Here is a 57671-nt window from a genome sequence, read left to right on the forward strand (position 1 = left end):
CCATGCTCCGTTTGCGGCATGAATACGGTTCCAAACACAGGAACGCCATTTTTATGTCCAGCATCGATAACGTCTGCGCTTGGCGGCACGATGATCCCCTCACCCGCAGAACCGCCCCACATAACCAACTTATCGATGTACTGCCAATAGCTAAATGCATACCCATGGAAGCTGTCATTGCCTTGCGAAGGAGCAGCGGACGTATTTTTGTACATCGCGGACAGCGCCATGACTTTTGGTTCTAGTTTAGCATTCGCATTTTCTTTTTGTCCCTGAACGCGATCTTTATTCAGTTTCACCGTGCTGCGGTTGAAGGCAGCATCCTTATCCGTTGAAGGCGACCAACTTAGTAATGTCTCCGGGTACCAGAAGGAAGACAGCGGCTGCGCGGCATGCGCCTGTCCTGCAAAGCCTGCCAAAGTTCCAGCGATTAATGCGGTGCCGAGAATCATTCCGATCTTCTTCTTTATGCTGCTGCGAGATAACACAGTAGGTTTCATTCTTTTCATGTCATTCTCCCCCTTAAGATGTCCAATATAGCAAGCACCTTCTTGGTAACGGTTACAATCCAATGTTAGCGCTTCCACATAATCTTCCTCCTATTATAGTTAAAATAGTCCATAAAAAAAGGGAGATTACTCCTGTTCGAGCAATCCCCTTAAATAAGTACACCTTTTCTTTAATTTATACTTGCTTATGTTTCTTCATATTCAAAATACTGGTTGATTAATCGCAAAAATAAGTTCGGAAACGCATATCCTTCCATTTGCTCTGGACGGATATAAGCATATCCTTCCGGCAATATAGAAGGTGTGTCGGTACCTTTACACCGGAATACACGCATCTGCCAATGAATATGGCTAAATGTGTGCTCCGCATCCACGTGCCGTTCCACAGGCTCAACCTCAATTCCATCCGCATGCAGCATACCACGGAGCATGTCCATCGCCTCGTCGTCCGGCAGCCCTGTGAGCTGAGCCGCTTTGGGTGCCAGCAGATGCGGCAGCTCCCACATGCGGGCAAGCAGTCCCGTATCAGGGCGTTTGCGGATCAGTACTTTGCCCTCATAGGGGCCCGTCCCTTCAATCAACGCTGCGTAGCGCAGCTCCGGCTTCGGCGGCTTAGCCTTGGTCTTGATCGGCAGGATCAGTTCCTCTCCCGCGATACGCCCTGCGCAATGCTCCATTACAGGACATGGCAGACATGCCGGCGATTTCGGAGTGCATACAAGCGCACCGAGCTCCATTAAAGCCTGATTGAAATGTGAGGCCTCACCTTCTGGAATAAGCTCCTGTGCGATGTGCTCGATATGGGGGCGCGTGCTCGGCTTGGCAATATCATCATGAAGACGGAAATAACGGGAAAGCACACGCATGACGTTGCCATCTACAGCTGGCTCTGAACGGTTAAATGCGATGCTCATAATCGCGCCGGTCGTATAAGGACCGACCCCCTTAAGCGAAGCTACGGCTGCTTTGTCATCCGGTACTTCACCGTTATAACGCTCTTTTACCTCACGTGCTGCGGCTTGTAAATTGCGTGCTCGCGAGTAGTAGCCCAGTCCTTCCCATGCTTTTAGCACCTCTTCTTCAGGCGCATCGGCAAGTGCAGTAGCTGTCGGAAATTTACCAATGAATCGGTTAAAATATGGAATGACAGTATCCACACGTGTCTGTTGAAGCATGATTTCGGATACCCATGTATAATAAGCGTTCTGCTGCCGTCTCCAAGGTAGATCCCGTCGATTATTCATATACCAGCGCAGTAGTTCCCGGCTAAAATGTCGTTTTTGTTCGTCCATGTCGGCTCCCTTCATTTATGTCATCGATATATCAATCCAGAAATGTTTTTCATCATACCTCATCCACATGATACAATCTGAGGCCCTGTACCTATCTCCATGAAAACAACTTCACTTCATAAATAATAGATCATCTAAAATTATAATGGGCTTAAATGGAAATACCATATATGATAGCTCTGTCCAGCAGACAGAAACCCTTCGCCCATTATACACGAATGGTACCAGTTGTGAACGTTTTGCCAACAATCGGCGGAACAGCTTGCCTTTAGTTCCTATCCTATCCATACTGTAATCAATATCATTGACGCTATCCAAAGGAGCGATATCGATGCTTCAATCATTGCCCAAGCTGCGACATAGAAAGTTACTCATGACATGTGCCATTGTACTTGTTTTTGCATTGACGGGATGCGGGGCGAGTTCGGGCGCCAACAACAGTACCCCCGCCGACTCAGCAGCACTCGAAGGTCCAGAGGATGTAGTTGCCATCTACAAGCAGCGCTGCATGCAGTGCCATGGCACAGATCTAAAGGGACGCATGGGTGCAGAGACCAACATCTCCAAGATCGGCTCTAAGCTTACAAAAGACGACATTGTACTTACAGTGAAAAATGGCGGCAAGCGCATGCCTGCACTTGGAGGCAGCATCGAAGATGCCGATATTGAAAAAATTGCAGTCTGGTTGTCGGACAAGAAATAATACCGACTCAGCTTGCAACAATGTAAGACACAGTCATGTTGATCCATCGCGCCCATTCCCCTTATTGCTGTACGCTGGAGACATAAATACAGCAAGAGGAGTGTTTTCGAATGAAAAGATGGGTATCTACAATTGTATTGGCAGGGCTTATCGCCATACTAGGAACAGGCTGCGTGTTTAATGATAAAGCGAACGGGATTGTACTGTATGGCTTGCAAGATGATGTAAAAAGCACAGTAGATAACTATGCTAAAGATATTAAATTCAGCGGAACGATTCCCTTCAAAGACCAGACGACCCCACAGGGACGTATGCTAATCCTGAATGAAAATAGCGCTAAGGCGTTGATCGAGGCTGGAATTATGAAGCAGGTTACGGAGAAGGATAAAGTATCTAAGCTGGATACCCTGCCGACAGTATCTGGGCAGCAAGGCGTAATATTCGCCAAGCAAGATATCAAGGCATTTACCCTTGATGGTGTATCCTTTGCGTACGGTGGTAATAACATCATCGGTGACGGCCGCAAGCTGGTCGATATGTTTGCTATCGTAAGCGAGGAAGCTTACAAGCAAATGAAGGGTGATGTGAAGTTGATCGGACTGCTGAACTTTGGCAAAGATATATCCTCCAAATTAGCTGAATTCACCAATCTGGTTGAAGCTGTTCAACTCGTACAATTCGAGGAATGATCTGACAACAAGCTTAATGATCGAAGACTACTGTCGCACATTCTATCGCTGCATCAACCTTTTCTTCTATAAGGAATCGAAGCTAAGGGCCTTCTCATGAGTCGAATGTGACTATTGGGAAAGCCCTTTTTTCTTTGGATATACGTCATATTGATGTTCATTGACGATCCCTATTTATCGGATAAAATGGATTCGTGCACGGTACGTAATTCCAATACCTTCTGATCACCTACAAGGTCACACTGTCTCAACCACGCAGAACGCTGAAGCCATGCCAGGCTGGTGAGAAATACTGACGTGAATGCGCATCGCACCTGATGCAAGGCCGAGCCGATCCCAAGCTGCTTCGCTTAATTTCGCATGCGGCTTGCCAAGTATATCCGGCAGCACCTCTACATCTTGAAAGCCAATCTGCTTACCGATGCCACAGCCGAATGCTTTGACCACGGCTTCCTTTACCGCAAACCTTCCTGCCACCCACTCCACCATACGAGCTTCGCGCCGTTCCAGCGCCTGAATTTCATTAGGTGTTAATATTCGATGCAGGAAACGTTTTTTGCTCCGCCCCTCTACAATTCGGCTGATCCTATCCATATTCAGCAGATCATGTCCAACTCCATATATCACGTGGCTCTTTCCTCTCTTTCTATAAGCACCTTCCATTAGATATCAACTGTTCAAAGCAGCTGATATTCATTAGATACAGCCCTTCAACCCATATCGTCAGTATGGGTATACCCATAATCAAAAAACAGTTACATCCATGTCTTACCGAATATCATCCAACTGATTACAGCAAATAAATCATAAAGCTTCTTTAATCGCACCTGTATATGATCGTTATTCGCCTGAAAACAGCATCATAAGTTTTATCATTATCTTATGTGCGAACCCGATTTGCAAATGAATTTCGCTTCATTAATCACGTAACGGCTTCACTAGACATAGCATTTGCCTATTTAGCTTGCCATAATCCCTAGCACTCTCTTAAAATCAACGTTTCCCCTGAGCCAACTATCTAGTCAAAACGAGTTTCATAGAATACATTATAGTATCTTCTTAAAGATGGAGGTATGAGAGATGTCAGGTTACAACTGCTACGGCAACAATGGTGGTCACAACGGGATTGCGGGCTTAATTCACCGAATTTCAATCGGTACTCGTATTCGGGTTCACTTTGACAGCACATCACACGAGGGTATATTCCTTGGTATTCAGAGTGGTTCCGTTCTGATTTCAAGAAACAACGGCAACGCGGTATTTATTCCACTCAACAAAGTTCTGGCTGTTGACTTAATCTGATGAACCCAAGCTTCTCAGCACGCAATACAATATCGAAGTCATAAGGCCAATACTATGCGTATCGTGCTTGGAAGCAAACTTCAATATTCCAAACGGATCTTTAAACAAGAGGGCTGCGGCCCTCTTGTTTTTATATCAAATTACTTCATATTGCGATCTGCCTTCTATAATGTTAACCTTTTTAATAAATAAAAAGTTAACAATAAGTGAGTTTAGAGGAGAAATGATGTTATGAATCAAGCTTACCATAATGAATTACTATTTAAAGATCGTACATACGTCTGGCATCCATTTACACAAATGAAAGAATATGAAGATAGAAACCACCTGCTGATCGAAAGAGCACAAGGTATGTATCTATACGACGCCGATGGCCGACGGTATTACGATACCGTCTCGTCCTGGTGGTGCAACCTGCATGGGCATGGCCATCCCCGCATCAAAGCTGCAATTGCCCGCCAATTGGATGCCTTTGATCATATTATGTTTAGCGGTCTGACTCATGCTCCAGGCATCGAGCTAGCCGAACGGCTTGTGAAGATTACACCATCTGGTTTAAACAAAGTATTCTACTCCGACAACGGCTCCACAGCTGTAGAAGTCGCACTCAAGATGTCTTTTCAATATTGGCAGCAGATCGGACAACCCGAAAAGACAAAATTTGTGTATTTAGAAGGCAGCTACCATGGCGATACGTTGGGTGCCGTCAGCGTTGGCGGCGTAGCGCTATACCATGAACTGTTTAAGCCGCTGCTCTTCCACGCACACCGCGTGCCTGCGCCGGATTTGCGGCAAGTATACCAAACAGCTTCAGGCAGCGAGTGTGAAGTCGCTGAAGTAGGACTTGTTCACTTACGCGAGCTGTTCGCTAGGGAAAGCGATACGATAGCTGCGATCATCGTGGAGCCGATGCTGATGGGCGCAGGCGGCATGATCATGACTCCCGCTGCATACCTGCAAGGGCTGCGGGAGTTATGCACGGCAAATAACGTGCATCTCATTGCCGACGAAGTCGCAACTGGCTTCGGGCGAACAGGCAAGATGTTTGCCTGTGAGCACGCCAGCGTAAGCCCTGACTTGATGTGCCTGAGCAAGGGGCTCACCGCTGGTGTGATGCCTCTTGCTGCAACGCTCAGCACCGACGAGATCTACGCTGCGTTCTATGACGATTACGCAGCACAGAAGACCTTTTTCCACGGCCACAGCTTCACGGGCAACCCTGTTGCCTGCGCCGTGGCCCTGGAAAGTCTGCGCTTGTTCGAGGAAGAACATGTCCTCGAACAAGCGCAGGACACCATCGCCGCACTCGCCGCTGCGCTGGGCGATTCCGGCTTGGCCAAGCTGCCGCACGTGGCAGATGTGCGCCAGCTTGGCCTGGTAGCGGCGTTCGACCTCTATGAGGATGCCGAACGCCGCCTGCCGTTCCGCCCCGAACAACGGGTCGGGGCGGCTGCGTATGCTGCGGGCTTCGAGGAGGGGCTAATCCTCCGCCCACTCGGCGATACGCTGTACTTTTGGCTGCCACTGTGCGCCACGCCAGAAGACGTACGTGATATCGTCATGCGTACGGTACGCGTGCTGCGCCGCGTATTGGGACAACTTGACTAGCAGTACAAATAGCTCCTTCAAGCCCTGCTATTGTGCTGACAACTAACCGTTTGCTTCGGAAACTATTATGGTAGCAAACTACCATTCTATGTGCCGCTGTGCGATTTTACATGATGCAGCTATAACTTTGTGCACCAACAGCCCTCCACAGAGACTGGAGGGCTTGAATATAAAAAATATAACGTGTGACTAAATACATCGTGTGACTTTATTTTCAAGATCCCATATAACTAGCAGTGCCACTGACCTATCTTCGCTGCAGCTCACGCCTTGAACTTCACTTAACAGGTGTATCATTATGACATCGAACCTTTGTCTGTATTAACAACGTTAAGCCTATAACTAAAGCTCACAGGAATGCCGTCTCTTTATGCCTACAACCAATTTCTAATTACAGAATCTGCTCCTGTATTCGCTACTGTCCCATTCCCGACTGCATACCTGTGTGAAATACAGTTCTCATCCAGCCTCTTCTCGATCCTGGCTCATGGTCAGCTCGTAATAGAACCCTCGCTTCTCAATCAGTTCGCCATGCGAACCACGCTCGATGACCTCACCATTGTTAATTACAAGAATCATGTCTGCGTTACGAATTGTGCTGAGACGATGCGCAATGACAAAGCTGGTTCGTCCTTTCATCAACGTATTCATTGCAGCTTGGATATGCAATTCTGTTCTTGTGTCCACGCTGCTGGTAGCCTCATCCAAGATTAGTATTGCAGGGTCAGCCAAAATAGCGCGCGCAATCGTCAGCAATTGCCGTTGTCCCTGACTCAGACTTCCGCCACTCCCACTAAGCACGGAGTCATATCCGTGCGGGAGTTTCTTAATAAATTCGTGTGCATTAGCAAGCTTGGCTGCAGCCTCCACTTCCGCATCTGTAGCATCTAGTTTGCCATAACGAATATTATTTCGGATCGAGTCGGTGAATACATGCGCATCCTGCAGTACAATCCCGAGCTGACGCCGCAAGCTATGTTTGTCAGCAAGACCTATGTTTTGACCATCAATCCGAATCGTTCCCTGATCAATATTATAAAACCGCGTCAGCAGGTTAATAATCGTTGTCTTCCCCGCACCAGTAGGGCCTACAAGCGCAATGACATCACCAGGCTTTGCCGAAAACGTTACCCGCTTCAGAATAGGCTGATCTGGATTATATCCAAAGCTTACCTCATTAAATTGTACATGACCGGCGACACGACCCATATATTCATTTTCCAACTCAGAATTAAATTCAGATTTTGTATCCATAATCTCAAAAACCCGTTCGGCACCTGCAATGCCGGATTGGATCATGTTGTACTGATTCGCCAGCTCATTTACCGGTCCGCTTAACTGCTTGGAATAGTTAAGGAAACTAACGATAACACCAACACGTGTCCATCCTGAAAAGGCCATCCAGCCTCCAACGACAGCAATCACGATGTACGTAAAGTGGCTCATCATATTCATAACTGGGCCCATCATGCCAGACAAGATCTGTGCCCTTGTGCCTGCCAGACGGAGCTGTTCATTCATGGCCTTAAATTCCTCGGCAGAGCGTGCTTCCCTGCGAAATAGTTTAACGACCTTCTGTCCGGATATCGTTTCCTCAATATATCCGTTTAATTGCCCCAGGCTCTCTTGCTGGCCTTTAAAATGTTTGCGAGTATGAACCGCAATCTTCTTGGTTGCAATCGTTACAAGCGGAATTGCGATCAGACTGACAACCGTCAGCCAGACGTTTAAGTACAGCATAAAGCCGATTGCCCCAATAATGGTCACCACGCTCGAGACAATCTGGATGAGACTCTGATTTAACGTATTGGACAGATTCTCAATGTCATTTGTGGTTCGACTCATTAATTCGCCATGCGGCGTGCGGTCAAAGTAACCTAACGGAAGCTGCTGCATATGATGAAACAAATCTCTACGCAGATCCAACACCGTATGTTGGGACAAACCCGCCATCATATACGTCTGGAGCCAAGACATCACGCTGCTGCAAGCATATATAAGAAGCAGAATAAGGCAAAGCTGAAACAAACCTTCCGAATCCTGTGGGATAATATGACGATCGACTGCTCTTCCCAACAAATAAGGGGCAATTAAAGCAAGACCTGAGCTTGCTATTGCCAAAATGATGACACATGTTAATCTAGACCGCTGTCTGCTTAAGTAACCCCATAACCGCTTTAATGTGGCGCTTGTATGTTTAGCACGTTCCTTAGGTACAGGCCCAGCAGGACGACGGCCGCCAAAGCCAGCCGCTGCAGGCAATTCCTTCGAATGATGGGCTTGAGAAGGAGATCCGTGACCTGATGTTGCTTTAGCCATGCAATACGTCCTCCTTTCGGAGCTGAGATTCGACGATATCTTGATATAACGAGCTACTTCGCAGCAGCTCATCGTGCGTCCCCTGTGCCGCAATTTGTCCATCTTCGAGCACGATAATACTGTCCGCTGCTACAATAGAAGAGATACGCTGCGCAATCACGATAGATGTACTATTTCGCATCCGTTCACGCAGCGACTGTTGAATGCGCGCCTCCGTCTTCAGATCGACAGCACTCATGCTGTCGTCCAGAATTAAAATATCGGGCTTGGCAAGCAGCGTTCGTGCGAGCGATATTCGCTGCTTCTGACCTCCTGATAAATTGACGCCTCGCTGACCGACAACCGTATCGTAACCTCCCGGCAGTCGTTCAATAAATTCATGCGCTTCGGCCGCACGTGCTGCATCCTCCACTTCCGCTTGGGAAGCTTCCGGCACGCCATACCGTATATTGTCCCTGATCGTGCCGCTGAACAGCAAGGCTTGCTGCAGTACCATTCCCACCCGGCGGCGCAGTTCATGCACATCCATCTCCTTAATATTGTGACCGTCGATAAGCACATTACCAGAAGTCGGCTCGTACAACCTCGGAATGAGGCTGACAAGAGAAGACTTCCCTGATCCGGTAGCCCCTATAATAGCTACAGTCTTACCTGCTTCCACCTGAAAATGGATGTCTTTTAACACCTGTTCTTGCATCCCCTCATCATAAGCAAAAGAGACGTGTTCAAATGAAATCCGGCCATTCTGTACAACTTCATGCCGTGGATTGGCTGCCTCTTCCATGTCAGGGACTGTGTTCAGCACCTCTTTAATCCGATCTGCAGAAGCTTTAGCACGCGAAATATTCATAATCATCGATCCAATCGACAGCAACGAAAACAAAATCTGAGTCATATAATTCAAATAAGCAATTAGTTGGCCTACATTAATAGTTCCATCCCAAGTTTGCGCGCCACCATACCATAGCACCGCTACAATACTCGTATTAAGCACCAGCATCATAAGCGGCATATTAATAGCAATCGTCCGAAACGCTTTTAAGGCATGTTCAAAATAATGTTGGTTCGCCGTCTCAAATCGCTTTTCTTCATATTCTGAACGGACAAAGGCCTTAACCACCCTAATCCCGGACAAATTCTCTTGCAGCACCGTATTTACACGATCCAATTTGTGCTGTACCTTAGCGAACATAGGGATGGACAGTCTCATTAATATCAGCAATACGGCTAACAGCAAAGGAATCGTAATTGCTAATACGAGAGACAATTGTGGGCTGATGATCACTGCCATAATGATGCTGCCAAGCAGCATAAACGGCGAGCGTACCATTATCCTTAACGCAATCTGCACCATATTCTGCACCTGTACAATATCGCTTGTCAGACGGGTAACCAAAGACCCGGTCGTCATGCGATCCAGATCGCGGAACGAGAACGTTTGTATATGGCGAAACAGATCATACCGCAAATCTGCGCCGAAGTTCTGTGCAGCTTTGCTTGAAAATACCGTGCAGCCAGCACCTCCGATCAATCCCACCATGGCAACGCCGATCATAACAGCCCCGACGTGCCAGATGTGATTCAAATCCCCCTTCAGCACACCATCATTAACGATTGATGCCATTAACTGCGGCTGCAGCAAATCCATACCTACTTCCAAAATCATAAATAAAGGAGCTAATAATGCCGCTGCCCAATAAGGTTTCAAATAACGAATTAAACTGTTCATCCTGACACTCCTCTAATCATAAAGCCGACTAACGATCTTCCTGCACGATTCGATTCAGATTTCCGTACATATGCAGCAGCATCCGGCGAAACAGAAGCTTCTCTTCCTGCAAAAAGCCTTCAAAACACTGCTGCTCCAACGTCTGCAGCGTTTCCTTCAGCACCTCAGCGGCGCAGCGTCCTTTGTCCGTCAGGAATACGCGCGACAAACGATGATCCTGCTCATCTTGTCTTCGTTCCACAAGACCCGTCTTCTCCATCCGCGTGATCATAACTGTTAAGGTTGCCGGCTGTACACGCAGCTTCTGTGCCAATTCGTTCTGGCTCTGCCCATCTTCATCTGCAAGACGGAACAACAACGGCGGCTGGCCTGGGTATACCTCGACATCCTGTGTCAAATCATGCAGCGTGCGGCGGTGAAGCTTCATAACATGCATCATGATATGCGTCAGCGATTCGGATTGATATATATCCATATACATAGCCCCTCATTTATTTAGTCGACTAATAAATAAGGTAGACCTCATTCTGTCGCGTGTCAATCCTCAATTCAAAACAGAAATGATATTGCATGCTTCAAATATGTAAAAAAGACGAGAGCCTGTTCGGGCCCTCGCCTGTCAATTAAATTACAACTTTATCTTCATACGTGATAACGTCTTAATGATAACATAGCCTATCAGCCCCGCCACCGCGAACCCGACCGTATACCCGATCCGTCCCCGGTAAATGCTCTCGTAGCAGAATGAGCCGCCGAGCAGTGCCACACATAGCGTAAAGCCGATCTTAAGCACGGTCTCCCACACTGGGAAAATAACGAGCTTGCCGTTATTTTCAGCACGATTCCTAGAGTAGGCGTATAAACCTCCCACAAGTGCTAGCAGGGTTAGCAGCAACAGGCTGAACCAACTATAATTTTCATAATAGTCGACTAACCACTTATTGATATCCGGCAAAAAATTTTCAATTTGATAATAGCTGTCATGAAGAATTCCAAATGCAGAGATCAGCTTTTGGAACTGCAGCACTAAAAAATACGGTACGAGCAGCATCACAAAGGAAAAAACAAGCTGAGACACCCAGCTCCCGCTAATGGTACCGATAAATAAGGATACTGCATATGCAGAGTACACCACAAGCAAACAGACTATAGCCTTGTTGATGTAACTGCCCCATTGTAAGTAAGGCTGGACAACTGAGGTACTAAGCACAACTACATCCATGATGACGTTAACGAGTACCGCAATCGTAATAAAACTCACTCCCACCAGAAACTTCGTCGTGAAAATTTGAATGCGGGAATAGGGAAGAGACAATGTAAACTCTTGAATACCAGAGCGTCGTTCAAACCCAAGCTGCCAAATAGCAAGTATAGCAGCTAACAGACATAATATTACTCGCAGACTAATGAAGCTGTATTCATCATAATCCATGCCATGAGCTTGTATAAATGTAAGTGCTGCCTCCACTTGATCAGAGGAGTCTAACAGCCATTTATTCATATGTGGAATCGGCAATACAAACAGCCCCATCACCAGCATCGCCCACATCATAAGCCTGACCTGTCGCAGCTCCTTTGCCCACAGCCCTGGGGGAAACCATTTACGCCACATCCCCGTCACCTCCCGACTTCCAACTGAACCAATCTTCTAATGTAAGCGGAAGCTCCTCGATTAACAGCGTATCTTGCTGCCGCAATGTGCCATACAGTTCTTCCGACTCGATGAGCACCGTAAAGACACGCCCTACCTGTTGAAGCACATATACTTGCTCTTGCTGAAGCCAAGCCGGAGGCTCATGCTCGGTGAACACAATCTGCAGTTTGCGTACTTGACTGCGCAAGTCCTCAAGCGCCCACTGCTCATCAGTCCGTCCATCGCGCAGCAGCACAACTGTATCTGCGATGCGATCCAACTCATGGAGCATATGAGACGAGATCAGAATGGCGCTGTCTGGTGTGACCGATTCCATGATCAGCGCAAGCAAATGCTTCTTGGCCACCGCATCTACTCCATTTGTCGGCTCATCAAGCATAATTACACGTGCTCGTGTCGCAAGACCCAATGCCGTGCTGAACAGCATCTTCATCCCTTTTGATAAGGACCGCACAGGCTTGTTGACTGGCAAATGAAACCGTTCCATAGCTTCATGAAAGAAAAAGCCGTCGAAGTTCGGATAAATGCTGCCGAACAGTTGAGCACACTGCTGGAGCGTGTACCCTTCTAGAGCTATTGGAGAATCCGGAATAAAAACAATATCTCTTTTCGATTGTGCAAGCTTATGTACGTTGATGTCATCGATCATGACTTGTCCTTGCTCTGGATCATAAATACCCACGATCGTACGCATCAAAGTGGTCTTACCAGTCCCGTTACGCCCAATCAAGCCGATAATCGTACCCGGTTGAATATGTAACGACACACCGGACAGCACCTGCTTGTCATCAATCTTCTTATGTACGGATTCAATCCGCAGCATGTCCATCCCCCCATAAAAAATTACATTCCCGTGTAATCATCTGTACAAATTCTTCTCTTTTTAAGCCGAGATGCTTGGCTTCCACCGTTATACGCCGCACCTCTTCATGTAACACCTCAATTCGCTCTGCCGCCATACGTGGAGCATCAGGCTCCGCTACAAAAGTACCTTTCCCTCGTACCGTCTGAATGACTCCCTGTCGTTCCAGCTCTTGATAAGCTTTGCTGACCGTATTCGGATTAATAAGCAGAATCGATGATAGTTCCCTTACGGACGGCACCTTCTCTCCTGTCTTCATCGCTCCTTTAGCAATCAATGCCTTAATCTGTTCCACAATCTGCTCATAGATAGGGGTTGTGCCACGCTCTTGAAGACGAATCATGCGCTGCCTCCTCTCTTGCACCATACTTGCTTTAACTACTTCTCACACACTATTTCTCTTCTACCTGCATGCTTGCTTTCTCTTACTCTACTTCTACCGCCATCTCACCATCTTGCTTGCGAGAGCTCATGCACTTTCGGTTGAATCCATTTGTACAGACGACTCGGGTCTATCTTTTGAATCTGTTTGTACAGATGGTCACCCTAGCCTACCTATTGAATCTATTCACAGCTTGATCCTGCCTACCCGACTAGAAGCAGCATATGTATATCTTTCTTAATACTGCTGAAACAAAGAAGAAATTGTTCACACCTTTGTGTATTATATATAATAGTACACTTAATACACATAATACATATACAACTTACTATTGTCAATTCCGTTTCTCCACCCAAAATGGGTCGCTTACCTACAACTGTGATACAATCTTCGTAATCATCACGTTTACGCTAGCAGCTGTCTACAAAACGCTCAAGGAGGAGTTTGTTATGCATTATTCTTTTCAGCTGGATATGAATCCCGAAGAGCCGCTCGTAAGAATAATTAGAGGAGACGTCTTTGTGCCCCACTTAAGTTTGGGGGACGCTCCGCAATCGGGCGTACTAATTATCTGTCATGGTTTCAAAGGTTTTAAAGACTGGGGCTTTTTTCCGCACACGGCCGCACAGCTCGCTGAGAAGACAGGTCTTATGACTGTATGCTTTAATTTCTCCCATAACGGTATTGGCAGCGATCTGCTGACCTTTAGCGAACCTGAGAAATTTGCCGTTAATACGTATACATATGAGCAAGAAGATCTAACAGCACTTTTAGCCCTCATTCGTTCTGACGAATTCAACAACTCACTTGAACATGCTAAGGCGAATTCGACTGCATCAGGGGTTAGGAGCACAAGTTCATTTACTGTTCACACAGCCCAAAGCTCAGCAAGATCCAACACTTCCAACTTACAGTCTGACCACATAAATATCGAACAGGAAGCTAATTTCTCGACCAATCAAAACAGTCAGGCCCTAAAAGTCCCTTCAGCAATTCGTACAGACAACTCGCTGAAAGACGCCCCTATATTCATCCTAGGCCACAGTCGCGGTGGTGCAACGGCTATCCTGTACGCTCTGGACCATCCAACCGAACTAACCGGTGTCATATCATGGAATGGGGTTACGAACATGGATCTCTATTCCGAAGCGCAAAAAGAAGAACTACGGCGTACTGGCCGCTCGCAAGTCATAAACGCGCGTACTGGCGAAGCACTTCCCCTGGATGCCGTCGTGCTGCACGATCTAGAGCTGAACCGGGCACGGTACGACTTGATCGGTCGTATATCCAGTGCCTCCTTCCCGCTGCTGCTCGTTCAAGGTTCTGATGACCTGCCAGGCTTCCGTGACGGCTCTGCTCAAATTGTAGAGCATTATGCCCAGACGAGTTGGCACACTGTACAGGACGCAGGACATACCTTTAATGCGGTTCATCCTTTTGCAGGTGCAACGGATGCGCTGGATGATGCTATACAGACCACAGCCACATGGATACGTGAGCAGTTGCAAGCGTAATGCTGATGTTTTTAGCTTATTGGAAGCTTTGACTTCGGGTGCTTGCCAAACCATCCTCGCCATACCAGCATCAATTGGCACCATCATATATACAGCTGGCCTTCTTTCGCACGACTGACAAACGATTGAAGATACGGCGCAAGGCGCTTCACTTATCAGAACCGCAGCCATGAGTTTCGTGAGAATAGCTCATCCCGTCACAAATCTGTCGCTTGCGGTTCTGATGTAATCTGTTAGAATACGGATAATCTTATGAATGTCTATCATGAGACAGCTAAGATGAAGATCTGCTCAATCGAGCAAGCAGAAAGCGAGGAGAAGTCACGATGGGCATGACGATAATCGCCGCGTCCCCATTAGCAGGACGCATTCCCACTACCATCCATCAATTGCAGCATATATTGACAACGCTTACATTAAAGCCTGTTCGAATTTCTCATACTCCATTTATCGAGATAGCACTCTCCCCTAAAGAGACGATTCAAATAAGCACGACTGCTCAATTGAAGCATCGAGATTCGCCATTTCGACTCAAGAGGGATCTTGCGGAAGACGAAATCTTGATCACCTTCTCACCGGAGAAAGGACTGCTCGTTATCGCCTCCACAGAAGCAGTGCTGGAACAAGCCTGCATGAAGTTAATGATGCTGCTTCGCCAACAGTGCGCAGTGATCCCAGGCCACAAGCCGCGTCTAGAGGAGTTATTCTGGAATGGCTCATCCGACGTCCCGCACGCGGCTGCTTTGTAACCTGTGAGAATCGGCTCTAATAATAGGCTCTCTGAATTTCCTTTACATAGAGCCTATTTGTTATGCTTTAGTCCCGAATCGCCAGTTGCCCCTGGTGATAAGTAATATAATGATGCATATATTGTTCAAAATTAAGTTGCGTGTAATTGAACGCATAGATTGGAGCATTACCTGAGGCAAATTGAAGCTTTAAATGTTTGACTACAGCTGGATAAATAGGAGAGATCAGGTCCGTAAAGTCCCCACCGTTGACGTAGGGCGAAATCTCATACTGCGAAATGCCGATACCTTGAAGTATGTTCTTGGCGATTGCCCTTAAAATATCACTTCGCGGATGACATATTGTACTAAATAGGTGGAACTGTTGGTAGTAGGTTTCTATAAATGGGGAAATCGGAATATCAAGACCTATCTCTCTTATTCTAAAGCTGTACATAAAATCGGCATACAGCCGCTCTAGCTCTGATTCCGTATAGAAATCCTCATCGGATACTAGATTGATAATCTCTTGCCTGCTCTTTCCCTCACACAGCATACGAATTATGTTTTGATCCCCATAGGCAAACTCCGGTTCCTTGTTATTAGCAGTAAATTGGGGATAGTAGGGGGTAAAAAAGCTGTTGCCTATACTAATAGACACGCAGTGTTCTGGCAATTGACTAAGCAAATAATCCGTTGACAAGTAAGGACCAAATGCGTCACTCGTACGCATATAAATAAACAAATCGCAGCTGTGTAGCAGCTCAGGCGCTAATCCTGTACGTGGACAGTCCTGAATAAAAGGAATATCCACCAGCTGATAGTTCCGATTAAAAGTGAGCGAGGTTTCTAAATACTGGCGTAATGGCTTGGCGTGGCAATTGCTGTAGATGATACACCGTTTCATCCTGCACCTCCTAATACAAGGCTGATCCAACTTGCACTCTTCATATTATATGAACAAGTCAATAGGAGGTACGAGATATAAGGCCTTATAACATAAATGGGGCGTCTGCTAGTCTCACATGAAGACTGGACGACCCCCATTTGCCATAACGATCTCAATACTATTAGATTCCTGGAATTGCAGAACGCTTATGCTCTGTCTTGCGATATTGACGCTCTATCTTCTCACGAGCTTCATCGCTGACCGGTTTGCCTTCCAGATAATCGCTATTTTCATCGTATGTAATGCCCAACTCTTTCTCATCTGTCTGGCCTTCCCACAATCCAGCAGTAGGTGCTTTGTCGATCACACTGCTTGGTACGCCGACATAACGAGCCAATTGACGAACTTGACGCTTATTAAGAGAAGATAATGGCGTAATATCTACAGCCCCGTCCCCCCACTTCGTATAGAAGCCCGTTAAAGCCTCAGAGGCATGATCAGTACCTACCACAAGCAGATTCAGGTCAAAAGCAAGCGCATATTGTGTCACCATACGAATCCGTGCTTTCACGTTGCCTTTGCCAGGAATGCTAATATGACGATAATTGCCTAGCTGCTTAAACGCCTGCTCTGTCTCCAGGGCAATTTCGTTTACGGCATCTTGTACGTTGGTCTCTACTGTATGCTGAAGCTTAAAGGCTTCCGCAACCGCATAACTGTCTGCAATATCAACCTGTTCACCGTAAGGCTGAAATACGCCGAGAGTCATGTAAGGCTGACCGCTCTCCGCAGCTAACTCATCTGTCGCCTGCTTGCAGAGCGCCGCAGCCACAGCACTATCAATTCCCCCGCTAATCGCGATTAACAGACCTGACGTTCCCGATTGCTTCACATACTGTTTCAGAAAATCAACACGTTTCCGTACTTCTGTCGCCTCATCGATCTGAGGCTGCACGCCAAAACGCTTTACAATCTCTTCTTGTAAGCTCATCTGTCATACTCCCTCCATGTGCATGGTGCAAAAATCCCCGCGCATGCAAACGATGCGCGGGGTATAAGCGCTGGGCTGCGCTTAGCGGCAATGACGATCAAATGCAGCTGACAATTCTGCAGCAATCTCTTCTGCTGAACGGTTCTCAATGCTAAGACGCTCGATAAAATGGACCAGTTCGCCATCCTTCATCAGTGCGATTGAAGGAGAAGACGGTGGATATGGCGCAAAATATTCACGCGCCTTAGCTGTTGCTTCTTTGTCTTGCCCAGCAAATACGGTAAACAAATGATCTGGTGTAACGTCATTCTCCAATGCCTTACGAACACCTGGGCGGCATTGACCAGCTGCGCAGCCGCATACCGAGTTCACAACTACCAACGAAGTGCCCTTTGCTGTTGGAAGCTTCTCTTCCACTTCTGCTGCTGTGCGAAGTTCGACAATACCCGCTCTTGTCAATTCCTCACGCATCGGTTGAACCATATCCTGCATATATTGCTCAAATGACATTGACATCCGCATTCACTCCTAAATGAAATATAATCCGATAGAACGCCCTCATCGTTACCTATCGGTAATATTGTAACCATGCTCAGGAGTGAAAAGCAAGAGAAGGAAGCCAACTACTAACACTTACGTTGATGGACGGTTAGGTCCATTCAGCTTCTTGTCGCCTGAGCCGCCATTTGCCTTCGTGCTGCGATTTGCTTGCTGCTGTTGTTCCTTGGAGTCTTGGGTCATATCGGATAGCCTCCTTTCCGTCATATAGTCTCAGCTATTATGTGCTCGCTATAGACGGATTATCCGATTTTTCCGCTATTCCCATCTGCTGCCTCTTGTTCCCCAAGAGGCCGTGGAAAATCTTCGATAGTGGTCTCAGATTGCACGCGAACAGCTTCTACTCGCTCGCACGCCCGTGTAATAAAGTAGGATGCAGCAAGTAATGCAACGGACACCCACTGCAGTATAGATAAGCCAAACATTCGCTCGTCATCTGGATACATATAGGACATAAGCATGCCAATGACACCGGCTGCAAGTGCGGATAACTGGGCATCTGCATAGCTGCCCATCTCCCGCTTGCGCAGCCATAGCCCCAGGAGCAGCAGCAAACTCATGATTGATTCAAACGGCGGCAGCGCAACAGCCATGACCGCAGGCAAAGGGAGCGGCGTCAAATAAGGAGCTGGCGTACCCGAATAGGCATACATAAAACCATATACGGCAAGTCCCATCAGCAAGCCATGTGCCGCTACATCCGACAGTAAGCCGTAACTTAACTGATGCTTGCGGATATAAGTAATGGTCCAAGCCACCAGACCGATACCTAACAGAACGTTGCCATTAACAGATGTGCCGCTTAAAAAAAGTAACGCTTTGGTCTGGTTCCATATAATGGACGGCGAGTCCCATAAGTAACCGAATTTTTCATTTAACAATATACATACGAGAATAGTTCCTGCCCACTCTGTCCAAGGCTTCACAGGGACATTCTCCATCTTTAGGCGCAACGCGATCGCTACTATCCCGAAGACAAAACTGACGAGCAGCACAAGCATACTCCATTGCAATGTGAACGAACCAAGCTGAATGACCTCCATTGATGACCTCCGCTAACGTATATATGCCTTTATACTACCATAATTAGGGCAATACATGCCTTGTTATACAGCAGCAGAAGTGATGATATCCTGTTCGTTGGCCTCGGCTTTAAAAGCTACAATAAAAGTCGTCCCTGCACCTTCCTTTGTTTCTACCCGAATCACACCCTCGTGTCGTTCTACAATGCTTAAGCACAATGGCAGGCCCAAGCCGGTGCCTTTTGCCTTGGTTGTATAAAAAGGTTCGAACAGCTTGTCCACAACTGCTTTAGGAATTCCCGTTCCGGTATCCTGAACCAGCAGTTCAATATGACCGTTGCAATATCTTGTTACTATCGTTAATATCCCTTTATCAGTCATCGCCTCCATGCCATTTCGTGCTAGGTTCAGCAGCAACTGCTTCATTTCCTTCGGATTTAATAAGAGTGGGGGCAGTTCCTCTGCGAGTTCCAACTGGATTTCTTGTCCGCGCAAGTTCGCGTCAGCCCACAAGAGAGGTGAAATATTCATAATCAATTCATGTAAATAGATACTTTCCTTCTCGACAATTCGATTCTGCGCAAGCGACAAAAAGTCATTAATAATACTGTTTGCACGATCCAGCTCCTCCATGACTATTGTGTAGTAGTCTTCAAGGTGCCCTGGACTTTTCTGTTTCATTAACTGAATAAACCCACGCACAACCGCCATCGGATTACGTATCTCATGTGTAATACTGGCAGCCATTTGTCCAACCAGGCTTAAGCGTTCCATATTGCCCATCTCAGCCCGCAGCTGCACGAGCTCCGTAATGTCGTGCATCATCCCAACGGCGCCTACTATTTCCCCGGTTTCTTGATTACGCATCGATGACGCACGAGTCAGATAAGTCCGTTCGCCTACTGTGAGCATTTCGCTTTGCATCGACTCACCACACAGTACTCGGTATACTAGCAGATTGTCCGTTTCCCAAAATTGATTATCGGCAAAATACTTCCCATACTCTTGCCCGATTATATTCGAGGCATCATAATGCGGATTAATTTGACGCAGTGTATGGAGCAGCGATTGATTAACCGCCGTAATACGAGCGTTAGCGTCAACCGCGATGACACCTAATGGCGTCGCATCAATTACCTGATGCAGCTTCTGCGCCTCCTGTCTATACTGCCGCCATATAGATAAGTAGCTCTGCTGTAAATAAGCCTTCTCTCGCGTACTCTCAATAAAATGCACAACGGTACACGCTGCCAACAAAAATACAGCACCGAACATCGCCATAAATAGGAACACGTCCATTTCTAGCTTAATTCGACTATCCCACAAGACATATACATAATGAATCAAATATAGAGCCATACCAAGCAATGCAAAATTCATTACGATCATCATCCGATGTCGGGCGCTTGAATGACGAAACTTATTCACATACATAAATAAAAATGGCGTTAAGTAAACAAGGGCATCGCTCCACAAAGCGTGTGAAAAGTAAGCTTCCGGAAAACCGAGCAGCATAAAGAAATAAAGCGCAGATACGAGGGCACCGATACGATACCCCCCATAAAGAATACCAAGCATGTAGGGTATTAACCTAAAATCAAAAGGCTGCGCTGTCTCTGAAAAATAATAAAACGACAACATCATACATAGCAGAACAGAAATGGACGAAAAAACTCCTATATTGATATGGGCCTTGGATATACGCTCTGGTTTCATCGTATAAAGTTGGCAGGAAAAAGCGGGTATGTAGGCGATAAAAACTTGCAATACGGTCTCCTTTAAAGCGACAAACATACACTACTCCTCCATATTAAATTGGTTATTTCTTCCTCTGTAGCTTAGATTAAAGCATACTACTGCCGGTTAAACAATTGTTATCGATTAACTTTTAGTGTTTTTTTATTAAACCGCGGTTGCATTCAATCTAGACAAGGATACAATAAGACAAGAACCGCTAATCATTGCGAACTACCGTAAAAGGAGATTACGATGCAACAAACTGAAGTTATAGTCATTGGAGGCGGTCCTTCTGGGCTGATGGCCGCGATCTCGGCTGCCGAGCACGGGGCTAAAGTACTGCTTATTGATAAAGGAGATAAATTAGGGCGCAAACTGGCAATCTCAGGCGGCGGTCGCTGTAACGTTACGAATAACAAACCGCTTGATGAGCTCATTCGTCATATGCCTGGCAACGGCCGATTTCTGCATAGTGCGTTCCAGCATTTTAACCCGGATCTCATCATTTCTTTCTTTGAGCGTTTGGGAATAGCTTTAAAAGAAGAGGACAACGGACGAATGTTTCCCGTGTCGGACAAAGCCAAAACTGTCGTGGATGCACTCATTGGCGAAGCAGTCAGACTTGGCGTGGTGCTGCGAGCAAACGAGCCTGTCGAAGAAGTCATATATGAGGACGGTGCTGTTCGCGGTGTCCGACTAAAGAGCGGTTCCTTTCTGCGGGCGGATTCCGTTGTAATTGCTACCGGCGGCAAGTCAGTTCCTCACACAGGCTCTACGGGTGACGGGTATCCGTGGGCAGAAGCTGCAGGTCATACCATAACGGAGCTATATCCAACAGAAGTTCCCTTAACGTCCAATACTTCCTTTATTCGTGACCGGGTACTGCAAGGGCTCTCGTTACGAGATATTCACATTGCTGTATGGAATGAGAAGGGCAAAAAAGTAGTAGAGCATGCAGGTGATTTGATCTTCACCCACTTCGGACTGTCTGGTCCAGCTGCTCTGCGCTGCAGTCAGTTCGTCGTTAAAGAACGAAAACGCACTGGCCGAGAAACGGTACAGCTAACGATTGACCTCAAGCCCGAGATTTCTGCCAATATGCTGAGCCAAGATGCACTTGCCTTATGGAAGCAAGAGCCCAAGAAGGCCGTCAAGAACATTCTAAAGCAGATCGTCCCTGAAAGAATGGTTGCGCTGCTGCTTAGTATGGCTGACATCGACGAATCCATAACATTTGACCACATCCCCAAACAAGAGTGGGCGCACCTGTGTCAGCTTATTAAAGCTTTTCCGCTAAAGGCTAGCGGAACACGCTCTCTAGAAGAAGCATTTGTAACGGGCGGGGGTATTCATCTTAAGGAACTTGATCCCAAAACGATGGGGTCACGCCTCACATCTGGCTTATTCTTCTGTGGTGAAATATTAGATATCCACGGCTACACAGGAGGATACAACATTACTGCCGCCTTTGTGACAGGGTATACAGCCGGAATGAGCGCAGCGAAATAAATATCTCTTTCTAACAGGCAGAGAGCCGGAAAATCTATATTTCTCCGGCTCTATTGGCTATCAAGAGTTACAGATGAATCCCACCCTAAAAGTGATTAGTCGATTCCTCATCCGACCAGCCCCGCGTCTCCTCATCACGATGGGACAAGTCATCCTCTCTTGGGTCAACCTGTACATAAGCATCATGATGTATCCAATCTTCATTCACCACATGGGCAGGTATCGGGATAATGTCCATTCCGTAGGCATCGTTTACAATACTCATTTCAGTCATCTCCGCTTGCTCGATCAGCTGACCGCCATATGCTTCGACGATCTCCAATGCAGAAGTGATATCCTGCCGCTCCACATGAATATGAAGCTGGTTGCCAGCTGTCTCCTTAACGGGATGATAACCCAGCTCATCCAATGTATCATACGCCAGTTCGGTGCTGTGAGCATCGCTAAATTCAAATCTGATTACGGCCTGCTCCATGAAAAACCCTCCTCCTACTTGATACTGTTTGCTGTTACTATACCCGTATCAGGAAAAGATCATGCTGCTGTACTCGGTCATCATCACGACTGCTCTGCTTCAACTTTGAAGTCTTCCTTTAACTTATATCCTCGCATCATCATAACCATATTGGATATAAAGGCAGATACCACAGCCCCTCCGGCCATATATAAGATTCCTGCCACTGGCGAGATCAGCCAGCCTGAAGCAGCTCCCCAGAGCATGCCAGGTAATATTCCATTTACTTTAACAAAATGTGAAGCCCCGATCTGAACTTGTTCCACATCAAAGGTATACATCTTCCACACTTCACTACCTACAAGCTCCCGCCAATAGGAATTCAGCCAGTATCCCAAAATAGCACACAACACCGGAAAGACCAGCATTAACAATGAGGCTGCCTTCAGCGTCACAATAAACAGAGCAATCATACCCACTCCAATGAGTTGGCAATAAAAAAGGACATGAACGCTGCTCCGCCACATCGTCTTAACAGCGATGGCTCCGATACGTTCACCCGCCGTATTGAGCTGCTTCCAGTACCCTGAATGAGGAAACAGCAGCGGCTTCTTGCCACGTTTACGCCTAGGTTGTTTGCCTAGCGCCTGCTTTAACAAGAGGCTTGTCAGCTTCATCTTGAAGCCTGTCTCTACATCCACATCTCTATCGAATGTATAACGGACATGGATACGCCATCTCGCCAGCATATAAATGCATATGATAAGCAGCCCTGCGAGCGCGGCCCCTGCGAACAAGTAGGACAGCATGGATATAATTATGTATCGAAAGGCAAGTAAAATAGCCACATTCCATATCCATCCCCATACAACCCTCTTCCAGCCATTCATGCGTACAGTTATCTGATTCCTTACAAGTGCGTGCAAACATCCAATCAACCCCGCCAGGAGCGACAACATAATTACACTCGCTGTATCAAAATGGTAGCCCCGAATAAGCCATGGTAATAAAAGAATGGTCAGAGCACCTGTCAACAGGGTCTGCCTAACCGCAAGTTCCAACAGGCCAAAGCGAACAAATGTCTCATACCAAACGGGGTGCTGACGAAGGAATAAAATGTCCCCGCCTTCCGACCACGTTCGCACACGAGACATCATAATAGTCACAAAGAACGGGTAAATCCATAATGTCTGAAATAATGATTGTTGAGGGATAACAACTGCATCTGTCCACCAGCTATAATAAAATTTTAATCCGAGCAGCAAGGCTGGTACGATAATATAAAGCATGACCGTCCAATCCATCACAATACGCAACGCGTTCCATTGATAGTTCAGATTCAAACGCCAACGTCGGTACGCCAGCGGCCATGGCCGCATCATGTCAGTACCTCGAAGCAGTCCATCAACGTACCTGCAGGCAGTCCGCTCTGTTCTCTTATTTCCTCAAAAGTCCCTTGGGCCACAATTCGCCCTTGATGGATCAGAATAAACCTGTCGCATATTCGTTCCGCGGTATCGAGCACGTGGGTACTCATCAGTACTCCCGCACCTCTTACCCGCTCTTCATGAAGCATGTCCAAAAAACGTTTAGTTGCCCGCGGGTCCAGGCCCACAAAGGGCTCGTCTATAATATAAAGTGAAGGCTGCAGCATGAAGGAAATAATTAACATCAACTTCTGCTGCATACCTTTTGAGAAACTTGTCGGATAATGATGAACGACATCGTTCAGTTGAAATCGGGCAAGCAGCTCGTCTGCTCGTAATTTAAATTGCTCCATGGACATATCGTAGGCGGCGGCTGCCAGTTCTAGATGTTCCCACAATGTCATCGTATCGTACAAGATCGGCTGCTCCGGCACATAAGCATATTTGCCTCGCCCGTCTTCTCCAAAGCTGACGCTGCCTTTAACATACCTCATAATGCCTAGTATCGACTTTATTGCCGTGCTCTTCCCGGCTCCATTCGGCCCGATGATGCCTACTAATTCACCAGGCTTCACGTCAAATGTAATCTGATGGATCTTCATTTCCTGAGCATCGTATCCCGCGTGCTCCATATTGACTTTAAGTATGCTCATACACGATCCTCCTCTATAACCATCCACTCATATCCCACACTATCGAGAGGGACGAGCCCCTGTTGAGCCTTGAACCAACATGCACAGTCAAGCCAACCTCATGATATGCTTATTATATAAGCAAACGTTAGTGATTAGCGCAAGTACTCGGGAACCGGATTAAGGGGAAAGCGATCAAACGCTAAGACATATGTCTCTTGCCCCATGCCGCCGCCCCACTTTCTTATATAATAATCCTGATATAGAGGAAATGTCACCTCGTGTAAATGCAGCAAGTACAAGTCTGATTTCACAGTAGAAGCTCCATCATTATGATGCTTAACCGGAAGCAATGTCTCTATCAGCTCATAGTGACTGAGACGCATTCTTCTGAACCAGTCAATATCCGAGTAATACATCGGCAAGTTCGGATCCCAAGGACCTACTGATTTAATGGCCTTCATAGAGAAAACTGCTAATGTGTCGAAATACGTATAGGCAGCCCCCCACTTCGTCCCATCCTCTACCAGACACTGGACACGTTTAAGGAGCAGCTCAGGTGTACCACTTTCAGCTTCGGCATCACTATGCATATACATAACAAAGTCGCAGTTCTTCTCAGCCCCCCAATAATGAAGCATATTTTGCGATTGACTGTGCGACAGCGGAACTGGAGGTTCGTATACACTAACTTCTTTCGGGATAGCTGCTGCGGATCGGAGCTCGTGGTTCCATGAATTATCGATTACGATAACATTAGGCCAATACGCCTGAATACTGTAGAGTGCCTTATATAACAAATCCAGACGATTTACATAAAATATACCCAAAACGTATTTCAATAGTACCAGCTCCCTGCCGCAGTCGCTCAATTGCGGTAATGATGTTCCTTATATAAGATTCATCAAGCACAAATAATGAGCAGACTATTGCCTAGTACACATGCAAATATCACAAATCAAACAAACCAGCCACCATTTTAACTTCACGGAGTTAAAATGATCAGCTTGCCAATGTTGGCGTTTCTCTCCATCTGAACATGAGCTTCATTAACTTCCTCTGCATCCCAAACAGAGTCAATAATCGGCTGTAATTGGCCAGACTTAAACATAGGCATTGCCCACTCGACAAAATCAGCTGTCAATGCTGCCTTGCGTGTTTGAGGCAGCCCTCTTAATGTGCTCCCCATGATATGAATTCGCTTCAGCATTGCTGCCATTAAATCAAATGATTCGATTTTGGAGCCGCCCAACGTTCCATACAGCACTAAGCGACCGTCAAACGCTAAACTGTCCAGATTATCTTTCCAGTAAGAGGCACCAACAGGATCTAGGATCAGCTGAACCCCCTGCTCGTTTGTCTCTTGTTGAATTCTGTCTTTAAAAGATTGATGATGATAGTTCATGACACAATCTGCGCCAAGCCTTCTCACTGCCTCTGCCTTCTCATCTGTACCTGCGGTAGCATAAACACGAGCACCTGCAGCTTTAGCCAGTTGAACAGCTGCTGTACCTACACCGCTTGCTGCCGCATGCACAAGTATACGTTCCCCCGCTTGTAAACCACCTAATTTAAAAGCGTTCAAATAAGCCGTCAGAAATACTTCAGGAATACCAGCAGCCTGCTCCAGCGATAATTGATCTGGTATCTGTATAGCCATAGCTTGTGGAATTACCACATATTGCGCGTATCCCCCACCTGAGAGAAGCGCTGCTACGCGCTCACCAACCTGCCAATTCACGACATTAGCTCCGACTTCCTCAACTGTGCCGGCCATTTCGAGGCCAAGAATGGGAGAAGCGCCTTGTGGCACTGGGTATTTACCGCGTTTCTGAAGCAGGTCTGCCCGGTTGACGGCAGTTGCATAGATCCGGACCAACAATTCATCGGGGCCGCATGTTGGCTTTTCCCAGTCGCCCCAGTATAAGGAATGATCACTTCCAATTAAACATGCTTGCATACTAGTTTGCATCCTCATTATCCTCCTCAAGGTGTGAGATTTTGCTTTCATAATCTGACCAAAAATCAAACAAATTAAAAAAGTTTAAATTTATTGTGTTCAATCTTTCACAAATGTGATTAATGTTACGTTACAAAATTTAATTTCGTACTATCATGAAATCGTAACCATTCGAGTAAGGTGGGATTACTATGCATGAACGTATTGACCGAGAAACAGAAGCATCGTTACATTTGTTCCGTGTATTTTCCAAAGCATTTAAAAGTGTGTCTGATCATTCCGCAGCCGGTTGCAAACATGAAGGTTTTAACCCAACTGATTTCGCCGTACTTGAAATGCTCTATCATAAAGGCCCGCAGCCCATTCAACAGATTGGCTCCAAGTTGTTGCTGCAAAGCGGCAATGTTACGTATGTCATCGATAAGCTTGAGCGGAATGGTTATCTGGAGCGTCATCCTAGCGCCAAAGATCGCCGTGTTATCTTCGCAGAATTAACAGCAGACGGTCGTGACATGATGGAGCGTATCTTTCCACGCCAAGCTGTCATGCTTCGTCGGGCACTGAGCGGCCTTACGCTGGATGAGAAGCAGCAGGCGATTTCCTTGCTAAAGAAACTTGGTCTGCAAGCTGAACGACTCGGATGCACCAACAACAAGCCTGGATCTTAACCTAAACAGCGAGAGCCGGTATAAACTACCGGCTCTTCAGGCTATATCGTCATTGTAGTCTAGTAAACAAAGCGCTTACCAAGCCGACGATTGTACAACTTTTCTTCGTTCACATTTGTGCTTATCGTCGTTTATTTAAACGTGCTAACAAGATACGTCGTGACTCCTCCAGCTTTACATTAATCTCGTCGTTTATCGTCTTTAAAGCTGTCGCCGGATACATATTAAATTCAATCGCTTTCAGCTTGGCTACACGAAACCACTCATTTGCCACCACATCAAGCGGTGTAGGCTTGTATTCCCTCATCTTGATAGCCAGATCCATGTACAGCTCGTTGGAATACTGTCCCCCTAAGAAATTGCTGCTGTACTTCCGGTCTAATACTGCCTTTCTTGAAGGTAAATGAGCGGCCACCGTAGCGTTACCATCCATCCCCATAAACATGGAGTACATAAATTTCCAAGCAAGCGGCTTATTCTTGGATTGCTCTGATAACATCAAGGAAGTAGAGCCTGAGTAACCATACAGATTAAAGGGCAAGCGTGTCACCCGCCATAAGCCAGTTGTCTTGGGAGCCCACTGCTCCAATTGCAGCTCTCCCCATGTGCCAAGGTATACCATCGCAAGCTTGCCTGATTGCAAAGCTTGCTCACCAAGCTCTGTCCATAATCCGATATTAGCATCAAGCCCTCTGCGATTAACCTCTTGGGACAACTCAAGCCCCTGTCGAATGACTTCATTATTGCGATTAAATTTCATGCTGCTATCGAATTGGGGTACTGTTGTCTCGTACAATTCCAAAGGATCGGCATCCCACTGTGTAATGAAGATCCCTTCCTTGCGCAGCTTAATGGCCATATTCAGCCATCGCTTGGGGTCTTCCATGTAGCGTCCTAATGCCTCAGGCTCTGATGGGAAGCCGTATTTCTCCATAATATCCTTTCGATAGAACGTAACTCTAGGAGAAGATGCGATGGGTAAGGCAATTAGTCTGGAGCCGTCGTAAGATAATGTCGCATCCCATAGTGCTGGAGCAATGCTAGCCTTTAGCAGATCCGCTCTGAACGGTTCCTCTAGCAGGTTAACGATGCCTTCAATAGCATTAAATTCACCGAGAAACGTATTCTCTACTTCCATAACATCAGGAGCTTTACCCTTAACCATTGCATCTAAATACGTCTGGGCATGATCGTTGTAGGTAAAGCGCTTGACGTTAATTTTGACACCCTTATTCTCCTGTTCAAACTTGCTTGCAAAATCGGCACAACTGTCACCATAACACCATACAGTCAGTTCTTGTGGCGGATGAACATCTGAAGCACTGACATTCTCTACAGGCATCGTCGAAATCTTCTCCGTTCTGCATCCTGTTAGGAGCAAGACCAGCATAAAGGCGACTATCCAACCATACCCTCGTAACAACCTAGCATGAGTCATACCGTTTCAACCCCCAAGTTGCGCCGCTCCGAGTATCCTTTCTACAACCGAAAACTCATGAAACCGAGCGGCAAATTCATCCGCTGCAAGCGGTGGACTGATGAGATATCCTTGATATTGCATACAATGAAGCGACTTCAAATGGATAAGCTCCTCAATTGTCTCTACACCCTCAGCCATTACTTTCAGATTCATGCTTTTCCCGATCTGAATAACGGCTTGTACAATCGAGGCATTCGCTTGATCATGCTGCAAGTGACGAACAAATGACCTGTCCATCTTTAGGACATGGATAGGCAGCGTTTTTAATCGGCTTAAAGAGGAGTAGCCTGTGCCAAAATCGTCTACCGCGATCCGGATTCCACGTTTCTTCAGTTGTCGGAGTACATAGTTAGCTTGTTCCACATGCTTGTGCACGTAACCTTCCGTTATCTCTAGGATCAAATGATGCGGATTAAAGCTTGTTTCTCTTAAAATTCGGTCCACCATTGCTACAAAGTCATGATTCAAAAACTGCCTCAGCGACACATTAACGGATAGTCCAAACAACGGCATATTCCCCGTCTCCATCCAGGCATTATGCTGAATGCAAGCTGTACGCAGCACCCATTCCCCTATAGGAATAATAATACCTGTCTCCTCCGCTAGCGGAATAAACTGAGCTGGTGAGATGTAGCCTCGATCCGGGTGATTCCACCGTATAAGCACTTCTACTGCCGTCACTTCTCCGTCAGCACTTACAATTGGCTGATAATGGAGCAGCAGCTCATCTCTCTCCATTGCTTTGCGCAGCTCGCTTTCCAGCATGGATCGCTCCGGAAGCTGTTCCGGATGGAGCTGATCATAGAACATGTAAGTCTGACCGCCTCGATCCTTAGCTGCGTACATCGCAGTATCCGCATGTTTCAACAATGTCGTGAACTCTTGTCCATCTTGAGGATAGACCGCTATTCCGATTGCTGGCGATACATACAGCTCATACTCCAACACAAAGAAACTGTCGCTAAAGTGCGACAAGATACGCTGTGCAACCGTCTTCGCATCTTGCCTTGTGCTGTCTTCAAGTACAATCACAAACTCATCGCCACCCAACCGAGCGCACATATGTGAGCCGCTTAGCTTCGACATGCAACCGCTTAGTCGTTGAGCGACCCTTACAAGAAGCGCATCCCCCACATTATGACCAAGCGAATCATTAATGTGCTTAAAGCGATCCAAATCGATAAACAACAGCACAATTTGCGAGGATTTAATCTCAGCTGCCTTGATCGCCTTCTCCAAATTAATAGAGAAGTAGTGGCGGTTCGGCAGTTGGGTGAGCGTATCGTAATAGGCAAGCTGCTGCAGTCGTTCTTCTGACTTTTCCAGCATATTGGTCTGATCAAGCAATTTCTCATTCATGCGGTGCATCTCACGAAACATCTCGATCAATCGCTCGGACATCATCTTGAAGTTGTGAACAAGTGACCTCACTTCTCCAATGTTGCTGTCAGGCCACGGGACCGATTGCTGTGTAAGCAGCTTCGTTGGCATGCCAGTCGTTATTTCTTTCAAATTGCCTAAAGAACGTGTGATATAACGGGTGACCATCAAGGCAATACCGCCTGCTAACGCACACAACAAGAACAAGGTCAAAAACTTCTTCAGATACATCTCAATTGTACCCTGTAAATAGTACGAGATCGGAATAAACGTCATTACACGATGGGCCGGATGATTGCTGATCGTCTTCTCCAGCACATAATAACCATCATTCCAGCGCCTAGTGTCATAATCATATTGGTGTTCTGGCGGCAACCATCGATAGAACATCTTATCTACGTTGGGATTGGCTGTACTGCGCGTTACTTTGTCACTTAAAAGGGCTAAAGCAACCTCATCAATTTCACCTTGTGGTCTATAAGTGTTCATAGAATCGAACCAGCGCGGATCGGTTGAACCGACAACATGGTCTTGTTCATCGTATACGGCCATCTTCAACAGGCTGTGAAGCGAGTAGCTATTCAGCTTCTCTTCTACTTTCCCAGTCTCGATAATGGAGCTCAGATACAGGCCTTGCTGTTCTTTTGGGCTCATATTTTGCAGCCAGTCCGTCATAAGGCGCGATTGCGTTTCTACCAGACTGAGCGAATCCGTCTCAATCTCTTTACGCATTTGTTGGCTATCCAACACCATATTGATCATAAACGGGATAAATACGGCTGCAACACAGAGGTGGGTAAGTAATTGACTTAAGGATACGGTCTTCTTCTCCGAGTCAGGAATAATCCTTGACCATGGAAAATACGTGATGATGATATCTGCAATAAAGGCATTAAGCAGGCCATTCATCGCAAACATAAAATATTGCAGCAGTGCTTCGGAGCTATAAATATCAGTCTGCAGGTAAAAAAATAATGTGGCGAACGGCGCGCCGATAACAAACCAAAACACCCCGTCCCAGAGAAGCAAGTGAGCTTTTCTTCGTTCGTACAAGTATCCGACCATAATCAACTCGAGGCCAATCAGCAGCAACGTAATTGAACCGTGTCCGAAGAAGTAAAGCCCTAAGCTGACTACAAGAGCCGAGCTCGCAGCCCAATAAGAGCCAAACAACACAAGAATAACGAGCAAAAAGGCACTGCAAATCATAAATTCCGCGCCATATGAATACTGTATGCCGTATTGCGTGGATATGGCCGCCAGAATGATGAGCAGCGCGCAGACGACACTCGCACGAAGCGAATGATAAGGCATGAGAGTACGCGGCATAGCGGTGATGCTCCTTTACATGTCAAACGCATTCCATCTATACTCCATCTGCGTATAGAAGTTCCCTGTACAATCATTTCGACACCAACCTTACTTTTTCCTACTCCACAATCAGAAAAAAACCGACAACAATTAGTTGTCGGTATCTGTCTCTAATTCGCTTGTTTACAATGCTCTTCCGATGGTTGCTTCTTGGCAGCTGACTGATGCGCTGGCATCAACCAGACGAACAACCAGCTTATCACAGCAAGTACCGCTAATAACATAAATACACTATTTAAGCCGTTCTCTAGAAATTGGCGTAGTTGGACAAGCAAATCCGGTGCCAGTTGACTCGCCTTTTCCGGTGTTAACAATTTATTCAGGTCCTCATTGGTCACTTTAGAAGCCACTTCAGGCCCCGCATCACGAACCGCCTGTGCAATGTGACTGTTCAAAAAGGTGCCGAATACCGCTATGCCCAAAGTTTGTCCTAGTGTACGAATAAACGTATTCAGCGCTGTTGACGCACCACGCAGATTCCAAGCTACGGTAGATTGTACAATGATCGTAAAACACGTAAAGGAAAATCCAAAACCAAGTCCTGAAATAAAGGTAAGCGCCATAATCATCCACATCGAGGTATGCCCGCTTATGCTGGCGAGCCATACCGAACCAACTACAACTGCTGTCGTTCCTATAGCTACCGCAAGTCTTGCGCCGCTCTTGATCAGCATACGCGCACCAACAACGGAGCCGATCAGCCAGCCAATGGACATCGGAGTTAAGGATAATCCCGAATGCTGCGCACTTTCTCCCAGCACCCCTTGTATCCAAAGCGGCATATAAGAATTAATACCGATAAGTACTCCGCTCAATAAAAAGCCTACCCCATTGGAGACGGCAATGTCTCGAACGCGGAACAGTTGGAGTGGAACCATCGGCTCCTCTGTTTTTAATTCAATTCGGAAGAACAACAATAAAAATACAACTGCAATTCCAATGAGCGTATACATAACAGGGGAATTCCAAGCAATATCCTGACCACCCGTTATAAGCACAAACAAGAATGCTGTCATCCCAATCGTAAACGTCACCGCACCTGCATAATCAATCGGCTTATTCTTACGCTCAACCTTCTCGTGGAACGTCACGATGATCATCCATACCGATATAATGCCAAAAGGTACATTAAAGAAAAAGATCCAATGCCACGATAAAGAGTCAACAAAAAAACCGCCAACTAGCGGCCCGACCAGCCCGGCAATTCCCCAGATCGAACTGAAAAGTCCTTGAATCTTGGCCCGTTCTTCAAAGTTGTAGATGTCGGCAACCATCGTAAATGTCACCGGCAGCACCGCGCCAGCTCCTATCCCTTGAATCGCTCGAAATATGATCATTTGGGTCATATTTTGAGACAAGCCGCACAACATCGATCCGACAACAAATAACACGGACCCAAAAATAAATACATTTTTGCGTCCAAATAAATCAGACAACTTGCCAAATAACGGCGTGGATACGGCCGTCGTTAATAAATATGCTGCATAGACCCAGCTAATAAGCTTAAGTCCCCCAAGATCGGCTACAATCTTGGGAATAGCCGTACTGACAACGGTAACTTCTATTGCAGCTAGAAAGGTAGACAATAGAAGTGCCAACGTAACCATTTGACGGCTGCGCCCAGGCTTCATTGTCGCTTCGTGGCCATTCTTATAGGCACTACCATTTAACGTCTCGCTAGACATATTGATCCTCCTAATGCTATCTGCTGAGAAAGGCCGAGAATCAAAATAATCTCGTCTTACATCCGCAGTATTCCTTCATGCATCTTCCAATTAAGCCAGTCTGAATATTCTTGAGCAGCTTCCGTCCATATTTTATCATGAGTGGCTACGACAACGGCAGCCCCGCGAGCTCTTGCCTGATCGCACCAGCTCATAACGTCGAGTGCTGCTTGCAAGTCCAAACCCGCTGTCGGCTCATCCAACAAAATGAATGCGGGGGCATGTGCAGTTGCAATAAACAAGCTAAGCTTGCGCTGTGCAGATAAAGAACAATCATGAGGATGACGAGCAGCATCGTGCAGCATATCAAGCTTCAACAGCTGGTTGCGGCACCACTCCTCGGCAGATAAAGTTTGATCAAGTATAATACCAGAATTGTACAAAGAATCCCGCACGACCATACATTCTTTCCAGACCTGATCGGTAATAAATGACGCATAAGCTTGTTGAGGCGCATATCCAACATAACGGGCTAGTTGTTCCGCCTTCATCATACGTAATTCACAGTTGTTAAACAAAACAGATCCGCGATAGCCGCGTAACGCGCCGGTCAATACACGGAATAAAGTTGATTTGCCCGCACCGTTTACGCCGTTCAGCAATATGCCCTGCCCTCCACGCACCTCAGCAGTTACACTGCGCAACGCTTCGGGTCCATGCGAGTAGCGGGCAGATACCGAGTCAAGTACAACGTGAACTGGCATAGTCTGTTCCTCTTTTGTCCGCGAACTTGCTGCCTCCTCTTCTGAAATGCTGACAGTAGCCATATGGGCACGGTTTACAGGGGCGACAGATTTATACGGTTGGAGCTTGCCGTCCTCCAGTTCCCAGCATGCCGCCTGCTGCCAAATTGGATACTGCAAATCCTCCGTATCGATTCGTGGAACCGTCATCCATAATGTACGAGTAGCTGAGCGTTCACCGTTCGGGTACATCCATTTATATAGCGATGCTGCAAACTGCCCGCGTCCCTCTGCGTCCAGATGGCTCCAGGCGTCATCAATAATAAGCACATCCGGCGCCATCGTCCACACCGATGCTGCTGCTATTCGCTGCTGTTGGCCTCCAGACAACCGTTCTACCTTTGCCTGCCGGTACAACTCCATACTCACTGCTGTCAATTGGACGTCAATTCTACGCTCGATCTCTTCGGCATCTACTCCCATATTTTCTGGACCAAATGCGAGCTCATCCTCAACTACACCAATTACAAACTGTTGAGCAGCGTCACCGCCAATATATCCAATTATAGGAGAAAGCTCTGGTGGGAGACATAAGGAACTTCTCTTAGACGCTTTCCATTCTTCGCCTTCGCCTGTTCCGTGAATTGAACTATCTGCTCCCTCCTCACACTCTAACCAGCCAACATGACCAGACAAACTGCCGTCATGCTCATGCATTAAACCTGCAAGCAGCTTGCACAACGTGGTTTTGCCACTCCCATTACGACCGACAACAAGATGAACAGAACCCGGCTTGATCGTTATACTGCACTCCTGTAGTACCGGCGTACGCTCCCCTACATAGGTAAAGGTCACGCGTTCTACACGCATGACCTTCTCCGCTCTGTGCAGGGGCTGCTGCAAACTGTACTCCATCTGTCGTCGTTCCACAGATAGCCCCTCCCTTGTGTATGCTCTTACATAATATTAATCGTAAAATCGATTGGACTCAAGCTTGTTTAGAGCGAGAATCTCGTCCAATTGCAAACGGACGAACATATCGTGTTCCTGCTAATTGATCACCCAGCCACTTGGTTAGAGCACCGCAAAGCAGCATTCCACTTAAACACCGCACAGCCAAAGTAATAAGCAAGATTACAGCTGCATACTTCGTATACCCAAACATAAATGCCGCAACTACAAACCATAACGGCACCATAATAGTTCCCACTAACAACATCGTAACCCACCCGAACCTTTTGTACCGATACAAATAGAAAATCGGCTCCACGATAACAGCGTAACATGCCGCTGCAGCTATTGCAGACCAAGCACCGTAGGCTACCCCGATCATAATCTGCAGCAATGCACCTATAGCATAGGTAAATAAGGCCGCGCCTGGCTTGCGAATAATATACATAGCAAGCAAACCGTAAACCATATACAACCCGGTCGTAGTTGATGTAAGTATAGGTCCTCCCCATGCAGTCAGCAGCTTGTTAAGCGGTGAGATCAAACTAGATAGCACGCTGTTGGATGCAGCTAAAAGTGCCATCAGTACCCACTCGGTAATCGTGATGGACTGTATAAATGATTTACCTACTTGTCTCATGTAAATGTTACCCCTCTTCAAATAAAAATGGTTTACCTTTATATAAGGTACAAGGGGACCTTGAGAAATGCAAGCGTAAATTATTTAACACGCGCCTACAAGGCTACAGCCAGTATAGGGAAGTGACTGCGGTACCTATAGAAACCGCAGCCAACCCTATCCCCTGAGGCCGAATTCGCAGCTTTCGCCGCAGGGTCCGCTGTCCGCCTTGACCAAAGCGCTTCGCCTCCATTGACGTCGAGACGATGTGAACATGGCGAAGCGCAGCCTGGGTCACGGCGAGCAGCAGTTGACGAGCGGAGCGCAGCCGCTCGCCAACCCCGCGTGCGGGCGCCATGCGCCGCAGGCGCTGCGCATGGCGCATCTGCTCCGCTTCGGCCAGCAGCAGCGGCACGAAGCGAAGCGCAATGGCAGCCGCGTACGCTATGCGATCCGGTACGCGCAGCTGGCCTACAAGCGCGACGACCACATCGCGCGGCTCCGTGGTCGTCGCATACACGATCGATGACGCCATTAACGTCATCGATCGCAGCGTTAAGCTGACCGAATCGCGCAGCGCCTCTTCGGTCAGCAGCTTCCCGGTTAGCGACGACAGAATCGGCGTCTCACCCGGGAGCACGAGCCATTGAAACACAATAAGCGGTATGCCAAAGCCCAGCAACCAAATGAAGAGCAGCCTCCATTGTCTGCCGCTCCAATCCCCCCCTGTCCATGCAAATAAGAGGACAGAAGCAAACCAGGCAGCTTGTCCCGCCAAAGACATTGTCATCATGACGGCTAGGCCTGTGCTGAGCAGCCATATTCCTTTTGTAATCGGGTCCAGTCTATGCAGCCATGCTCGGAGGCGGACTGTTCCGCTCTTGCCGATGTTAACCATACTACAACTTTAACCCCCTACCGCTCTCCACCGCTTCCGTCAGCAATACGATTCCCTTGAATACATCCGCGACAGCCTCGTGAATCAGTGAATTTGGCATCGACTGGAGGAACATCGCCATAGCCCGTGCTTTCACGCTATCTCCATTACCCTTTAATACTTCAGATTCCAGCACCGTATAAGCCTGCTCCGCTTCTTCTTTATGCTTCACATCACAATCCCAGGCTGCAATTGTATCTTTGAGCTTCCATACCGTATTTAGTAGTTCTTGCTGTTGCGGAGATATCCCAATCCGACCTGCACGAATGAAGTCATTCATCATATCATCGGTGAGCAGCGGTTCCGTCTTACGTTTCATAAAATGCTCAGCAGATGCATCCAAAACACTCATAATAAATCCACTTACTCTCTGATAATCGATATGTTTTTTATCAAAAGCTGTATAATTCATAAACTCAAAAGTCATCCCACTTAATACAGCTGCCAAGTCCAACCAGTAAGGTTCCGCTTGAGAGCCGTACACTTCACTAACAATATGCCGGTAAGTAAAGAAGCGCTTCGCTCGGAAATCAAATATCATCTCTTTAAGTTCGCGCTTCTGCTGTAAATGTGCTTCTTTTCTTTGCAAAAAAATAAACATTTTAAATCGAACAAACTGTTCCAATGATTGGGTAATTAATCGTTCCATCTTGTCTCGCGGGGGCACCTGTTCAGCTAAAGTGTCACGAAGTTTCTCGTACATATGCTGGTGATAATATTCAAATATTGTAGTCATCAGCTCTTCCTTTGAACGGAAAAACGTGTAAATAGACCCTTTCGCGATACCAATTCGATCCGCAATTTCTTGAATCGACGTATCATGGTATCCCTTTTCGGCAAATAACGCCAAGGCGGCTTCCATAATCTGACGCTTCTTCGGTTCCAATGTGACTCGGCCTCCTCACCGATGTCATTTGACCATAAAGTCATACATCGGTTATGTTCTACCCCTAATGGTAACACAAAGCTCTTTGTGAAAGAAATATTTTAGAACGAAAACATTTGACTTTTAGGTCATCACAGTATATATTACAAGTCATGATTATTTTTGACCACTTGGTCACGCCAGTGTCCAAAGCGTCAGTAATGTGCGGTCGCGTGAGAAAGAATACAGCACTAGGCACAGATTTAGAAAGGATTAAGGTGATATTCACATGAGTAATGACCACGTAAAGTCAAGGCGCAACATGGTGTTGGCCGGGCTGATCTTAGGGATGTTCTTTAGCGCCTTGGAACAGACAATCGTGGGTACGGCTATGCCAACGATTATTAAGGAGCTTAACGGATTCTCCTTCTTTGCTTGGGTAACCACGGCATACATGATCTGTTCCACGACCGTTATCCCAATTGCAGGAAAACTGGCCGATATGTTCGGCAGAAGATTTATTTATTTGATCGGCTGGCTCATCTTTGTTGTCGGCTCCGCTCTTTGTGCGACTGCGACCAATATGGAGCAGCTTGTCATCTATCGAGCCATTCAAGGCTTGGGCGGCGGTATGCTGATGCCCATGTCGCAGACGATTATCGGTGATATATTTGACGCTGAACAGCGGGCCAAGTGGCAGGGCGTATTTGGAGCCATATTCGGCTTAAGCTCTGTTATTGGGCCGTTCATCGGCGGGTTTATTGTAGACCATATTAGCTGGCATTGGATCTTCCTGATTAATGTACCTTTTGGTTTGTTGTCTACAGCGCTTATTTTTATTGGCATGAAGGCGATTGAACAGCCTAAAATTTCAGTGTCGGGCAAGCGACCACCAATTGACTGGTCCGGCATTATGACACTAATCCCGTGCTTGGTGCTTATGCTGCTGGCCTTGTCCATTGATCATGAGACCTACCCTTGGGATTCCTTCACGACTTTATCATTGTTCGCAGCATCATTTGTATTTCTAGTCTTGTTTATCTTTGTAGAGAGACGCGCAGAGGAACCGATTATCGACATGAGTTTGTTTAAGAGCCGTGTATTTAATGTATCTTCTGCACTTGGTTTCCTTGTAGGCTTGGGTATGTTCGGAGCAATTATGTTTGTGCCTATGTTTATGCAAGGTATCCTGGGTGTCTCCTCCACTCAAGCAGGTTCGACGATGACACCTATGATGATTTCCCTTATTGCAGCTAGTATACTTGGGGGAAGAATGCTCTTAAAAGTACCTTACCGCAGTGTACTGGCTGCAGGTATGGCTATTGCCGGTATTGGTTTTTATTTGATGAGCACAATGGGGGTTGGCACTTCACAGTTCACCGCTTATATGTTTATGATTGTGCTCGGATTCGGAATCGGTCTGGTGATGCCTACGATTACCATTGTCGTCCAAAATGAGTTTCCGCGCGAGCAGCTTGGTACGGTTACTTCGTCGACTACATTTTTCCGCTCTATCGGGGGAACAATTGGTGCCACTGTATTTAACGTCATAATGAACGAAGTGGTCAAATCCAATATGGCCTCTGCCACAGCACAAGCAGACCCTATGGTCAAAGGGATGTTTGAACAGATTGGAACGGATTCCAACAAGCTGTATCAGATTTTGGTTAATCCTGAGGTGCAGCAGAAAATTCCAGCAGAAGCGAAAGACACAATTATTAATCTCGTTAAAGACAATTGGTCAGCTTCTTTCTCTACCGTATTTTTGAGCGGCCTGATTTTTATTGTGCTGGGTATACTCGTATCGCTGTTTATTGGTAAGGGAAGACTACAGCCAGGCAGCAAAGAGAAACAAGGCGTAGCTTAATTAAGTTAATTATTAATTAATAATTGGAGTCTGTAACTATACTGAATGCAAAACTTCCATGTCACTTTCCAGTGATGTGGAAGTTTTTTTATCCTTTTTTATTATAAAATATTACAATTTTTGTCTTTGTTAATCGAACTAAAAATATTATTATAGGAACATAAGTTCTTATTTTGGTTGTTAAATACTATTTCTGCTCTCCATAATTTATGAAGTCATTAATTATATAAGGGGCGTATCATAATGAACCAAAGCTTAAGTGTTATTGATTCTTATAAAGAGGAACTTCATAGAATCGCATGGCGTTTGCAATATCGAGCGAGAAGAAATTGTAATCGCGAGCTTCCACTAACTCATAATAGTCCACAGCCTGAGAACTCGACTGAGTGGGTCGAAACAATCTTATTGCATCAATTGATTTCCTCTATACCTTCAGCTACTGGGAAAAAAATTATAAATGAAATATACCTACAAGATAAGACTGAGGGACAAGTTGCTCAAAATTTAAATATAAGTCAACAGGCGGTGAATAAATGGAAGAAAAAAAGTCTCCTTTTTCTATATCAGAAGATGAGTTCTCAAGACTGATTCATTTAGCCCAACAGAACAACAATGACGCCATCGTAAAGCTAATAAATTTCTTTAAAGAAGACATCATTCATTTGAGCAGGTTTATTAAAATGCCACAAGAAGATGCCGTTCAAAGTATGATTGTGGAATTAATTGAACTGTTTAAAAAAAGAAAAGCTCGTTAACACGTATGCTATTCGAACCGAGTCTTCACCAGAAATTACCCTCAACAATGTACTTGCATACTATGATGCGGATCCCCTGTCATTACTAGTAGTTCTAATATTATCACTATAAATACCTATAATATTTTGTTCCCTTTTTTAAATCAAGGTTGTTAATTGACCCTCTGAAACACCTTATACATGAGAGCATAAAAAAGAATTAATACAGGGGGATTGTATTAATTCCGAAATTCCCTATGCTGCATCAAATAAAAAGGAGTGGTTTAGATGGCTAATATTGTAGTATTGAGGGTAGCTGCTTTTATTCCTCAAGATTGGATTCTTTTTTGGTCAACCTCTGCTGTTGATGTGTACTATAATGGAAATAACAGGGAATTTACTTACTATACTGAGAATCAGCCAAGTCTTTCAAAAATGGTCCAGCATATTGTGGTTGATTTTAAAAACAAAGTGATTACACCCTATAAGAGTGTAGGGCCTACAACGGAGAAGACAGTTAGCAAGAAAGGTGAGGCAACTCGTTATGCACATAAACAAGCAGGAGATGAAGGACTAACTTTTTCACAGAAAAGTATAAGCAGCAGCTCTGCATCTTTTTCCATTCGTGCTTCGACTGGGAATCCATTGTTTACGGATGCTCCAAATATTGATTGGAAATACGACGTTACTGTAAAAAGCGACGGTACTGTCACTGTAGTTGGTGAGCATGATGGCTATCCTGCACATGAAATTTACAAACGTGTTGATAACGGTACCCCTGTTAAGATTTATACACACGACCCTAGAAAAACGGGCGATACTCCACTTTCTTTAGGCGGAGATATGGAGTACAAGGTAGATAAAACGGTATAATCAGAATACAGGTCAAGCCTCTCCACAAGCTTGACCTGTATTAAATTACATTTTGATTAAGTACACCTAGCGTTACCACGATAACAAGTATAGAAATAGCCGTATAAATCTTTACACCCTGTTTTTTCTGTGCAACATGGCAGCCATAAGAGAACACTAAAGCTGTCCCAGTGAAAAATACATAAAAAGGAAGTGCTTCAGAAGATACAAAGTAGCTAATATCTACAAAAAAACGAAATCCCATCATTACGGCAGCTATATAAGTTGGGATAATTCCCACTAGTATAAATATAACGGTGCGTATAAAAAATGATGACACGCTTTTTATCTTAAGAACCAGATCGATACCTAAATAACAAGCTATTACGATAAAAATGTAAGATGGGGCCGTCCAAGTTATGAGTTTCCCTATTTCGTGAACAATATTTTGTTGGTATATAAATAAAAAAAGGCAAACATAAAATAGAATCCCTGTAAAATAGCTCGATACAGCAACAAATCCAAAAAATAAAGTCCTTCGCATGCTACATTCACACCTTTCTGTTCTAGTTTTTTCCACCACAATATTAATATACCATTTGATTCCAAATATCAAAAGGATTTAAATAAGCAAATTGCATATAATGGTTTGAATGTTACTATACCTCCTTTATTTCCCATTCAGTAGGAATCAAAAAACCGCTTGTGGTCTCACCCTACCTGAATGAGTGTCCATAAGCGGTCTTGTTGTGTTTATTCAGTATTTAAACATTACACGTGTTTAATAAATGTCGCATGCCAAAGTGCAAACACATACAACACCCATAGCTTACGTGAGTAATCACCTTGTCCGGCTTTATGGCGGCGGAACATATCTTCAACCGCGCTTAAGTTAATGATTGGATCGATCCCGCTCGCAGAGATATGCTCCCACATCGTATCGGCCCGCTGTGTACGCATCCAGTCACGCATCGGTACCGGGAACCCAAGCTTCGGTCTATTTAGCACCGAATCCGGAATAACCCCCTGCATCGCCTTGCGCAGTGCATATTTGGTCGTCCCTTCCGCAATGCGGTATTTCATCGGGATACGACGTGCGACATCAAATACTTTGCGGTCTAGGAACGGTACTCGCAGTTCCATCGAATGCGCCATCGTCAACTTGTCCGCTTTCATCAAGATGTCACCAGGCATCCACAGATTCATATCGATATACTGCATGCGGGATACTGGGTCCAGATGCTTAGTCCGGTCATAATATAATTTTGCCTTGTCAAACGGCTTAGAGAACGTCTCAATCTGCTCTTCTGTTGCACGCAGCAGACCTAGCTTCGTATCATCTGAGAAAATATTAGCGTTGCCTAAGAAACGCTCTTCAAGCGGCGTGGTGCCACGCATCAAGTAGTTCTTGCCGTAGAAATTCGGCATCTTCTTCAACATCTGATTCACTGAGCGCTGCATTCCCTCCGGCATCCAGGAAAGATAGCGCAAAGAGTGGGGTTCCCGGTAAATCCGATACCCGCCAAACAATTCATCCGCCCCTTCGCCAGACAATACTACCGTGACGTGCTCGCGAGCCAGTCTTGCTACTTCATAAAGCGCAATGGCGGATGGGTCTGCAATCGGCTCATCCAAATGCCAGATAGCACGTGGAACGGCGTCAAAGTACATTTCTTCCGTTATCATCCGATCATAATGCTCCGTATCGATTTGACGCGCTGTATCACGGGCAATAATGGTCTCGTTATTCGCGCCTTCAAAGCCAACACTAAACGTCTTGATGGGCTCCATTGAACGCATCAGTGTAGACGTGATCGTTGAGTCGATACCACTCGACAAGAAACATCCCCGCTGTACTTCACTATGCAAGTGATGCTTCACGGAATCCGTCATGACATCCCGAATCTCTTCGAGCACTTGTGACAATGGACGATCCATCGGGTCAAACATCGGGTCCCAATACTTACGAATCTGTGGAGCACCTTCGAATGGTATCGTAATGGTATGGGCCGGCGGCAGCTTATGTATGCCGTCATACATCGTATCCGGGTCCGGGACATATTGGAACGTCAAATAATTGTAGAAGCTGTTCATGTTTAATTGGCGCGGCATTCCGGGAACGGTGAGCAAGCTCTTGATCTCCGAACCAAACGCAAACATATCATGGTTATAGAAGTAATACACCGGCTTAATTCCAAAATGGTCTCGTGCCAGGAACAGTTGCTGCTTGTTGCGATCCCAGATGGCAAAACCGAACATGCCCCTCAAATGATGGACGCAATCCTCGCCATGCTCTTCATACAAATGCACAATAACTTCTGTATCTGTATGGGTCTTGAACTGATGACCACGATGGATCAGATCGTTGCGCAGCTCCATATAATTGTAAATTTCCCCGTTAAACACGATCCAGACCGAATCGTCCTCATTACTCAATGGCTGAGCGCCTTCCGCCACATCAATGATAGACAGACGACGGAATCCAAGTCCCACGCGATCGCCGATCCACAACTTGCCATCATTCGGTCCACGATGATGAATGACCGACATCATGCTGCTAATAATATGTTCAGACGGCTGTTGACCGTCAAAATTCAATAGGCCCGCTATTCCACACATTGTTCTCCCTAACCCCTTCGCTAACACGTATAACAGTGTCGAATTAATTCGTATTATGAAATCCCTGCGACTAACGCGGAGGGCATTGCTGATACATTATACAGCCTTCGCTACATTATAAACCTTTTTGACGGAAAACGACACCGCCGACAACAATCGATTCTCAAAAATCATACTCTCCATCATAGTACAAGATACCGCCCTATGCCAATATTACTTTTACAGTAAATATTTATAACATATGTATAATTTAAGATATAGCAGTTGACATTCTTTCCGAATAAAGTGGCCTGTATTATCTTATATTCCTACTTCGTTAAGCGAATACCATGTGACTTATCTGAACAAATTAAGAAATACCGATCCCAACGATACAATACAGACCAAAAGGAGCGATCAGTATGTTGGCGTGGATAGCAGCAGGAATTTTCATTTTTATGCTTTTATCGATCTGGCTGCTCCCGCATTACGCTGTCAATCGGATGACGCAAATGAAATGTTCTACATATGAAGGCTGTTTCGATATGCTGGAGGAATACAAAGTCTACAGTCGTAAACAGTATGAGGCGCTTTATAAAGAAGATATCACCATCATGAGCCATGACGGGTTGAAATTGTGCGGAGTGTATATTGAACAGCATCCTCAATCTAAACGTATAGTCATCCTCATCCATGGCTACACTGCCGCACTGCCTTGGTCTGCGCAATTTTTGCCTTTATTTTCTAGACTAGGATTTAACGCATTGTTGATTGACCAGCGCAGGCATGGAAATAGCGAAGGTAAATATACAACATTTGGATATAAAGAAAAATACGATGTTCAAGCGTGGGTAGACTGGGTCGTCAACCGTAAAGGTGATGATTGTATCATTGGCCTTCACGGTCAATCTCTAGGTGGAGGAACTGTACTTGAGTATATCGCGATCCATCGCCCTCAGGTGCGTTTTGTTGTAGCAGACTGTCCATACTCCGATCTGACAAAGCTCATTCGACATCAGGTTACAAAGCTCAATCACATGCCTGCTTGGCCCACCATGACTTTAGTAAATCGCTTGTTAAAGCGCAAGGCAGGATTCAAGATGGAGGATGTAAGTCCTATTCACATTATTGCACACAGCAAGCTGCCGATTATGTTTATACATGGAAAGTCTGATATCTTTGTCCCTACTTATATGAGCGAGGAAATGTTTAACATTAAACCCGGGCCTAAGCAGCTGCTGCTCATTGATAAAGCGACCCACGGCGTAGCTTACTGCTACGATCAGGAACTATACGAAGCAGAAGTAACCCGATTTGTGCAGCAGCATGTCGGAACATATGCTGTGCTATCGGAAAGCTTAGCCAACAGGGGCGAATATGGAGAGTTGGACTCCTATTCAGCTGATAACTGTCACACTCCTACCCCAGTACGCCACGCTGCCTGTTCCGAAATGGCCGCACAAGCCGCAACAGTGTCTCATGAAGACTCTGACAATGACTATGACAACGCTCCACAACAGTAACAAACAGACAGGCTGACTGTAACAAACATACAAGTCACCTGTCTGCTCTCATGTTCATACAGAGCTGCCGAATAAGCCGACAAGCAGCATACCACACGTAATAACAAGCGACATTACAATGCGTGACATTCCCTGTTTTTCTTTGAGCACCCACATGCCGAGTATGGTGCCGAATACGATGCTGAATTCCCGAAGTGGAGCTAGCTGCGCCAGTGGGGCTAGATTCATCGCAAACAAGAAGATCAAATACGAACCTGGAGTTAAGAAGGCTCCCAATATAATTGTCTTCCAATTATGTCTCCATTCTTCCTTCAACCGTTTGGCTCTGCGCATATCAGGGAACAACATGACAAGCGCCGCCAGATTGGAAAGCTGTAATAATCCTAGCGGTGACATAAACGTCACCACACTTTTGTCGATTAGCGTGTAGCCCGTGATGCATAGTCCGATAGCAAATGTGAGCTTCATTACACCTAACTGCTCTCTCCAACTAGAGCTCAGTAATCCGCCAATAGCAAATAAACCGCCAACAATACAGATTAAGCCAAGCCAGCCCAGGGCTGTTAAGCTCTCTCCGTACAGCAGCATGCTCATCACCGGAACGAGCAGCGCCCCTGTCCCCCGCATCATGGGATACATACGGGACAACTCACCATATTGATATGCTTTGCTAAGGAGCAAGAAGTAAAGCCCTTGGCATAAAAATGTACAGACAAGCAGCCCAATCTCAGCCCAGCTAGCGTCCATAACCATCATATCTTGAACAAAGAACGGCATAAATATAATACTCGCCAATACATGCAGAGACCATAAAAAGGTAGACTTGTGCAAGCTCCTTTTAGCAAACAAATTCCATATAGAATGTGTAAGAGCCGAGCATAGTACAAGTGCTACGCCTAAATATACGTCCATTATCGCCAAACCCTTCTTTCTTCTGCAAAGTCCATGTTGTAACCTTCTAAATCACAGGCTTATCGTAAGCGGTCACCTGCTCTGCGTCAATGAGGCAAAATTAGCGATAACCTGGCATTGAGAGCTTGTGACCAGCCCATAAATACCTTTCCTTAACAACACTTACAATTGCGGCTCTTTTCTAAATTGAAGCGGTTTGCCTGGAGCATGAAGCTCAAATACAACGATTTGATTAGTTCCTTGTTTTAAAATAGGTGCTGGCACATATAGGGATTGCTGAGGTCCTACTTCCCAATAACGGCCCAGATTAAAACCATTAATGAAGACAACACCTTTTCTCCAATTGTTCAAATATAAGAACGTATCCGCTGGCTCGCCTTCAATAACAAGCTCTGCCTCGTAGAACGCAGGCTGCTCACCGTCAAGTGTTGATGCAGACACATCAAATTGGACCTGGGCTATGGATTCAAGAGGAATCGTCCGCACCTCCCAATGAAACTGAAACTGATTGTTTAGACGTACGCCATGCGATATGCCTTTGTGATCAATCAGCTCAGGGCCATAATTAACCCGCCCCATATTTTCCACGAGAATATCAAGTCTTGCTCCTCCCTCGGGTATTACCACTGGAATAGACGTGGGATTCCATCTCTCCACGACACCAATCAGCTTTTGATCTATAAATACAAGCGCTCGATCACGCACGTCTTGGATCGTTAATTGGCTCTCCGGTCTTGGACCCGTAATCGTAGTGGAATACATAATAAAACCCAGTCCTTGCCCATAATGCTCCATCGGCTCAGGACATATGCTGTGATGAAGATCCGAGATCGTGTCCAGCGTGTCCCATAGCCTCACGCCTCTGAAAGGTGTCACCTCGCCATATGCAGCCTTCGGCAAATTCGAAGGCAAAGGCTCTTTCGGCAGCTCCACATATTTGCCTATGACACGACGAAAGGCCTCGAACTTCGGTGTTAAATCACCCGCTTCATTAATTGCAGCATCATAATCATAACTCGTCACCGTAGGTTCATACTTACCGCCATGGTTAGCACCATTCATAAACCCAAAGTTAGTACCACCATGCAGCATGTAAAAATTAACGGAGGCGCCGCGCGCCAATATTTCATCAAGCGATTGAACTGCGTCCTCCGCGCTGTGTGTATGATGCTCCTCAAACCAATGGTCAAACCAGCCGTTCCAATATTCCATGCACATTAGCGGCGCATCTGGCTGGTACTCCAGCAGCTTGTCGAATGCTTCGTCCGAGCGAGAGCCAAAGTTCACAGTCGCCCAAACTCCCTCTGCCATACCTCCCTGGAGCAAATCGTCATGTGGTCCGTCAGAGGTAAACAGCAGGACATCCACACCCCGTTCAATTAACATATCCCGCAGTGTATGCAAGTAGGCTTTATCATTGCCGTAGCTGCCATACTCATTCTCAACCTGCATAGCAATAATAGGACCGCCATTAGTAGACAAAAGTGGAGTCAACAATGGGATCAACTTGTCATAATAGGCTGCGACTTTCGCTAAATAACGAGGATCACTACAGCGAAGGCGCATCGGCGTATTTAAGAGCCACGCAGGCAAACCGCCAAACTCCCACTCCCCGCACACATATGGTGTTGGCCGCACAATCACATATAACCCCATTTCACCCGCCAAACGAACAAAACCAGCAACATCATTTATGCCGTTAAAGTTAAAATGGCCTTCCCGTGGCTCGTGCAAATTCCATGCCACATATGTCTCTACCGTATTGCAGCCCATTGCCTTCAGCTTGCAAAGACGATCTGCCCAATATTCAGGTACAATGCGACAGTAATGCATCGCCCCAGAGATGATGCGAAACGGTCTATCGTGCAAGAGCATTTGTTGGCCTTCCCACGTAAGCTGCGTCATATGTTCTCCTCCTAAAACATCAAATAGGTTAGGTATAACGTTCATGATAGCGCTTTTTTAGGGATTGACCATGTAATATCTTTACCTGTACATGTACAAATGTGTGAAAAAGAAGCTGCTCTCCCCAGCCTTCATACCATATGCTGGGCTTACCCCAGTCCGAGAAGAATGTAAATCTAAAACATCGACGACTAACGCAGGCTATTTTTCTCCTTGAAGTCCATCAAAAATCCATCAAGAATGATAAAGATGCCGGAATAATCCCTTTACACAGCAAAAAGCACCGTACAAACGGTGCTTCTTAAACTGATTACGATGTAACGATTGGTTCTAGCCAGACTTACACATTTACTACGAATACTAGTATAGGGCTCCGGACTGTAAATGATTAGTGTTCTACCGAAGTCAATTATAACGCTATAAGAATAGTTTCATGCCTTAAAAATCGCAATCTGTGCACGCAAATGATCCGCTTGTCCACGCAGCACATCAGATGAAGCCGCCATCTCTTCCATGACTGCGGTATGCTCCTGCGTAGCACTGGCAACCTGACGGGTACCTGCCGCTATTTCTTCCGCAATTGCTACCATCTGACGAGTCTGCTCCAAAGTAGTTGCAAATCGTTCAGTCTGTTCATTCACCGATTCGACAATCTCATGAACGGCAGAAGAAGCTTGACGTGTCACCAGTGCGATATTTTGCAAGGCTTGCTCAGCATCTTCCTTTTTGTCCGCCTCGGTGTTGACCGTCTTCACCTGCTGTGTGATCAATCGCACCGCTTCTACGACTTCTGCCTGCATTTGCACGATTCGATCATTAATATCGTCGACTGCGGTTGCGGATTGCTCTGCCAGTTTGCGTACCTGTGAGGCAATAACTGCGAAGCCAGCTCCTTGTTCACCCGCTCGCGCCGCCTCAATAGAAGCATTTAGTGCCAATAGATGGGTCTGATCTGCTATCTCTCGTACGGTGGTGGAAATACTGCCTATCTGCTCGGCTTGTCCGTTGAGGCGTTGAACCGTTGCAATCGAGGCTTGTCCAGAGGAAGCGGCATTCAACATGCCGTCAATAATGGAGGCTAGCAATCGTTCGCTCTCTGACAATGTTTCAAGCATATGTGCGGTCATACGTTCCGTTTCATCTGCTCGCTTGCGAACTGCGGCAGCTGACGTATGTATATGCTCTACAGTAGAGGTCGTCTGTGCTGTCCATGACACTTGGCGTTCGGCTCCGTGACTCATGCCATCAGCGGTTTCCGAGATCTGCTCAATCTGATGCGCTGCGTGTGTCATCGCATCGCTTAGTGTAACCGTGTTCCGGGTAGTGACTTCAACACTGGACTTGATCTCTTGAATCATGCGCTGAAGATTGCAAATCATCTTGCCAAATGCACCGTTAAGTACTTGGACTTCATCGTGGAATGGGTAATCTGGCAGCGTGACGTTCAGATTACCCTCCGCTGCTTCTTCTGCTGCCTTGGTCAAGCGGACGAGCGGCTTTACAATAAAACGGGCTGCAAGCCACCCCAACAAACATGTCCAAAATATGCCTAGCGAAAATATGATCGCGTCAAATGCCAATTCGCTCATACTTGGCGCAATGTAAGGCTTCAGTACAAAAATAAAAAAACCGCTAGTCGTATACGTCACCGTTGATACAGCTAGAATACCGAGTACCATTTTCTTCTGCAGACCAAATTTCATCATTGATCATCCCCCATGTCTGGTAACCTTTCTATATCTAGCGTTATGCTTCGACATCGGATTGCGATTCGTGCTTGCGCGCTGCAAACAACAATATCGTAATAAGCAGGAAAGCAGTAAAGGCTAGGAGCGGAATCGTAATCCAACCGTACATATCCAAATAATCATAGTTACATGGAATACCTACACGGCAAGGAGTGATTGCAGCCAAGCCTGGCACTTTCTGTTCTAAATAATGATACGTGGAGATAGATCCTCCTATAATAGCAAGAGGAATCGTGTATTTTATAATGCCGTAGTCTTCGCGGTATGCCCCGATTCCAAGCAAAAGGACGAGCGGATACATAAAGATCCGCTGCAGCCAGCACAGCTTGCACGGCTCCCACAATAGAATCTCGCTCATGTAAAGGCTTCCACTTGTTGCCAGGAGCGCAATGAGAAAAGCAAAATAAAGTGCATATTTACGAATAAATGTCATACTCGGACGACCTCCTTTATTACTTCACGGCCGCTAAGGCATCTTCGATCGCTTGCTTTAACGCAGGATAGCTGTCCCACTGCCCTGTATACTCTTTGCCGTTAATGTAAAAGGCGGGTGTTCCCTGAGGCTTAGCCTGTTGTACAAAAGCCAAATCTTGATCTACTTCCTTCTTGTACGATTCATCCTGTATCTGCTTTAGCAACTGCGCGGAGTCCATGCTAGGTACCGCTTTCTTGGCGATCTCAACTAGATATTCAGGTGTCGCCCATTGTTCACGCTCATCCTTCTGTCCCGCATAAATCGCTTCATGATAAGCCCAGAATGCTTCCGGATTATGTGCATAGACAGCTTCGCCAGCCAATGCCGCTGTACGTGAATCAGGTGCTAGGAACGGATAGTTCATAAACGAGAACTGAATCTTGCCTGTATCAATAAAGTCTGCCTTCAATTGCTTGTAATTTGTATCTTCCCAGAACTTGCAGGCAGGGCACTTGTAATCTCCAAATTCTACGACTGTGACTTTAGCCTCAGGAGAACCTAGAATCGGCTGCCCCTCCAATTTAAAATCAACAACACGTTCATCACGCTGCTGCTTGCCAATCTCTGTGCTTTGTTGATTTAGCACAAATATGAGCCCCAGCAGTACAACTAACACGACCGGAAACAAGATAAGCATCAGTTTGTTATTGCTCTTCTTGCTGGAATATGACGACTTTGATTTCGACGTACTTTTACCCAACAGATTCACCTCTTCATTGCTTTTTTAGTATGTATGTCATGATGTCTATATTCGCTGACATAGGTATCTACTCCTTTCTAATGTAAACGAAAACCGACAATTTTTCTATTTCTTTTACTAGAATCGTCATTTCAATGTGATCTATGTCATCGAATGGTAACATTTTAGGTTCATTTGGTACCTAATGATAATGCGGCAGATTCCTTGATCTAAGCAGAAGATGTGTGTGCAACCTAACTTGTCTAATCAGAAGCAAGAACTGAGGGGTACAAGAATAACATCTTCAAAGACACTTCTCCATCAAACATACAAACAGCAAAAGATGCACGGCAAACACCCGAAACTAACACTCCGGGTGACTGTCGGTCATCAGTTGCATTGGAGCAGCCTGCTCCAACCCTATTGTTTAATGCACAGCTTCACAGGATGCTCCAGCTGTGGCCGTGTGTGGCCCGGATTCGGAGTGGAACCACTTTTGCGAGCGAGTGTGTTCTGTATGTAAGAGGGAAACCCTGTCAAGGTTGATACGCTCATACGAGCAAGTTCAACGGCAGTCACCGAGGATGAGGTGCCACCTCGAGAAGAAGTTACGCTCCATGCCCGCCGTGATGCGCTGCATGCCCTCCAGAACTGCTGCTAATTTCGAGCAAATCATCAATGGCCCCCTGCAGCGCAGGTGTCAGGCTGGATGCAGTCCCAAGCAGCCATGCAGCATTATAGGGCCCTTCGGCAGGCGTGCGATCATACGTCGGTCGAACTCCTTCGAGGTATTGACGCAGTACAGGCGGGATCTGACCGCCATCTGTCAGTAGTAAGGGCGCATGCTTACCTTTGTGAGCAAATGGCGCAGCAGCCGCAATTAGCAGCGGATCATTCCCCAGAGCAAGTGAAAAGTTATGCCCAGGTGTCATAATCCCCCACCCGAAGCCTGTGTTCGGGTCCTTGTATCGGGCAAAAGCCACCGCATTGGCGGTAGGGTTGGCTCCCTCAATCCGCTCCACTCTTCCGAAAGCAGATAACTGCGCTGCTGTTTCCGCTGATACTGCGGTGCGCGGGCCAATTATGTAAATAACTGCTGTCTTGCGCCGCTTTGCAAGCGCATCAGCAGTAGCTTGTGGAATGCCGTCTTTTGTTACAAACAACAACGGCTCGGGCATATGTGCTGTCCAATTTACAGCAGGCAGCGTGAAGGCAGGTGCATCTAGTGAACCTACGACGACGGTTGGAGACAGCTGTCCACTTGTTCGCGACATGTATAGATCGACATCTGCGGCTGCCTGCGCGGGCTCGCTACTGGCAATCCGCCGCACATCGAAGCCCATTGCTTTCAATTGATCCCACACAGACTGGTGAACATTGCCGACTACAATTACTCGCGGATAGGCTCCTTTTTCGATTCCTTTAGGTCGCAGCCTTGCAATCTCTTGCCGCGTAGCCTCAGGAATACGATCTTGATCTGTATAAAGAAGCGGTGCGTTCAGCGGATGGTGAATCAGATGTGCTGCCGCGGCAGCTATCCCCCAATGCTCTTTGGTCACCAGCACGATGCCGTTAGGCCTTCCTTCCTCCGTCAGAGCAGGCCAAGCTATTCTGGAGACAGCGATTGCCGCCAAAACAGGGTCATCTTGATTGATACGCACCGTATTGTTGGTTACCACCCACGGTTCATTTGTTTTATTCAGCGTCGGCATCGTAGTGTATTTTCGGGAATCAGCCGTGTACTTGCTGCCGTGATCTGTAGGATATCGTTGAGTCGCAAGAGCAAGACCTTCTCCCCTAGCTGCTATGTGTTCACCTTCAGAAGCTGTCATAAGATTTCTTACGTATGCAGCATTACGTTCTTTTGTAACAGCCGTTGTACATGCTTGCGCATGAGCCGTTGAGATGTTCAGGATAATACCCAAGCATGCATATACAAGTAGTGATACCGTAATCCTTCTTCGTTGTCTTCTGTTGCTGGCTGTGACAAATGGTAATCCAAGGTGATTAAATTTCAAGTGAGGCTCCACCTTTCTCATCTCAATATGCAAGTTTACGCAAGCAAATGATTTCCTTATCACAGCGTCCCCGATTTTTCAAAATATATGTATCACTTATTTAATAAACTGCTCTCATACTTCCTCTTACTCTAAAGGAACAAAAGTCCTTCCTTGCACGAACACGCTTAACCTCTATAATCCAAATGAATATCCAAATCAATTAAAAAACGGTACCCGAGCATGACGCTCAAGTACCGTTTTATATTTAAATAACTCTCTATTCAATTACCAATCATTCTGGATCTTTGCCGAGCAGGATTGTGAGCCCCAGCAATGTCACAACTATGGTAGCCCCCATGTCAGACAGGATCGCAATCCAAAGCGTAAGCCAACCAGGTATGGTGAGCAGCAAAGCGATTATCTTCAGCCCCAGCGATAAACCAATGTTAAGTCGAATGACCCGATTGACGAGACGGGATACCCGAATAGCTGCTGGCAGCTTGCCGAGATGATCCTGCATTAATACGATATCGGCCGTCTCAACGGCGCTGTCCGTTCCTTTGCCCATCGCAATACCTAATTGTGCGGAAGCTAGGGCCGGTGCATCATTAATGCCATCCCCAACCATCGCTACACGGTACTTCTTGGCCAGTTCCTTTACTTGCTCGACCTTTTGCTCTGGCAGCAGTCCCGCATGCCATTCCGACACACCAACCGCTTCTGCCACTCGAGCAGCAGATTGCTTGTGGTCGCCTGTCAGCATGATGGTATGTGTGATATGCGCATCATGAAGTGCCTGTATCGTAGCCCGACTCTCTTCCCGAATCTCATCAGCAAGGCCAAATACACCAAGGGGACGACCATGCTCCACGACTGCAACGATGGTATAACCCTGAGCCTTCATGCGCTCGGCATCTGCTTGTGCCTGCTCGAATGCGGCCCCGTCCCGATTTAATATGCGCTCACTGCCTACTAGATAAGTCGTACCCTCAATAATAGCTTCAATTCCTTCACCCGCAACAGTCTCTGCATGTGAAGGCTCTACAAATTGCGTCAAGCCCTTTCCATTTACATACCGAATCATGGCCTTCGCAAGCGGGTGAAGCGAGCCCTGCTCAACAGCGCCGATAACATCGTAACAGCGTCCCTGATCATACACGACCTCTGCCATTACAGCAGGCTCGCCTTTGGTTAAGGTTCCTGTCTTATCAAAAGCAAGGGCGTTAATTTTGCCAAGCTGCTCCAGATGGACGCTGCCTTTGACCAGAATTCCCATACGTGCCGTGCGTGTTATGCCGCTTACGATCGCAATTGGAGAGGACAGAATTAAGGCACATGGGCAGCCAACAATTAAGACAGCAAAGCCTTGATAGACCCATTTGAACCAATCCCCATCCAGCAGGAGCGGCGGTACAACCATTACTAGCGCTGCAATGATCATAATGACAGGAGTATAATATTGCGCAAACTTATCAATAAACAACTCCGTTGGTGTCTTAGTGTCTTGCGCTTCTCGAACCAAATGTAATATTTTAGCTAAGGATGAGTCCTCATACGCTTTGTCTACCCGAACTTTTAACAGACCAGATGTGTTAATGCTGCCTCCATAAACGCTGCTTCCGACCTCTTTGGCTACCGGCAATGATTCACCTGTAATAGCAGCTTCGTCGACCCCGCTGATTCCCTCCAACACGGTGCCGTCAGACGGAATCTTCTCGCCTGGTCGCACAACGACCGTATCGTTGACTTTGAGCTGCTCGATTGGAATCGTAACCGTCTCACCGTGTCGCAGTACATTGGCTTGCTTAGGCGCCACTGCTAACAGCGAAGCAACAGATTGTCTTGCCCGTTCCATACCGTAACCTTCAAGAATCTCATTAAGTCCAAACAAGATAGCAACTAGAGTTGCTTCTTTCCATTCGCCCATTACTACTGCGCCTGTAAGTGCTACTGTCATCAGAGTATCCATATTAAAACGTAAACGGAACAGGTTACGCAGCCCTTGCATAAATGTGGTGTGACCACTCAACAGCACGGCAATTAAGTAAAGAGCGATTAAGGACCACTGTGGTATACGACCATCCAACATGAAAGTAGAGACGTAAAGCACAGACGATATGCCGAGAAACCACTTCATTCGTTTCATTGAGCCGTGCTCATGGCTATGTCCATGGCTGTGATCGTGTCCATGCGCTTCCCCATGATCGTGGTTAGCATCAGAATGATCATGTTTATCGCCATTCGCGTGATTATGCAAATGCGAACCATGTGAATGCCCCTCACAATTGTGATGGTCATGCCCATGTTCATGACTGTGCTCATGTCCCGCTGCATGAAGCTGCTCACTCTGTTGAGATCCCTTGCCCTTGCTGCCCGCGGCTCTCGTAAAGCCTTCCCCAGTTAAAGCACCTGCCTCGACGAGATATGCACCATCCCGACGCAAAATACGCTCCACTTGCTTGCGATTGACTGATGGATGAATCTTTAGAGTTCCGCTGTTGTAATGTAATTCCGCGTCTTTGCCATTCTCCAAACGTCGAATATCGATCTCACACTCACGAGCGCAATTGGCGCAAGATAAGCCTTTTACCTGAAACGACTGCCGCTCGTCACCTTGTGCTAGTTGATTAGGGAGTGTTCTAGTCATGACAATGCTCCTCTCTCATATGCTCTTGAGTCATCCGAATCAGCATACGAATATGATGGTCAGTCAGTGAATAAAATACATTTTTCCCTTCTTTACGCGACTTCGCGATACCAAGCGATTTCATCAACCGCAGATGATGCGAAGTTGTTGCGATCGAATGACCCGTTAAAACAGCCATATCACACACACACAACTCTTCGCCCTCATCCAGATACACCGCCATTTTCATCCTTGTCGGGTCAGACAACGCCTTAAACATTTGGGCCATATTGCTCACTTCATGCTCAACGACACGTCCTTTGAGCTTGTTAATCTTAGCTAGGTCGTAGCACACAAGCTCACACACATCTTGTTGTATATCCTCTTTAATTGGTTTAGGCACCATTCTTTGCACCTCCATATTCTGAAGATTAGTAGTTGTATAACAAAACGAAATATTTGTTAATCAAGTATTCGTTTGAATGTTTAATTGAATTATATCACCACATATTCGTATATTCAAATGATTTTTTAAATGTTATTCAAAATTCCTTATTTGCCTACCCAATATGTAAAAAGCGATGGGCCGTGCTTCGCGCACATTCCATCGCTTGTCATACATTTGCTCCTGCGTTCATTGTCTACCATTAGATTCGAAACTATTCACCAGATTCAGCTTGAAACGTCTCCATCATGCGGGCGGTGCTGGACAATGGCACAGCCTGCTTGTCTACAACAGATATATATGGATTCCCCGCAATGTAGAAACGCCATAGTTTATCCGCATACTCTTCTGCGTAAGGAATGTTAATACGAGCAGCACATGCAATGTGCGCATAGGGAATTTGGATTCCTTGATCGATCCAGAGTTCTTCTCCCATCACCAGATCAGCACCATCAAAACGCTTGTTGATATCAAGCGCAGCGCACAGCTTCCCAGGCCCGTTACTAATATCCGCCGCTTTACGTGAGCGGATTGGCCTACGTGCACGCATCAAATCCGCGTCCAGTTGTGATAACGGCTCAACTGCGCGAATCAGCACAGCCTCAGCCTGCTCCTGCTCCGCTGCAACTACATTTAAGCAGTAATGCATGCCATATATTAAGTAAACGTAAGCCTTGCCGCCATCTTGGAACATCGTCTCGGTTCGTTTCGTACGAAGATTGCCATAGGCATGGCTACCCTTATCAAGCGGTGCAACATAACTTTCCGTCTCCACAATTCGGCATCGAATCAACCCTTCGGACGTTCGTCTCACCAATGTCTGTCCGAGCAGATGTGGTGCCAGAGGCAACGCTCCCTGCCGAAACCACGACCGAGACAACCTGCCGTCTATCCCCTGATTACATCCGTTGGCATCACCTGCAAGTGAATCATGCTCCATTTGTGTCATCTGCTGCTTCCTTTCCCGCTTATTTACGACGTCAGCTCTAGTCTATTTCCGATCCCCACTTAAGCATCACCCTTGCTGTCACATTCTCTGTAAGTTTCTCTATAAGTTCATGAATTATAAGTACCTGCTGCCTGCACTGGCCTACATGTTTAATAGCTCTTTTGTCACACAAACTCCTATTTAAAACAACCAACAACAACTACTCTTCATCTGTTCGCGGCCTAGCCCCTTCGCACATTTCACGATAAGAGCAGCGGCGGCATTTTCGCTCGTCATCCGTAACCTCAAAATCCATTTTAGACTTGGGGGCATTAGCAGCAGTATCCGACAAATAATGACGCATCTTGGCAATGCTAGTCTCCACATAAGCTGCAAGCTCATTCATCTCATACTCTTCCACTTGGTCCAGCTTACACTGCCCACTCAACAAATATTCCGTACGAATATCGATCTGCTCATACGGAATGCCATAATTCTCATGAACATACCAGCTATATAGACGAAGCTGTGTGACATTTCGTTCGTCCTCCTGCCCCGTTTTCCAGTCCACAATGATATAACGGCCCGCCTGGCGGTACATAAAGTCAAGCTTAACGTAGATCATCGTATCGCCCAGATCAAGCGTATTCAGCTTCTCCAGCTCCACCAAATGACAGCTATCCGCATGCATAAAATGCTGCAAGCTTTCACTGCCAAGCAGCCGATCAACTAAAATCGGCAAGCGTGTCTTGATAGTCTCCGTTAACTGCGGCGGCAATCCGCCTCTATAATACATCTCGTGCAGCATCCGCCGCTGCTTGGGCTGTGCTGTCCAAGCCTCTATGTCCTTGGAATCCTTATAAGCTTGGTTTAACAGAAAGCGGACTTGTTTTATGATCTCCTCTGGCTCCTGCATTTTTCCATAGTGATGATAAGACTTCACCGCTTCCTCAGCCATCTTGTGCACAGCATCTCCGAATACAAGGTATAGATTCGTCATCTGCTTCAATCGATACGCCTGCCTCGCCATAGGCGGAGCGTCCAAATACCAACCATTATGCGCAGCGTAGTAATGGAAGTAGTATTTGCGGCGGCATTCTTCAAACAGGTTATGGCGCGAAGGCGACCACGACCAATCCGGATAAGGTCTTGGCGGCATGAAGGTTCGACTCCTTTATATGAATAACTTCCTAAATATACAGAACAGGCTCCCTGCAGGAACCTGCTCCAA

The 57671-nt window shown here is 46.3% G+C and carries 50 protein-coding genes (1 of these 50 cut by a window edge); 12 read left to right on the forward strand and 38 right to left on the reverse strand.

The genetic code is table 11. The features are described 5' to 3' along the window. Nucleotides 1–509, reverse strand: the beginning of a protein-coding gene (locus tag QP775_RS18160; RefSeq protein WP_285108173.1) for an endo-beta-N-acetylglucosaminidase. Its footprint begins 2263 nt before the window's first position; 509 of the gene's 2772 nt are visible here — the first part of the coding sequence; the start codon lies at nucleotides 507–509; its stop codon lies beyond the left edge, outside the window. A 185-nt stretch (nucleotides 510–694) separates the two neighbouring features. Continuing rightward, on the reverse strand, nucleotides 695–1801 hold the full coding sequence (gene mutY / locus QP775_RS18165; RefSeq protein WP_285108175.1) for an A/G-specific adenine glycosylase: 1107 nt from the start codon (nucleotides 1799–1801) through the stop codon (nucleotides 695–697). 331 nt (nucleotides 1802–2132) lie between these two features. On the opposite strand from mutY, the gene QP775_RS18170 reads away from it, so the two are divergent. Both QP775_RS18170 and QP775_RS18175 read left to right on the forward strand, forming a co-directional pair. After that, nucleotides 2133–2504, forward strand: a complete 372-nt coding sequence (locus QP775_RS18170; RefSeq protein ID WP_239329371.1) for a c-type cytochrome — start codon at nucleotides 2133–2135, stop codon at nucleotides 2502–2504. A 110-nt stretch (nucleotides 2505–2614) separates the two neighbouring features. Beyond that, nucleotides 2615–3193 carry a lipoprotein BA_5634 family protein gene (locus tag QP775_RS18175; protein WP_285108177.1) on the forward strand — a complete coding sequence of 193 codons (579 nt, stop codon included), beginning with the start codon at nucleotides 2615–2617 and terminating at the stop codon, nucleotides 3191–3193. A 237-nt stretch (nucleotides 3194–3430) separates the two neighbouring features. Here the strand turns inward: QP775_RS18175 and acpS are convergent, their stop codons facing one another. Then, nucleotides 3431–3820: a holo-ACP synthase gene (gene acpS / locus QP775_RS18180; protein ID WP_239329373.1), complete on the reverse strand. Its 390-nt coding sequence runs from the start codon at nucleotides 3818–3820 to the stop codon at nucleotides 3431–3433. 453 nt (nucleotides 3821–4273) lie between these two features. Between acpS and QP775_RS18185 the strand changes: the two genes are divergently transcribed. Beyond that, a complete protein-coding gene (locus QP775_RS18185) occupies nucleotides 4274–4495 on the forward strand; it encodes a hypothetical protein (protein WP_239329374.1) in 222 nt (73 codons plus the stop codon). A gap of 231 nt (nucleotides 4496–4726) precedes the next feature. Beyond that, on the forward strand, nucleotides 4727–6103 hold the full coding sequence (gene bioA / locus QP775_RS18190; protein ID WP_239329375.1) for an adenosylmethionine--8-amino-7-oxononanoate transaminase: 1377 nt from the start codon (nucleotides 4727–4729) through the stop codon (nucleotides 6101–6103). Between the two features lie 459 nt (nucleotides 6104–6562). On the opposite strand, the gene QP775_RS18195 is transcribed toward bioA, so the two are convergent. From QP775_RS18195 to QP775_RS18220, 6 genes are all read right to left on the reverse strand, one after another. Next, nucleotides 6563–8422 carry an ABC transporter ATP-binding protein gene (locus QP775_RS18195; RefSeq protein WP_239329376.1) on the reverse strand — a complete coding sequence of 620 codons (1860 nt, stop codon included), beginning with the start codon at nucleotides 8420–8422 and terminating at the stop codon, nucleotides 6563–6565. Further along, nucleotides 8415–10151 (reverse strand): ABC transporter ATP-binding protein, encoded by a 1737-nt coding sequence (locus QP775_RS18200; RefSeq protein WP_239329377.1) that lies wholly within the window; start codon nucleotides 10149–10151, stop codon nucleotides 8415–8417. The genes QP775_RS18195 and QP775_RS18200 overlap by 8 nt, the downstream gene beginning before the upstream one ends. Nucleotides 10152–10179: 28 nt before the next feature. Continuing rightward, nucleotides 10180–10626 carry a MarR family winged helix-turn-helix transcriptional regulator gene (locus QP775_RS18205; RefSeq protein WP_285108181.1) on the reverse strand — a complete coding sequence of 149 codons (447 nt, stop codon included), beginning with the start codon at nucleotides 10624–10626 and terminating at the stop codon, nucleotides 10180–10182. A 153-nt stretch (nucleotides 10627–10779) separates the two neighbouring features. Beyond that, entirely contained in the window at nucleotides 10780–11763 is a 984-nt protein-coding gene (locus tag QP775_RS18210) for an ABC transporter permease subunit (protein ID WP_285108183.1), read from the reverse strand. Beyond that, nucleotides 11753–12628: an ABC transporter ATP-binding protein gene (locus QP775_RS18215; RefSeq protein ID WP_239329381.1), complete on the reverse strand. Its 876-nt coding sequence runs from the start codon at nucleotides 12626–12628 to the stop codon at nucleotides 11753–11755. Before QP775_RS18215 ends, QP775_RS18210 begins: the two co-directional genes overlap by 11 nt. Next, on the reverse strand, nucleotides 12615–13010 hold the full coding sequence (locus QP775_RS18220; protein ID WP_285108185.1) for a GntR family transcriptional regulator: 396 nt from the start codon (nucleotides 13008–13010) through the stop codon (nucleotides 12615–12617). The genes QP775_RS18215 and QP775_RS18220 overlap by 14 nt, the downstream gene beginning before the upstream one ends. A gap of 488 nt (nucleotides 13011–13498) precedes the next feature. Here QP775_RS18220 and QP775_RS18225 point away from each other — a divergent pair, with 488 nt between their 5' ends. Continuing rightward, nucleotides 13499–14563 carry an alpha/beta fold hydrolase gene (locus tag QP775_RS18225; RefSeq protein ID WP_285108187.1) on the forward strand — a complete coding sequence of 355 codons (1065 nt, stop codon included), beginning with the start codon at nucleotides 13499–13501 and terminating at the stop codon, nucleotides 14561–14563. A gap of 326 nt (nucleotides 14564–14889) precedes the next feature. Beyond that, a complete protein-coding gene (locus QP775_RS18230) occupies nucleotides 14890–15312 on the forward strand; it encodes a hypothetical protein (protein ID WP_285108189.1) in 423 nt (140 codons plus the stop codon). 67 nt (nucleotides 15313–15379) lie between these two features. Here the strand turns inward: QP775_RS18230 and QP775_RS18235 are convergent, their stop codons facing one another. The 5 genes from QP775_RS18235 to QP775_RS18255 form a co-directional block, all read right to left on the reverse strand. Beyond that, nucleotides 15380–16198, reverse strand: coding sequence for a WcbI family polysaccharide biosynthesis putative acetyltransferase (locus tag QP775_RS18235; RefSeq protein WP_285108191.1), 819 nt, complete (start codon nucleotides 16196–16198; stop codon nucleotides 15380–15382). A gap of 163 nt (nucleotides 16199–16361) precedes the next feature. After that, the gene (gene nadE, locus QP775_RS18240) at nucleotides 16362–17171 is read right to left on the reverse strand and encodes an ammonia-dependent NAD(+) synthetase (protein WP_239329386.1); all 810 of its coding nucleotides are present in this window, start codon (nucleotides 17169–17171) and stop codon (nucleotides 16362–16364) included. Between the two features lie 81 nt (nucleotides 17172–17252). After that, a complete protein-coding gene (locus QP775_RS18245) occupies nucleotides 17253–17687 on the reverse strand; it encodes a BrxA/BrxB family bacilliredoxin (RefSeq protein ID WP_028544686.1) in 435 nt (144 codons plus the stop codon). A gap of 284 nt (nucleotides 17688–17971) precedes the next feature. Further along, entirely contained in the window at nucleotides 17972–18772 is an 801-nt protein-coding gene (locus tag QP775_RS18250) for a hypothetical protein (protein WP_239329387.1), read from the reverse strand. 63 nt (nucleotides 18773–18835) lie between these two features. Continuing rightward, nucleotides 18836–20545, reverse strand: a complete 1710-nt coding sequence (locus QP775_RS18255; RefSeq protein WP_239329388.1) for a two-component system sensor histidine kinase NtrB — start codon at nucleotides 20543–20545, stop codon at nucleotides 18836–18838. 195 nt (nucleotides 20546–20740) lie between these two features. On the opposite strand from QP775_RS18255, the gene QP775_RS18260 reads away from it, so the two are divergent. After that, nucleotides 20741–21997 carry a BaiN/RdsA family NAD(P)/FAD-dependent oxidoreductase gene (locus tag QP775_RS18260; RefSeq protein ID WP_239329389.1) on the forward strand — a complete coding sequence of 419 codons (1257 nt, stop codon included), beginning with the start codon at nucleotides 20741–20743 and terminating at the stop codon, nucleotides 21995–21997. Between the two features lie 85 nt (nucleotides 21998–22082). Here the strand turns inward: QP775_RS18260 and QP775_RS18265 are convergent, their stop codons facing one another. The 5 genes from QP775_RS18265 to QP775_RS18285 all read right to left on the reverse strand — a co-directional run bounded on the left by QP775_RS18265 (nucleotide 22083) and on the right by QP775_RS18285 (nucleotide 26482). After that, a complete protein-coding gene (locus tag QP775_RS18265) occupies nucleotides 22083–22472 on the reverse strand; it encodes a DNA/RNA helicase (RefSeq protein ID WP_285108195.1) in 390 nt (129 codons plus the stop codon). Between the two features lie 83 nt (nucleotides 22473–22555). Beyond that, complete coding sequence (locus tag QP775_RS18270; protein ID WP_285108197.1) at nucleotides 22556–23833, reverse strand: ABC transporter permease; 1278 nt, start codon at nucleotides 23831–23833, stop codon at nucleotides 22556–22558. Then, complete coding sequence (locus QP775_RS18275; protein WP_239329392.1) at nucleotides 23830–24531, reverse strand: ABC transporter ATP-binding protein; 702 nt, start codon at nucleotides 24529–24531, stop codon at nucleotides 23830–23832. The genes QP775_RS18270 and QP775_RS18275 overlap by 4 nt, the downstream gene beginning before the upstream one ends. 134 nt (nucleotides 24532–24665) lie before the next feature. Further along, the gene (locus tag QP775_RS18280; RefSeq protein WP_239329393.1) at nucleotides 24666–25352 is read right to left on the reverse strand and encodes a glycosyltransferase family 2 protein; all 687 of its coding nucleotides are present in this window, start codon (nucleotides 25350–25352) and stop codon (nucleotides 24666–24668) included. A gap of 143 nt (nucleotides 25353–25495) precedes the next feature. Further along, nucleotides 25496–26482 (reverse strand): NAD(P)H-quinone oxidoreductase, encoded by a 987-nt coding sequence (locus QP775_RS18285; protein ID WP_239329394.1) that lies wholly within the window; start codon nucleotides 26480–26482, stop codon nucleotides 25496–25498. A 179-nt stretch (nucleotides 26483–26661) separates the two neighbouring features. On the opposite strand from QP775_RS18285, the gene QP775_RS18290 reads away from it, so the two are divergent. Then, nucleotides 26662–27138, forward strand: a complete 477-nt coding sequence (locus QP775_RS18290) for a MarR family winged helix-turn-helix transcriptional regulator (RefSeq protein ID WP_239329395.1) — start codon at nucleotides 26662–26664, stop codon at nucleotides 27136–27138. Nucleotides 27139–27259: 121 nt separating this feature from the next. On the opposite strand, the gene QP775_RS18295 is transcribed toward QP775_RS18290, so the two are convergent. From QP775_RS18295 to QP775_RS18325, 7 genes are all read right to left on the reverse strand, one after another. Further along, complete coding sequence (locus QP775_RS18295) at nucleotides 27260–28480, reverse strand: ABC transporter substrate-binding protein (protein ID WP_285108200.1); 1221 nt, start codon at nucleotides 28478–28480, stop codon at nucleotides 27260–27262. A gap of 102 nt (nucleotides 28481–28582) precedes the next feature. Next, nucleotides 28583–31327 (reverse strand): putative bifunctional diguanylate cyclase/phosphodiesterase, encoded by a 2745-nt coding sequence (locus QP775_RS18300; RefSeq protein WP_285108202.1) that lies wholly within the window; start codon nucleotides 31325–31327, stop codon nucleotides 28583–28585. 152 nt (nucleotides 31328–31479) lie between these two features. Next, the gene (locus QP775_RS18305; RefSeq protein WP_481857270.1) at nucleotides 31480–33000 is read right to left on the reverse strand and encodes an MDR family MFS transporter; all 1521 of its coding nucleotides are present in this window, start codon (nucleotides 32998–33000) and stop codon (nucleotides 31480–31482) included. 110 nt (nucleotides 33001–33110) lie between these two features. Further along, entirely contained in the window at nucleotides 33111–34706 is a 1596-nt protein-coding gene (locus QP775_RS18310) for an ATP-binding cassette domain-containing protein (protein WP_239329400.1), read from the reverse strand. Nucleotides 34707–34764: 58 nt separating this feature from the next. Beyond that, nucleotides 34765–35367 (reverse strand): ECF transporter S component, encoded by a 603-nt coding sequence (locus tag QP775_RS18315; RefSeq protein WP_239329401.1) that lies wholly within the window; start codon nucleotides 35365–35367, stop codon nucleotides 34765–34767. 103 nt (nucleotides 35368–35470) lie between these two features. Continuing rightward, a complete protein-coding gene (locus QP775_RS18320) occupies nucleotides 35471–36244 on the reverse strand; it encodes an energy-coupling factor transporter transmembrane component T family protein (RefSeq protein WP_285108205.1) in 774 nt (257 codons plus the stop codon). Between the two features lies 1 nt (nucleotide 36245). Next, complete coding sequence (locus tag QP775_RS18325; protein WP_239329403.1) at nucleotides 36246–37169, reverse strand: TetR/AcrR family transcriptional regulator; 924 nt, start codon at nucleotides 37167–37169, stop codon at nucleotides 36246–36248. Nucleotides 37170–37437: 268 nt separating this feature from the next. Between QP775_RS18325 and QP775_RS18330 the strand changes: the two genes are divergently transcribed. The 3 genes from QP775_RS18330 to QP775_RS18340 all read left to right on the forward strand — a co-directional run bounded on the left by QP775_RS18330 (nucleotide 37438) and on the right by QP775_RS18340 (nucleotide 40622). Continuing rightward, nucleotides 37438–39015 carry an MDR family MFS transporter gene (locus QP775_RS18330; protein WP_239329404.1) on the forward strand — a complete coding sequence of 526 codons (1578 nt, stop codon included), beginning with the start codon at nucleotides 37438–37440 and terminating at the stop codon, nucleotides 39013–39015. A gap of 533 nt (nucleotides 39016–39548) precedes the next feature. Next, nucleotides 39549–39770 carry a helix-turn-helix domain-containing protein gene (locus QP775_RS18335; protein ID WP_239329405.1) on the forward strand — a complete coding sequence of 74 codons (222 nt, stop codon included), beginning with the start codon at nucleotides 39549–39551 and terminating at the stop codon, nucleotides 39768–39770. A 267-nt stretch (nucleotides 39771–40037) separates the two neighbouring features. Then, nucleotides 40038–40622 carry a DUF3238 domain-containing protein gene (locus tag QP775_RS18340; RefSeq protein WP_239329406.1) on the forward strand — a complete coding sequence of 195 codons (585 nt, stop codon included), beginning with the start codon at nucleotides 40038–40040 and terminating at the stop codon, nucleotides 40620–40622. Between the two features lie 40 nt (nucleotides 40623–40662). Here the strand turns inward: QP775_RS18340 and QP775_RS18345 are convergent, their stop codons facing one another. Continuing rightward, the gene (locus QP775_RS18345) at nucleotides 40663–41145 is read right to left on the reverse strand and encodes a hypothetical protein (protein ID WP_239329407.1); all 483 of its coding nucleotides are present in this window, start codon (nucleotides 41143–41145) and stop codon (nucleotides 40663–40665) included. Between the two features lie 227 nt (nucleotides 41146–41372). After that, nucleotides 41373–43220 (reverse strand): asparagine synthase (glutamine-hydrolyzing), encoded by a 1848-nt coding sequence (asnB, locus tag QP775_RS18350; protein ID WP_239329409.1) that lies wholly within the window; start codon nucleotides 43218–43220, stop codon nucleotides 41373–41375. 401 nt (nucleotides 43221–43621) lie between these two features. Here asnB and QP775_RS18355 point away from each other — a divergent pair, with 401 nt between their 5' ends. Beyond that, the gene (locus tag QP775_RS18355; protein ID WP_285108209.1) at nucleotides 43622–44722 is read left to right on the forward strand and encodes an alpha/beta hydrolase; all 1101 of its coding nucleotides are present in this window, start codon (nucleotides 43622–43624) and stop codon (nucleotides 44720–44722) included. A 54-nt stretch (nucleotides 44723–44776) separates the two neighbouring features. Here the strand turns inward: QP775_RS18355 and QP775_RS18360 are convergent, their stop codons facing one another. The 10 genes from QP775_RS18360 to QP775_RS18405 form a co-directional block, all read right to left on the reverse strand. Then, the gene (locus QP775_RS18360; RefSeq protein WP_285108211.1) at nucleotides 44777–45634 is read right to left on the reverse strand and encodes a DMT family transporter; all 858 of its coding nucleotides are present in this window, start codon (nucleotides 45632–45634) and stop codon (nucleotides 44777–44779) included. A gap of 162 nt (nucleotides 45635–45796) precedes the next feature. Continuing rightward, nucleotides 45797–47539: a glycoside hydrolase family 35 protein gene (locus QP775_RS18365; protein ID WP_285108213.1), complete on the reverse strand. Its 1743-nt coding sequence runs from the start codon at nucleotides 47537–47539 to the stop codon at nucleotides 45797–45799. 431 nt (nucleotides 47540–47970) lie between these two features. Next, on the reverse strand, nucleotides 47971–49245 hold the full coding sequence (locus QP775_RS18370) for a methyl-accepting chemotaxis protein (protein WP_239329414.1): 1275 nt from the start codon (nucleotides 49243–49245) through the stop codon (nucleotides 47971–47973). Nucleotides 49246–49285: 40 nt separating this feature from the next. Beyond that, nucleotides 49286–49720 (reverse strand): disulfide oxidoreductase, encoded by a 435-nt coding sequence (locus tag QP775_RS18375; RefSeq protein WP_239329415.1) that lies wholly within the window; start codon nucleotides 49718–49720, stop codon nucleotides 49286–49288. A gap of 19 nt (nucleotides 49721–49739) precedes the next feature. Next, complete coding sequence (locus QP775_RS18380; RefSeq protein ID WP_481857268.1) at nucleotides 49740–50471, reverse strand: DsbA family protein; 732 nt, start codon at nucleotides 50469–50471, stop codon at nucleotides 49740–49742. A 578-nt stretch (nucleotides 50472–51049) separates the two neighbouring features. Then, nucleotides 51050–52459 carry a cell wall-binding repeat-containing protein gene (locus tag QP775_RS18385; protein WP_285108217.1) on the reverse strand — a complete coding sequence of 470 codons (1410 nt, stop codon included), beginning with the start codon at nucleotides 52457–52459 and terminating at the stop codon, nucleotides 51050–51052. 274 nt (nucleotides 52460–52733) lie between these two features. After that, on the reverse strand, nucleotides 52734–55088 hold the full coding sequence (locus QP775_RS18390) for a heavy metal translocating P-type ATPase (RefSeq protein ID WP_285108219.1): 2355 nt from the start codon (nucleotides 55086–55088) through the stop codon (nucleotides 52734–52736). Continuing rightward, on the reverse strand, nucleotides 55081–55473 hold the full coding sequence (locus QP775_RS18395) for an ArsR/SmtB family transcription factor (protein ID WP_285108221.1): 393 nt from the start codon (nucleotides 55471–55473) through the stop codon (nucleotides 55081–55083). Before QP775_RS18395 ends, QP775_RS18390 begins: the two co-directional genes overlap by 8 nt. Before the next feature lie 253 nt (nucleotides 55474–55726). Further along, entirely contained in the window at nucleotides 55727–56452 is a 726-nt protein-coding gene (locus QP775_RS18400; RefSeq protein WP_285108224.1) for a DNA-3-methyladenine glycosylase, read from the reverse strand. 208 nt (nucleotides 56453–56660) lie between these two features. Then, nucleotides 56661–57599 (reverse strand): PD-(D/E)XK nuclease family protein, encoded by a 939-nt coding sequence (locus QP775_RS18405; protein WP_285108226.1) that lies wholly within the window; start codon nucleotides 57597–57599, stop codon nucleotides 56661–56663. Between the last annotated feature and the right edge of the window lie 72 nt (nucleotides 57600–57671).

Source organism: Paenibacillus sp. UMB4589-SE434 (genome assembly GCF_030226685.1).
Classification (GTDB): domain Bacteria; phylum Bacillota; class Bacilli; order Paenibacillales; family Paenibacillaceae; genus Paenibacillus_B.

Bases quoted from the DNA above. Each gene is read 5' to 3' on its own strand.
- mutY (WP_285108175.1), bottom strand. From the start codon at position 1,801: ATGGACGAACAAAAACGACATTTTAGCCGGGAACTACTGCGCTGGTAT.
- QP775_RS18170 (WP_239329371.1), top strand. From the start codon at position 2,133: ATGCTTCAATCATTGCCCAAGCTGCGACATAGAAAGTTACTCATGACA.
- QP775_RS18175 (WP_285108177.1), top strand. From the start codon at position 2,615: ATGAAAAGATGGGTATCTACAATTGTATTGGCAGGGCTTATCGCCATA.
- QP775_RS18185 (WP_239329374.1), top strand. From the start codon at position 4,274: ATGTCAGGTTACAACTGCTACGGCAACAATGGTGGTCACAACGGGATT.
- bioA (WP_239329375.1), top strand. From the start codon at position 4,727: ATGAATCAAGCTTACCATAATGAATTACTATTTAAAGATCGTACATAC.
- QP775_RS18195 (WP_239329376.1), bottom strand. From the start codon at position 8,422: ATGGCTAAAGCAACATCAGGTCACGGATCTCCTTCTCAAGCCCATCAT.
- QP775_RS18200 (WP_239329377.1), bottom strand. From the start codon at position 10,151: ATGAACAGTTTAATTCGTTATTTGAAACCTTATTGGGCAGCGGCATTA.
- QP775_RS18205 (WP_285108181.1), bottom strand. From the start codon at position 10,626: ATGGATATATATCAATCCGAATCGCTGACGCATATCATGATGCATGTT.
- QP775_RS18210 (WP_285108183.1), bottom strand. From the start codon at position 11,763: ATGTGGCGTAAATGGTTTCCCCCAGGGCTGTGGGCAAAGGAGCTGCGA.
- QP775_RS18215 (WP_239329381.1), bottom strand. From the start codon at position 12,628: ATGCTGCGGATTGAATCCGTACATAAGAAGATTGATGACAAGCAGGTG.
- QP775_RS18220 (WP_285108185.1), bottom strand. From the start codon at position 13,010: ATGATTCGTCTTCAAGAGCGTGGCACAACCCCTATCTATGAGCAGATT.
- QP775_RS18225 (WP_285108187.1), top strand. From the start codon at position 13,499: ATGCATTATTCTTTTCAGCTGGATATGAATCCCGAAGAGCCGCTCGTA.
- QP775_RS18230 (WP_285108189.1), top strand. From the start codon at position 14,890: ATGGGCATGACGATAATCGCCGCGTCCCCATTAGCAGGACGCATTCCC.
- QP775_RS18235 (WP_285108191.1), bottom strand. From the start codon at position 16,198: ATGAAACGGTGTATCATCTACAGCAATTGCCACGCCAAGCCATTACGC.
- nadE (WP_239329386.1), bottom strand. From the start codon at position 17,171: ATGAGCTTACAAGAAGAGATTGTAAAGCGTTTTGGCGTGCAGCCTCAG.
- QP775_RS18245 (WP_028544686.1), bottom strand. From the start codon at position 17,687: ATGTCAATGTCATTTGAGCAATATATGCAGGATATGGTTCAACCGATG.
- QP775_RS18250 (WP_239329387.1), bottom strand. From the start codon at position 18,772: ATGGAGGTCATTCAGCTTGGTTCGTTCACATTGCAATGGAGTATGCTT.
- QP775_RS18255 (WP_239329388.1), bottom strand. From the start codon at position 20,545: ATGTTTGTCGCTTTAAAGGAGACCGTATTGCAAGTTTTTATCGCCTAC.
- QP775_RS18260 (WP_239329389.1), top strand. From the start codon at position 20,741: ATGCAACAAACTGAAGTTATAGTCATTGGAGGCGGTCCTTCTGGGCTG.
- QP775_RS18265 (WP_285108195.1), bottom strand. From the start codon at position 22,472: ATGGAGCAGGCCGTAATCAGATTTGAATTTAGCGATGCTCACAGCACC.
- QP775_RS18270 (WP_285108197.1), bottom strand. From the start codon at position 23,833: ATGATGCGGCCATGGCCGCTGGCGTACCGACGTTGGCGTTTGAATCTG.
- QP775_RS18275 (WP_239329392.1), bottom strand. From the start codon at position 24,531: ATGAGCATACTTAAAGTCAATATGGAGCACGCGGGATACGATGCTCAG.
- QP775_RS18285 (WP_239329394.1), bottom strand. From the start codon at position 26,482: ATGCAAACTAGTATGCAAGCATGTTTAATTGGAAGTGATCATTCCTTA.
- QP775_RS18290 (WP_239329395.1), top strand. From the start codon at position 26,662: ATGCATGAACGTATTGACCGAGAAACAGAAGCATCGTTACATTTGTTC.
- QP775_RS18295 (WP_285108200.1), bottom strand. From the start codon at position 28,480: ATGCCTGTAGAGAATGTCAGTGCTTCAGATGTTCATCCGCCACAAGAA.
- QP775_RS18300 (WP_285108202.1), bottom strand. From the start codon at position 31,327: ATGCCGCGTACTCTCATGCCTTATCATTCGCTTCGTGCGAGTGTCGTC.
- QP775_RS18305 (WP_481857270.1), bottom strand. From the start codon at position 33,000: ATGAAGCCTGGGCGCAGCCGTCAAATGGTTACGTTGGCACTTCTATTG.
- QP775_RS18315 (WP_239329401.1), bottom strand. From the start codon at position 35,367: ATGAGACAAGTAGGTAAATCATTTATACAGTCCATCACGATTACCGAG.
- QP775_RS18320 (WP_285108205.1), bottom strand. From the start codon at position 36,244: ATGGTTAACATCGGCAAGAGCGGAACAGTCCGCCTCCGAGCATGGCTG.
- QP775_RS18330 (WP_239329404.1), top strand. From the start codon at position 37,438: ATGAGTAATGACCACGTAAAGTCAAGGCGCAACATGGTGTTGGCCGGG.
- QP775_RS18335 (WP_239329405.1), top strand. From the start codon at position 39,549: ATGGAAGAAAAAAAGTCTCCTTTTTCTATATCAGAAGATGAGTTCTCA.
- QP775_RS18340 (WP_239329406.1), top strand. From the start codon at position 40,038: ATGGCTAATATTGTAGTATTGAGGGTAGCTGCTTTTATTCCTCAAGAT.
- QP775_RS18345 (WP_239329407.1), bottom strand. From the start codon at position 41,145: ATGCGAAGGACTTTATTTTTTGGATTTGTTGCTGTATCGAGCTATTTT.
- asnB (WP_239329409.1), bottom strand. From the start codon at position 43,220: ATGTGTGGAATAGCGGGCCTATTGAATTTTGACGGTCAACAGCCGTCT.
- QP775_RS18355 (WP_285108209.1), top strand. From the start codon at position 43,622: ATGTTGGCGTGGATAGCAGCAGGAATTTTCATTTTTATGCTTTTATCG.
- QP775_RS18360 (WP_285108211.1), bottom strand. From the start codon at position 45,634: ATGGACGTATATTTAGGCGTAGCACTTGTACTATGCTCGGCTCTTACA.
- QP775_RS18365 (WP_285108213.1), bottom strand. From the start codon at position 47,539: ATGACGCAGCTTACGTGGGAAGGCCAACAAATGCTCTTGCACGATAGA.
- QP775_RS18370 (WP_239329414.1), bottom strand. From the start codon at position 49,245: ATGATGAAATTTGGTCTGCAGAAGAAAATGGTACTCGGTATTCTAGCT.
- QP775_RS18375 (WP_239329415.1), bottom strand. From the start codon at position 49,720: ATGACATTTATTCGTAAATATGCACTTTATTTTGCTTTTCTCATTGCG.
- QP775_RS18390 (WP_285108219.1), bottom strand. From the start codon at position 55,088: ATGACTAGAACACTCCCTAATCAACTAGCACAAGGTGACGAGCGGCAG.
- QP775_RS18395 (WP_285108221.1), bottom strand. From the start codon at position 55,473: ATGGTGCCTAAACCAATTAAAGAGGATATACAACAAGATGTGTGTGAG.
- QP775_RS18400 (WP_285108224.1), bottom strand. From the start codon at position 56,452: ATGGAGCATGATTCACTTGCAGGTGATGCCAACGGATGTAATCAGGGG.
- QP775_RS18405 (WP_285108226.1), bottom strand. From the start codon at position 57,599: ATGCCGCCAAGACCTTATCCGGATTGGTCGTGGTCGCCTTCGCGCCAT.